Source organism: Salinifilum aidingensis, from assembly GCF_054782015.1.
The window spans coordinates 1-56,137 of sequence record NZ_BAAGTH010000001.1 but is presented as its reverse complement, the minus strand read 5'-3'; the positions used below and the strand labels follow the sequence as shown (position 1 = coordinate 56,137).

Below are 56,137 nucleotides of genomic sequence, written 5' to 3'. Positions count from 1 at the left end.
ATCGCCGGGGTCAACCTGTTCGCCCTGGGCATCGTCCTGCGCGCGCTGCTGGGCTGGCCGCTGACCGGATCCATCGTGCTCGCCGGGATGTTCGTGCTCGCCTACATCGTCATCGGCGGCCTGTCCTCGGCGATCTACAACGAGGTCGTCCAGTTCTTCGTCATCGTCGCCGCGCTCGTCCCGCTGACCGTGCTCGGACTGGCCCGCGTGGGCGGTGTCGGCGGCCTCGTCGACCAGGTCACCGCGCAGCACGGCGCGCAGTTCCTCACCGCCTGGGGCGGCACCGGGTTCGGCCAGGACAACCCGCTCGGCGCGAACTGGCTGACGATCACCCTCGGCCTGGGCTTCGCGATCTCGTTCGGCTACTGGACGACGAACTTCGCCGAGGTGCAGCGCAGCCTCTCGGCGAAGAACCTCTCCGCTGCGCGGCGCACTCCGCTGATCGCCGCGTTCCCCAAGATGCTCATCCCGCTGGTCGTGGTGCTGCCCGGCATCATCGCGCTCATCGTGGAACCGGGACTCGGGCAGCCCGGCAGCCCGTACACGTACAACGACGCGATCCCGCTGCTCATGCGCGACCTGCTGCCCAACGGCGTGCTCGGCCTCGCGGTCACCGGCCTGATGGCCTCGTTCATGGCGGGCATGGCGGCCAACGTGTCCAGCTTCAACACGGTGTTCACCACCGACATCTGGCAGGTCTACATCAGGCCGCGCATGCCCGACCGGCACTACCTCGCCGTGGGGCGCGTGGTCACGGTCGTCGGCGTGGTCATCGGCATCGGCACGGCGTTCATCGCCTCGTCGTTCAGCAACCTCATGAACTACCTGCAGACGCTGTTCTCGTTCTTCAACGTGCCGCTGTTCGCCACGTTCATCCTCGCGCTGTTCTGGAAGCGGATGACCGCGGCGGCCGGGTTCTGGGGCATGCTGCTCGGCACGGCGGCGCCGGTCTGCTTCTACGTCAGCTACCAGACCGGGCTCGTGCCGATGGGCAGCGACCAGGCCGCCAACATGACCTCGGCGATCATCGCCTTCGTCGTGGACATCGCGGTCAGCGTCCCCGTCGCGCTGGCCACCCGGCCGAAGCCCGACTCCGAGCTCGTCGGGCTGGTCTACCGCCCGGAGATCATCCGCGACCGCGGCGAGCACCAGCTCGGCGACGACGCGTGGTACCGCAAACCCGCCCTGCTGGGCTGGGGCGCGGTCGCCCTCGCAGCGCTGTGCTACGTCCCGTTCTCCCCGTAGAGCCGCTCGCGGAGTCCGCGGGTCGGCCGTTGAGGAAAGGAAATCGCCATGTCCGATCCAGAGGCCGCGCAGGAACCCGGCACGACCGACGTGGCCGAGCTGAAGCGGCGCTCCGGCTCGGTGCAGCAGCTGTTCGACGTGCGCATGGTGGTCGGCGGGCTGTTCCTGGTCTACGGCGTGCTCATCGGCGGCGCCGGGGTCTTCGCCGGTCCCGCCGACCTGGCCAAGGCCCAGGGCATCAACATCAACCTGTGGACCGGGGCGTCGATGCTCGTCGTCGGTGCGCTGTTCCTGCTCTGGCTCGGGCGGCGCCCGCTGCGCCCGCCGGAGCAGGACTCCACCGCGGAGGAGCCGGCCGAGGCGGACGAGCAGCGCCCGGGCCGGTGCGGAGGTGGCGCGGCTCCGCCGTGAGGTCCCGGGGCGGGCGGTGAGGTCCCGGGGTGGGGAGCGGGCGGGTTCGGCGCTATCTTCGTCCGATGCGCACTGACGAGGTCAAGACGGTGCTGCTCGACGAGGTCGGGCCCGCGCAGCGGCCGCGGCTGGTCGACGCGCTCGGGGCGCTGCAGCTGGCGCCGGAGCAGGAGCGGTTCTGCCTGCCCCCGGACCTCGTCCTGCGCAAGGGCGAGGACAACCCGGCGCGGCACACCTTCGCGATCCTCGTCGAGCAGCGGGCCTGCGCGGAAGCCGTCGTGGTGGGCATCGGAGCGCTGCACCCGGGAGCCGCCAGCCCCGCCGTCTGCCGGGAGCCGCACGTGCTGCTGCGGGGCTTCGTCGTTGACGCGCGGTGGCAGGGGCGGGGAGTCGGCACGGCGGCGACCCGGGCGGCGGTCGAGCTGGCGCGCTCGCGGTTCCCCACCGCGGCCGCGCTCGTGCTGACGGTGCACACCGACAACGCGGCGGGGCAGCGGGCCTACGGCAAGTGCGGTTTCGAACCGACCGGCCAGCGGGTGCACGGGCGCTCGGGCCCCGAGCTCGTGATGATCGCCCGCCTGGGCTGAGCGCGGTGCCCGCGGTCCCGGGCCGCTGCTCTCAGGCCGCGGGCTGCTGCTCGGCCTCCTTCGCTCGGCGCGCCCAGTGCCCGGCCACGAGCGAGCCCGAGACGTTGTGCCACACCGAGAAGATCGCGGCGGGCAGTGCGGCGACCGGGTTGAAGTGCGTGGTCGCCAAGCTCGCCGCCAGCCCCGAGTTCTGCATGCCGACCTCGATGCTCACCGCGCGGCGGGCCGGTTCGTCCAGCCCGCACATCCGAGCGGCGGCGTAGCCGACGACGAGGCCGAGGCAGTTGTGCAGCACCACGGCGATGAGCGCGGCGAGCCCCACCGAGACGAGGTCCGCGGCGCTGCCGGCGACCACGGCCATCACCACGAGCATGATGCCGAGGACGCTGACCAGCGGCAGGGCCGGCTGCGCCCGGTCGACGGCGGGGGTCGCGAAACGGCGCACGAGCACGCCGAGCAGCACCGGCAGCAGCACCACCTGCAGGATCGAGACGAACAGGTCGGTGAAACCGACCTCGAGGTAGCGCCCCGCCAGCCCCAGCACCAGCAGCGGGGTGACCAGCGGCGCGGCGATCGTGGACACCGAGGTCATCGCGACGGACAGGGCGGTGTCGCCGCGGGAGAGGTAGACCATGACGTTCGACGCCGTGCCGCCGGGGGCGCAGGCGACGAGCAGCACGCCGGTGGCCAGTTCCGGACCCAGCTGGAGCGCGGTGACGACGACCCACCCGATGGCGGGCATGACGAGGAACTGCGCGGCCAGCCCGATGAGGAAGGCGCCGGGCCTGCGGGCGACGTAGCCGAAGTCGGCGGCGCGCAGCGTCATGCCCATGCCGAACATGATCAGTGCGAGCAGCCAGGGGACGGCCGGTTCGAGGGAGTCGAACACCCCGGGCGCGGCGAGTGCGATCGCCCCGGCCACGAGCACGATCGGCGCGAACCAGCGGCCCACGAAGTCGCTCACTGCTCTGAGCTGTTGCACAGCGGCCCTCCCGATACCCATCTCGTCCGACTGGGTGAGACTACGCGCCCGCATTGCGAGATGACCACCGGTGTGTGGCGGCCGCGACCCCGCGGTCCCGCAACCGCGCGGCCCCGCGAGCGCGCTCCCGCTGCCCCGCGGCCGCGCTGCCGCGCCGATGCGTTCCGGCGGATCTTCGGGTAGTGGTGGGCGTGGGGCACCGATGGTGGTGTCGCGCGCTGTGATCGCTTCGATACGCTCGGCGAAATCGGGAAATCGCGCGAGTCGTTCCCGGTGGTCTTCGCGGGAATTCTGGCGGTTCGCACGCCGAAGGAGGAATCACGCATTCCGGGCGGGCGGAATGTCCTTCCGGTGCCGAAAGGCGGGAACGCGGCGGAAATCGGGGAGGTCGTTCCGTTCGGCGGAAAGGCGCCGCATCCGGAAGGGTTGTCCGCGGTCGCGGGGTGGCCTGTTAACGTTTTGCGGGCGTCGAGGTCGGCTCGTCCTTCGAACGGTGCAGTGCTGTCACGCGATTCGTGGTCGTGCCGGTTACCAAGTGTGCGAAATCGAGGTTGGCGTGTGCTCGTTTCGGGACGTGCTCCCGTTCGTCCGTGCTGACCGAGTGACGAAACAGGATCGACACAGTGACTGACCAGCATCCAGTGGAGAGCGGCGACGAGGACCTCCGCCGCCCGCTCGCCCGACTCCTCACCGAACGGGCGCGCACACGCGCGGACGCGGCGTTCCTGCAGGACGCGCGCAGCGGACGTCGGTTGAGCTACACCGATATCGACGAGGTGGTGCGGCGCTACGACCGCGCGCTGGCCGGCGCCGGTGTGCCCGGTGGCGGCCGCGTCCTCGTGGACGTGGTGAACCCGGTCGCCTTCGCCGGTGCCTACCTCGGGTTGATCGCCTCCGGCCGCTGCGCCGTGCCGGTCAACCCGAAGGCCCCCATCGCCGAGGTGCACCGCGACACCGCGGCCGCCGAGCCGTGCCTGGCGATCACCGACCGGCAGGAGCGCTTCGACGAGTACGGCCTGCCCGCGCTGGTCGTGGACGTCGACGGGCCCGCGGGCGGGCACGACGACGCCGGCTCCGCCGAGCACCCCGAACCCGTCGGCTCCGCCGGGGCGGGCCGGGCGGACGGCTCGGCGCTGCTGGTGACCTCCGGCTCCACGAGCGCGCCGAAGGCGGTGGAGCTGTCCGAGCACCGGCTGCTGCACGTGGCCGCGTCCATCGCCGCGCACAACGGGCTGACCGAAGCCGACCGCGGGTACAACTCGCTGCCGCTGTTCCACATCAACGCCGAGGTCGTCGCCCTGCTGGCCAGCCTGCACGCCGGGGCCTGCCTCGTGCTCGACGAGCGGTTCCAGCGGCACGGCTTCTGGGAGCGGATGACCGAGCTGGACGTCACCTGGATCAACGCGGTCCCCGCGATCCTGACGATCCTGTCCGAGGAGCCCGTGCCCGCGCGGCCGCCGCGCCTGCGGTTCGTCCGCTCCGCCTCGGCGCCGCTGCCGACCGCCGTGCGCCACCGAATCAGCCAGCGCATCGAGGCCCCCGTGGTGGAGAGCTACGGGATGACCGAAGCGGCCAGCCAGATCACCGCCACCCCGCTGGACGGCAGCGCCCCCGAGGGCTCCTGCGGTCGGCCGGTGGGCGTCGAGCTGGAGGTCCGCGGAGCCGAGCGCGAGGCCCTGCCCGCCGGTGAGGTCGGCGAGGTGTGGATCCGCGGCGCCGGCGTGATCACCGGCTACGTCGGCGGGCGCGCCGCCGAGCGCTTCGACGCCGACGACTGGCTCGACACCCGCGACGTGGGCTACACCGACACCGACGGCTTCGTCTACCTCGTCGGCCGCGCCGACGACGTGATCAACCGCGGCGGGGAGAACATCTACCCGCGCGAGATCGAGGAGGTCGTGCTGGCCGACCCGCAGGTGCACGAGGTCGCCGTGGTCGGCAGGGGCCACGAGGTGCTGGGGTCCGTGCCGGTCGCCCACGTCATCCCGACCGAGATGCCCGAGGGGCGAGCCGGGTGCGATGCGCTCGCGGAGCAGCTGAGCGCGCGGTGCGCCGAGCGGTTGAGCCGCTTCAAGCAACCGGAGGAGATCCGGATCGTCTCGGACTTCCCCCGCGCCTCCACCGGCAAGGTGCAGCGCCACCGCCTGCACGAGCAGAGCTCCGTTCCGGTATGACCGCGCGCAGCACCGAGCAGACCGCAGCGGCCGCGGAGCCCCCCGCCGCGGCCGGTTCCGGCGCAGCGACCTCCGCGGGTGCGGGGGCCGATCCCGCTGGGGGCGGCTCCGCGGACTCCGCTTCCACCGGATCCGGTTCCGCGGGGGCCGCGAGCGCGGGATCCGGCAAGTCGGGCGGGCACGGGTACCTGTACCAGATCGACCTGTTCCGGCTGCTGACCTTCGCCGCCGTGATCCTGGTGCACACGCTCAGCGCCGTGGCGATGCTGCCGCTGTGGCCGGGGCAGCTGGCGCAGACGCTGCTGCACTTCACCCGCGAGGCGTTCTTCGCGCTCACCGGGTTCGTGCTCACCTACCAGGCGCTGCGGCGCCCGCTGCCGGCCGCGACGTTCTGGCGCAAGCGGTTCCCGCTGGTCGCCGGGCCGTACGTGGTGTGGACGGTGGTGTACTGGTTCGTCGCCACCTGGCCCGTGCGCGACGAGGTGACCTTCGGCGAGGCCGTTTTCGGCGGGCTGCTGCCCGGCGTGGTCACCGGCAGCGGTTGGTACCACCTGTACTTCCTGCTGGTCACCCTGCAGGTGTACCTCGTGTTCCCCGCGCTGGTGGGCCTGCTGCGCGCGACCGCCGGCGGGCACAGGTGGGTGCTGCTGATCAGCCTCGCCGCGCAGGTCGGCGTGGCGTGGTGCGTCATCGCCGCGCCGTTCGCCCGCTGGTTGTGGGACAACGTGGACGTCACGGTCCTCGGCTACCAGTTCTACACCGTGCTCGGCGCGGTCGCCGCGATGCACTTCGACGCGTGGCACGCGTGGGTGCGCCGCCACGGCCTCTGGTTCGGCGTGGCGTTCCTCGCGGCGCTGGCCTGGGCGATCGGCTCGTACTCCGCCGTCGTCGCGCGGGGCGAGTCACCGGTGCTGGCCAGCAACGTGTTCCAGCCCTTCGCGATCCCGTACTTCGTGGCGGTCATCGCCGCGCTGTACGCGGTCGGCGCGTGGTGGGCGGCGCGGCGCCGGCCCGGCGGTGCCGCCTCGCGCGTGGTCGACTACGCCTCCGACCGCTCCTTCGGGATCTTCCTCGCGCACCCGCTCGTGCTGGTCGTCCTGGTCTTCCCGGCGCGCGCGCTGGCGGGCGTCATCGGCGTGGTCCCCGCAACCGCGCTGCTGTACCTGGCCACGGTCCTCGGAACCGTGGTGCTCGCGGACGTGCTGCGGCGTCTGCCCGGAAGCAAGGTCCTGACCGGACGTCCCCGCGTCCCCTGGGGACGCTTCCTGCGGTGACGCGGACGGCCATTCCAACGATCGAGGACGAAGAAGCGCCATGGGATCACCCTCGCAAGCCAACGGTGCCCGGCGGTCGCTGTTACCGCGGGTGAAGGTGCGCAGCAGGCTGCTCGCGCTGCTGTGCGCCATGTACTTCATCACCTACGTGGACCGGGTGAACATCTCCGCCGCGGGCCCGGCGATCCGCGAGGACCTCGGCCTGAACAACACCGAGTTCGGGCTGGCGCTGTCCGCGTTCGCCGTGCCGTACGCCTTCTTCCAGGCGTTCGGCGGCATCCTGGCCGACAAGTTCGGGCCGCGCCGCATCCTCGGGCTCTTCGGGCTCATCTGGGCGCTGTCCACGGTGTTCACCGGGTTCGCCGGCGGCATCATCAGCCTGTTCGCCGCCCGGCTGGCGCTGGGCTTCGGCGAGGGCGCCTCGTTCCCCTCGGCCACGCAGGCCATGGCCCGCTGGCTGCCGCCCGAGCGCCGCTCCTGGGGGCAGGGCATCACGCACGCGTTCTCCCGCATCGGCAACGCCATCACCCCGGTGATGGTCGGTGCGATCATCGCCATGTGGGACTGGCGCGCCGCGTTCTGGATCCTCGGCGCGGCCAGCCTCGTCTGGGTCGCCGTCTGGTGGTGGTTCTACCGGGACAGCCCCGCGGCGCACCCCGATGTCACGCAGGAGGAACTGGCCGAACTGCCCGCCGAGCGGGAGCGCGGCGAGAAGCCGAAGACCCCGTGGCGGCGCCTGCTGCCGACCGTGCTGCCGCTGACGTTCGTGGACTTCTGCTACGGCTGGATGCTGTGGATCTACCTGACGTGGATCCCGTCGTTCTTCTCCGGCAGCTTCGACCTCGAACTCGAGAAGTTCACCCTGTTCACCTCGCTGGTGCTGGTGGCGGGCGTCATCGGCGACACCGTCGGCGGGCTGCTGTCCGACTGGTTGCTGGCCCGAACCGGCGACGCGCGCATCGCCCGGCGCCGCATCCTCGTCGGCGGGCTGGCCGGCTCGTTCGTGTTCGTCATCCCGACGCTGCTCGTGCACGACCTCGTGCTGGTCACGCTGTGCCTGGCGGTGGCGTTCTTCTTCCTGGAGATCTGCAACCCCGTGCTGTGGGCCACGGCCATGGACATGGCCCCGGAGCACGCCGGCACCGCCGGCGGCCTGATGAACACCGGCTTCGGCCTGGCGGGCATGCTCTCGCCGGCGATCTTCGGGCTGCTGGTCGACCGGACGGGCAGCTGGGTCGTGCCGTTCGTCGTCTCCGCGGCGCTGCTGGCCATCGGCTGCCTCGTGGCCTCGCGGTTGAACGTGAACGCGCAGGTGAGGAGCGAAACCGCCGCTGCGCGGTAGGGGGGACTTCGCCGGATCGGCTGTTGGGGGCGGGTGGACCCGTTGGCCCGGGGCGCGGGGCTGGTCGTGGCCACCGCTGCCCGCCCGCTCCGCGTCACGCTGATCGCCTCGCCGTGCTCAGCCGCCGTCGCCGTCGTCCTCCTCGTCGTCCTCGTCCTCGTCGTGCGCGCCCCGGGCGGGCACGCGCTCGGCCGGGGGCTCGGGCATGTGGATGCGCGGGCGCGAGTCGAGGAAGCTCTCCATCGCCGAACGGTTCTCCGGTGAACTCCCCGTGATCACGACGTCGTCCGGATCGGCGTTGTCGGCGATGCTCGACCCGCCGCTGCCGGCCCCGCTGACTTCGCTGCTGCGGGCCCCGGTTCCGGGGGAGCTGCTGCTGTTGCGGCCGACGGCGGTGCTGCGCGCCCGGGAAGTTCCGCTGCGCAGGGGACGCGTGTCCTCGTGGGAGACGGCTTCGGCGCGCTCCTGGCGCACGGCGCGGGCCGCGGTGCGCAGCTCGTTGTCGTCGAGCAGGCTGGCGAGGTCGCGGGCGAAGCGGTGCCGCTGGGACGGGGGGAGGGAGGCGACGAGCGCGAGCGCGTGATCGCTCGCGGTGGCGTCCCGGCGGGGAGCGGACCCGGTGGTCGGGGCGGACTCGCGCGCGTTGAGCGTGCCGCCGGGATCGTCACCGGAGTCGTCGGAGTCGTCGGTCGCGCCGGGCCGCCGCGCACCGCCGCGCCGGGTGCGGCGCGCGCCGCGCCCGCTGCGGCGCAGCACGCGTTCGGCCTGCACGTAGGCGAGGATCGTCGGCGCGAGCACGCTGACCACCGCGAGCACGATCCACACCCACGTGGGCCAGCCGCTGATCAGGCCTAAGACGATCCACACGAGCGCGGCGCCGGTGGACAGCACGCGCAGTCTGGTCTTCTGGTCCTCGCTGAGCATGATCACTCCTCGCGTCCGCTCCGACCGGATGCGTCCGCCGGAGCGGGCGCCCGCTCCGGTGAACGTGATCCGCACGCATCATGGCATTCGCGGGCACCGGTGCGTGATCGCCGCGGCGCGGGAGCCGGCGCTGCGGGGCCCGGAGCCGGCGCCGGGGGGGTCGGGGTCCCGCAGTGAGCGGAGCAACGCGCGCACGGCTCGCGATCGTTCGTCGACGAATGTCGAAATAGACGTTCGTCTAAGCATTCCGAGGCGCGGCACCGCGCCGCCGCGCAGGCCGGCGGCATCCGGCCTCCGGACGATCGAGCGGGAGGACGTCGACGTGACGGACGAGCAGCAGCCCCGGGCGGGGGCGCCGCGCACGCGCGACGCCGTCGTCATCGGTGGCGGGCAGGCCGGCCTGGCCGCGGGGTACTTCCTGCGCCGGGCGGGGCTGGACTTCGCGGTCCTCGACGCGCGCTCCGCCCCCGGCGGCGCCTGGCGCGACATGTGGGACTCGCTGCACCTGTTCTCACCGGCCGAGCACAGCCCGCTGCCCGGGTGGTGGATGCCGCGGCAGGACGGTCGGGAGTACCCCGATGCGGCCCACGTGGTGCGCTACCTCGAGCGCTACGAGCAGCGCTACGAGCTCCCGGTGCACCGGCCGGTGCGGGCCGCGTCCGTGCGGGACGCGGGCGGCCCGCTGCGCGTCGACACCGACCGCGGCGCGTGGCACGCGCGGTTCGTGCTCAGCGCCACCGGCACGTGGGACCGGCCGCGCGTGCCCGACTGCCCCGGGCGGGAGCTCTTCACCGGGCGCGAGCTGCACACCGCGGACTACCGCTCCCCGGAGGAGTTCCGCGGCCTGCGCGTCGCCGTCGTCGGCGGCGGCAACTCGGCCGCGCAGATCCTCGCCGAGCTCTCCGAGGTCGCCGAGGCGCTGTGGCTCGCGCGGCGCCCGCCCCGGTTCATGCCGGACGACGTGGACGGCCGCGTGCTGTTCGACGTGGCCACCCGGCGGCAGCGCGCCCGGGGGGCCGGGCAGTCCGACCCGCCGGCAGTGGGCGACCTCGGCGACATCGTGATGGTGCCGAGCGTGCGCGCCGCCCGGGACCGCGGTGCGCTGCGGGCGCACGGCATGTTCGACCGGCTCACCCGCGACGGCCTCGCCTGGGACGACGGCACCGAGTGGTCGGCCGATGCGGTGCTGTGGTGCACCGGGTTCTCCCCGAACCTGGACCACTTGGAGCCGTTGGGCCTGACCTGGCAGGACGGCGTCGTCAAGACCGAGGGGACCCGCTCGGTCGACGACCCGCGGCTGCACCTGCTCGGCTACGGCGACTGGACAGGCCCTGCCTCGGCGACGCTCATCGGCGCCGGCCGGCACGCGCGCGGGGCCGTCGACGAGATCACCGAGCAGCTGCGCGTCAGCGGGCGATGAACCCGCCGTCGACGTAGAGCTCGGACCCGGTCATGAACGAGGCGTCGTCGCTGGCGAGGAACGCGACCCCCGCGGCGATCTCCTCGGGGCGGCCGAGACGACCCATCGGCGTGCTGTCCACCATGGTCTTCTTGTCGCCGTTCTCCCCGGACAGGAGCGGGGTTTCGACGAATCCCGGGTGGATCGAGTTCACCCGGATCCCGGAGGGGGCCCACTCCAGGGCGATGTTCTTGGTGAGCGTGCGCACCGCGCCCTTGGCCGAGTGGTAGGCGGGGTTGGTCCCGAACCCGCCGCTGGTGCCGAAGATCGAGCTGACGTTGATCACCGCCGCGTGCCGCGAGGCGTGCAGGGCCCGCGCCGCGGTGCGCATGCCCAGGTACATGCCCGTCTGCAGGACGGCGACGACCCGGTTGTACTCCTCCAGCGAGACGTCCTCGACCCCGCCCTGGTCGGCGAGGCCCGCGTTGTTGACGAGGACGTCCAGCGCGCCGGACTCGTCCGCGGCCGCCGCCACCGCGGCTTGCCACTGGCGTTCGTCGCGCACGTCGTGCTGCACGAGCTCGGCCCGGCCCCCGCGCTCGCGGATCTCCTCGACCGTCCGGGTTCCGGCGACCTCGGCGATGTCGGAGACCGCCACCGCGGCGCCCTCGTCGGCCAACCGCAGCGCGGTGGCCCGTCCGATCCCGCTGGCCGCGCCCGTGACCAGCGCTGTCCTGCCCTGCAGTCGCGTCATCGTCTGCTCGCCGTCCTCTCCGCCTCGGCTCCCGGGGACGCGGTGGTCTCGTCCACCCCAGCACCGCACGCCGCGGCACCCCAGTACTCCAGCACCGCAGCACTCGCGGCACCGCAGCACCGGTGGCCGCCGTGCCGATCGTAGGACCGCAGGGGGCTCGGCGCGCCGCACGACGCGTCCCGGGGTGAACATGTCGCGAGAAATGTCCACCCAGGCTCGGCGTGCGGGGTCGACGTACCGGGGTGGGCGACCGGGTCAGCTCCGCCGGTCGAGCTCCTCGTGGGCGATCCCGGCGCGGTCCTCGGCCTCCGGCGGCGGTGTGATGGTCACGCCGACGTCGGTGAGGATGCTCAGGTCCAGCTCCCAGGTGACAGCCGAGCGCTTGCTCCACAGCTCGAACGCGGCCTCCACGTGCTCGGTCGCGTCCTGCTCGGACAGGCCCGTCACCGAGCACAGGTGCCGCAGCGCCTCCTCGTCGCGCCCGCGCACCTGCGCGTAGCCGAAGTGCGTGACCGCGTGGCAGTCGGTGCACAGGCAGATCAGCCGCCGCAGCGCCTGCGTGCGCGCCTCCTCGTCGTAGGCCCAGCGCTCGTGCGCCTCCAGCCACCGCCCGCTGTCGCGGTCCTGACCGCGACCGCACACCTCGCAGCTGTGCCCGGTGCGGCGGGTGATCATCCGCCGCAGCCGCTCCCAGTCCTTGCCGCTGACGCAGGAGCGCACGTTGGTGAACCAGCAGGTCGACGGCACGAGGTCGACGAACAGCCCGGAGCCGAACGAGCGGTCCTCGCCGGGCAGCAGGTCGGGAACGTCCTCGAGCGCCTCCCACCTGGACAGTTCCGCCATGCCCGGTCGCGGCGCGTACCAGCGCTTCTCGTGCCGGTCCCACCGCGCGCCCGCGGCCTTGGCCTCGTCCTTCTCCGCGAACGGCACGTCCAGCCACACGTGCTGCGGCTGCTCGGTCTCCACCGGCACGGCCGGCTTCTCGGTCAGCAGCGGCCACCCGTCCGCTTCGGCGCGCACCTGCGCGGCGCGCTGGCGCAGCTGCTCCGCCTCGGGATTGCCGGGTGTGGCCTTGCGCTGGAGGAAGTCCGCGAAACCGCGCTGCTGCTCGCGGTACCACGCCGCCTGCTGCTCGTGCAGGGTGGACAGCGCGGCGTAGCCGATCTCGTCCGGGTGCGCCTTGGCCATCCGCCACGCCAGCCGCGCCGTGGACAGCGCATCGCCGGCGGAGCTGTGCGCCTCCTCCTGCTTGACGCCGTAGTGCTCGCACAGCGCGGTGAGCGTGCGCTTGCCCTTCGGCCCCAGCATCGCCCGCCCCAGGCACAGCGGGTCGACGACCGGGCCCGCCTGCTCCAGGCCGCGGTCGTGGTGCCGCCGCAGCTCCGCGTGCAGCAGCGACAGGTCGAACGGCGCGTTGAACACCAGCAGCGGCACCGATTCCGACCACGGCGCCAGCGCCCCGGCGACCTCGGTCAGCACCGCGGCGGGATCCCGGCCGTGCTCGGCGGCGTGCTCGGTGCTGATGCCGTGCACCGCCGCGGCCTCCTCCGGGATGTCCACCCCGGGCGCGGCCAGCCACGTGCGGATCTCGGGCTCCTGGCCGGGAACGATGGAGACGACCGTGCCGGTGACGATCCGGTCGGTGGCCGTGTCCGTGCCGGTGGTCTCGAAGTCGAGCGCCAGCAGGTTGCCCTGCACCCACGACCCGGCCCGTCCCGACGACTCCGTCGCTGCGATCACGGGTCGAACGTATCGGACCGCGCAACGCGCGCGACCGCCCGGCGGGGCGAGCGCCGCCGGGCTACCGGTGTGCTGCGGCCGGCACCTCGCGGGCCGGGGCCGTGCCCGGCGTCGCCGTTCGCCCGCGCCGCTCAGCCGGGCTGCTGGTGGTGCCCCGCCGCGGTGGTGCCGCCGTCGACGAGCAGGTCGGCGCCGGAGACGAAGCTCGCGCCCGGGCCGAGCAGGAAGGCGGCGGCTTCGGCGATGTCGGCGGACGTGCCCGCGCGCCCGGCGTTGGAGGACTCGATCATCTGCTGCACGACCGCGCCGCGCTCGCCGTCGAGTTCGGACCGGCTCATGGGGGTGGCGATGACGCCGGGGCTGATCGAGTTGATCCTCGCTCCCCGGGCGCCCCAGGGGGTGCTGGCGGCCTGCACGCGCAGGATGTTGGCCCGCTTCGCGAAGGCGTAGGCGCTGCCCGGGTCGGTGAAGCCGGCCGCGTCGGCGACCGGCAGGGACAGCAGCTGGTCGGCCGGGGTGGTGGCCAACTGCCGCGAAACCTCCGGGGAGAAGGGCGGACGGCCGTGCGCTGCCATGCTGGCGATCGTCACTCCCGCGCCACCGGCAGCGATGACCGCGGCGAACTCCTCCAGGACCAGGGCCGTGCCGAGCAGGTTCACGTCGAGGACGGTCCGCACCGGAGCCTGCGCGGGGGACAGGCCCGCGGTGTGCACGACTTGCGCCACCGGTCCCAGTGCCGCTGCCGCCTCGGCCAGCGCGGCCACCGAGTTGCGCGCGGAGACGTCGACCGGTTGGCTCCGCACCTGGTGGCCCTCGTTCCGCAGAGCTGCCGAGTTCGCGTCGAGGACCGCCTCGCTCGCGTCGGCGAGCAGGATGGTGCGTCCGCTTCCGCAGCGGCGCGCGATGGCGAGCCCCATCCCGCCCGCTCCGATGATCACGGTCACGTTGCCGTCCAACGCACGTCCTTTCCGCGGGAGCTCGCTCCGCCGCCTTCCGGGGTCCACGACCCCGGCCGATCCGCGAAGCCCTTCAGTCAATTGACTGAACGCGAGTCTACCCGCTCCCGCGCGGGACGGCGGGTCTCGGCCTCAGCTGCGGACGGCACCGCAGCGCTCGACCAGGTCGACCGCGTTGAGCGGGGCGTGCGCGTGCATGTCGTTGTCGAAGTAGACGTACACGTCGCGGGCCGTGCGCTTCATCGCCGGCGCCAGCGCGTGCTCGGTGCCGCCGTTGTCCCCGGCGCGCCAGCCGCGGATGCGCCGCGCCCACGCGTCCAGCTCCTCCGCCCCGTAGTCGCTGGCGTAGCGCTCCTGCGCCCCGTGCAGCCGCACGTAGACGAAGTCGCTGGTGACGTCCTCCAGGTAGGGCCACTCCCCGGCGGCGTCGGCGATGACCAGGCCGATGTCGTGCTCCCGCAGCAGCTGCACCGCCTCGGCAGCGGCGAAGCTGCTGTGCCGCACCTCCACGGCGTGCCGCAGCGGCTGCTCGGCGTCGTCGACCTCGGTCAGCGCGCGGTCCTGCAGCCGCTCGTCGTGGCGGGCTGCCAGTTCGGCGGCCTCGCCCATCGTCCGCGGCAGCAGGGCGAAGAACCCGGCCAGCCGCTCGGCCTCGAACGGCAGCGACGGCGGCAGCTGCCACAGGACCGGGCCGAGCTTGCCGCCCAGCGCCAGCACGCCGGAAGCGAGGAAGTTCGCCAGCGGCGTCTCGGCGTTGCGCAGCTTCTTCATGTGCGTGAGGAACCGGCTGCCCTTGACCGAGAACACGAAGTCGTCCGGGGTCTGCTCGGCCCACTTGCGGTAGGTCTCGGGCTTCTGCAGCGAGTAGAACGACGCGTTGATCTCCGCCGAGCCGAGACGCTGCGACAGGTGGGCCAGTTCCCCGCCGCGCTTCAGGTCGTGCGGGTAGAACGGCCCGCGCCAGGCGTCGTAGACCCAGCCGGACGTGCCGATGCGGATCGGATGCTTCGCGGAGGACATAACGCCCCCACCGTAGCGAGCCAGGCCCACCCCGACACGTCCAGCGCCCGACCGGAGGGCACCCGGACCGCCCGGACCGGGACACCCCGGCCCGGGCGGCCTCCGGTGGTCAGCGCGCGGCGTTGTCCAACGCGCGCCGCACCAGCACGCGCGCCAGGTGCTCGCGGTACTCGGAGCTGGCACCGGCCTCGTCCGCGGGGGAGGTGCCCTCGGCGGCGCGCTCGGCCGCGTCCGCGCGGCCCGCCCCCGACTCCAGGGCCTGCTCCACGCCCGCGGCGCGCAGCGGGGTCGGGCCCATGTTCACCAGCCCGACGCGGTGGCCGCACACGGCCACCCCGACCACGGCCCAGTCGATCGCGCGGCGGGTGAACTTCTGGAAGTCCCAGCCCAGGCCCGCGGTGCTCGGCACCCGCACCTCGGTGAGCACCTCGTCCTCGCCGACGGCCGTTTCGAAGAAGTCGGCGAAGAACTCGGCCGCGGGGATTTCGCGGGTGCCGCTCGGCCCCTGCGCGACGAACACGGCCTCCAGCGCCAGCAGCACCGCGGGCAGGTCCGAGGCGGGGTCGCCGTGCACCACCGCGCCGCCGATCGTGCCGCGGTGGCGCACCTGCGGATCGCCGATCGTGCCCGCGGCGTGCGCCAGCAGCGGCGCCTCGGCGCGCAGCACGTCCGACGTGGCCAGGTCGTGGTGGCGGGTGAGCGCCCCGATGCGGATCAGGCCGCTCTCGCCGCGGACGTAGGACAGCTCGCGGAGGCCGCCGACGTCGACGAGCACCTCGGGCGCGGCCAGCCGCAGCTTCATCAGCGGCAGCAGCGAGTGCCCGCCCGCGAGCAGCTTCGCGTCCTCGCCGTGCTCGGACAGCAGGTTCAGCGCCTCGTCCACCGAGCTCGCCCGGCGGTAGGTGAATCCGGCGGGGATCATGCGCCACCTCCCGTGCGCTCGGCGGAGCCGTGCGGGCCCGCGCTGGTGGCGGCGCCGTCCCGGGCCGCGCTGAGCAGGGCCCGCACGATGTTGTGGTAGCCGGTGCAGCGGCACAGGTTGCCCTCCAGCCCCGAGCGCACGTCCTGCTCGGTGGGCTCGCCGTTCTCCCGCAGCAGCGAGACCCCGGCCATGACCATGCCGGGGGTGCAGAAGCCGCACTGCAGGCCGTGCTCCTCCTGGAAGGCCCGCTGCACCGGGTGCAGCTGGTCGCCGTCGGCGAGGCCCTCGACGGTGGTCACCTCCCGGCCGTCGGCCTGCGCGGCGAGCACCGTGCAGGACTTGACGGACTCGCCGTCCAGCAGCACGGTGCACGCGCCGCAGGAGGTGGTCTCGCACCCGGTGTTGGTGCCGGTGAGCCCGCAGGCCTCGCGGAGGTGGTGGACCAGCAGGGTCCGGTCCTCCACGTCGTGCTCGCGCGGCTCGCCGTTGACGTTGATGGAAACGTGCACGAAAGCTCCTCGAAGGTCGTTCAGCGCCGGTCGTTCGCCTGCCGGATCGCCCGCCAGACCCGCTCCGGCGTGGCGGGCATGTCGAAGTGCCGCACCCCCAGGTGCGCCACGGCGTCGATGACCGCGCTGTGCACCGCGGGGGTCGAGCCGATCGTGCCGGCCTCCCCGATGCCCTTGGCTCCCAGCGGGTTCAGCGTCGTCGGGGTCTCCTGCTCGAGCAGCTCGAAGCTCGGCAGGTCGGGCGCGGTGACGACGGCGTAGTCGGCGAGGGTGCCGGTCTGCGGGTTGCCCTCCTCGTCGTAGGACATGTGCTCCAGCAGCGCCTGCGCCGCGCCCTGGGCGATGCCGCCGTGCCGCTGCCCCTCGGTGAGCACCGGGTTGAGCACCGTGCCCGCGTCGTCCACCGTGATGTGCCGCCGGTGCTCCACCTTGCCGGTCTCGGTGTCCACCTCGACCACGGCCACGTGCGCGCCGAACGGGAACGTGGGCCGGTCCTCGGTGAAGTGCTCGTCGGCGGCCAGCTGCCCCTCGCTGCGCGAGGCCAGTTCCGCCCAGGACACCGACACGTTCGGCGAGCCGCGGACCCGCCAGGACCCGCTCCGCAGGTCCAGCTCCAGGTCCTGCTCGTCGATCTCGACGAGTTCGGCCGCCAGCGCCCGGCCCTTCTCCAGCACCTGCTCGGTCGCCCGGTGCACCGCGGTGCCGCCGAGCTGCAGCGACCGCGACCCCATGGTGCCCACGCCCCGCGGGATGCGGTCGGTGTCGCCGTGCACGACCTCGATGCGGTCGAGGTCGATGCCCAGCTGGTCGGACACGAGCATGGCGTAGGAGGTCCAGTGGCCCTGCCCGTGCGGGGAGCTGCCGGTGAGCACCAGCGCGCTGCCGTCGGGCCGGATCTCGACGTGGCCGGTCTCGCCCGCGGTCGCGTCGGGCGCGGTGATCTCCACGTAGGCCGACACGCCGATGCCGAGCTGGTGCACGTCGCCGCGCTCGCGCCGGCGCCGCTGCTGCTCGCGCAGCCCGCCGTAGTCCGCGGCGGCGAGGACCGCGTCCAGCGCCTTCTCGTACTCGCCGGTGTCGTAGACCGGGCCGCCCGACGTGGTGTACGGGAACTGCTCGGGACGGATGAAGTTCCTGCGCCGCACCTCGGCCGGGTCGGCGCCGATCTCGGCGGCGAACAGGTCCACGGCGCGTTCGACCGCGGCGGTGGCCTCCGGGCGCCCCGCCCCGCGGTAGGCGCCGACCGGCGTGGTGTTGGTGACCACCGCACGCGCGGTGGACCGCACCCGCGGGATGTCGTACACGCCGGAGACCATCATGCGGGTGAACGTGGGCAGGAACGCGCCCAACCGCGGGTAGGCGCCGGTGTCCTGCGTGATGTCCAGCCGGTAGGCCTCGATGGTGCCGTCGCGGCGGCCGCCGATCGTGATCGTGTGCCACTGCCCGCGGCCGTGCGTCATGCCGAGCATGTTGTCGCCGCGGTCCTCGCCCCACCGCACCGCCCGGCCGCTGCGCCGGGCCAGCCACGGCAGCAGCACGGATTCCTGGTCGATGCCGATCTTCGCGCCGAAACCGCCGCCCACGTCGGGCGTGACAACGCGGATCTGCTCGGCCGCCAGCCCCAGGTTCTCCTGCACCACGTCGCGGCAGGACTGCGCGTTCTGGTTGGACAGCCACAGCGTGACCTTGTCGCCGTCCCAGGCGCAGGCCGCGGCGCGGCCCTCCAGCGGCACGGCGGCGACGCGCTGGTTCTCGACCTCGCGGGTGACGACGACCTCGCAGTCGGCGAAGATGTCCTCGTCGGCCTCGCCGGCGGTCCCGACGGTGTTCGTGCCCGCCTCGTCGAACAGCACCAGCTCGTCGCGGGCGGCCTCGCGGGCGTCGACGACCGCGTCGAGCGGGTCGTAGTCCACTTCGACGAGTTCGGCCGCGTCCTTGCCCTGCGCGCGGGTCTCGGTGAGCACGGCGGCGACGGGTTCGCCGGCGTAGCGCACCGTGCCGCGGGCCAGGTGGGGTCTGCTCATGGCCTCCGGGGCGGGGCCGCCGAGCTGCCCGCCCGGCCCGAGCGGCGGGAGGTCCAGGTCCGCGCCGGTGAACACCGCGACCACGCCGGGCCGGGCGAGCGCTTCGGCGGTGTCGATCGCCGTGATCCGGGCGTGCGCCACGGGGCTGCGGACGAACGTCACGTGGACGGCGCCGGCCAGTTCGGGTTCGTCGAGGTCGTCCACGTAGGTGCCGCCCTCGGTGAGCAAACGCGGGTCTTCGCGGCGTTCGACCCGGGTGCCGAGAATGCTCAATGCTTCCTCGCAAGCTTCGTGGTGGGAAGGGAGCGGTGGCGGTCGGTTCGGGAACGCCGACCGGGCCGGGCGCGCCGGGGCACCGCTCCGCGGCGGGTCATCGACTCTCAGGCGTACGTCGTGGAGCGGGGCGTCACCTGCCCTTCCGTTCCGCGGATGTGCCGGATCCCCTCGGTGGCCGCCCGGCGCATGAGGGTGGCGTCGGTGGCGAGGGTCAGCATCCGGAACCCCATGTCCTGCCACCGCTGGGCGGTGGGCGCGTCGGCGCAGTGGATCCCGGCGACGGCGTCGTTGCGATCGCAGCTGGCCAGGACGGACCGGACGAGCTGCTCGTGCTCGGGCTCGACCACGTCGAGGCGCGGTGCGATCCCGTGCCCCAGCGCGAGGTCGGACGGGCCGACGTAGGCCGCGTCCACACCGGGCGTGGACAGGATGTCGTCCATGTTGCGCACCCCGTCGGGGGTTTCGATCATCGCGGCCACGACGGTGCGGTGGTTCGCGGTCTCCGGCGAGTAGTCGGGCACGTCGAACGAGGCGCGGATCGGACCCCAGCTGCGCGTGCCCAGCGGCGGGTACTTCGCCGCGGCCACGGCCGCGCGCGCCTGCTCGGCGTTGTCCACCATGGGCACGATGACGCCCTGCGCGCCGGAGTCGAGGGATTTCATGACGTGCTCGGGTTCGTTCCACGGCACGCGCACCAGGGTCGGGGTTCCGGTGGCGTGCAGCGCCTGCAGCATCGGTACCAGCGCGTCGTAGCCGATCAGCCCGTGCTGGGTGTCCACGCACACCCAGTCGAAGCCGCACCTGCCCACGAGCTCGGCGGCGAACGGGCTGGGGATGGAGCACCACCCGCCGACGCTCGCCGGTTCCGTCCGCAGGGTTTCGCGCAGCGCGGTCATCGTGCTCCTCCGTGGGTCGGCCGGATCATGCGAGAACACCGGTGCTGACGTGGTTGACGACGTTGAGCGGCGGCCGCCCGGCGAGCACCCGCCGGACGTTGGTGGCCACGCCCTGCTCCAGGCGTTCGCGGGCCTCCACCGTGACCCCGCCGATGTGCGGCGTGAGCAGGACGTTGTCCAGTCCGCGCAGCGGTGAGCCCTCCCCGGGCGGCTCCTGCTCGAACACGTCGATCGCCGCCCCGCCCAGGCGTCCGGCGCGCAGCGCCGCGGCGAGCGCGGCCTCGTCGACGACGCAGCCGCGGCTGGTGTTGACCAGCAGCGCGTGCTCGGGCATGCGGGCCAGTTCGGGCGCGCCGAGCAGGTGGTGCGTGTCCTCGTCCAGGGGCACGTGCGCGGTCACCGCGTCGGAGCGCGCCAGCAGCTCCTCCAGCGGCACGGCCTCGGCGCCGGACACGCCGCGCACGGCGATGTCGTGGTAGAGCACCCGGCAGCCGAAGGCGCGCAGGCGCGTGAGCACGGCCGTGCCCGTGTTGCCCATGCCGAGGATGCCGACGGTCAGCGAACCGAGCTCGCGCCCGGTGCGGCGCTGCCACCGGCCGGCGTGCATCTCGCGGTCGCACACCGGCACCTGCCGCAGCAGGTTGAGCAGCCCGAGCACGACGAGGTCGGCCACGCCCTCCCGGTTGTAGGAGGTCACGTTGGCGACGGGGATGCCGAGTTCGGCGGCGGCGCGGTGGTCGATGACGTTGTGGCCGACGGCCGGCTGCTGGACGAGCCGGCAGCGCCGCATGCTCGCCAGCTGCGCGCGGTCGAGCCGGTGGTGCTGGCGGTTGTCGCCGATGACGACGTCCGCCTCGGCCAGCGCCGCCGCCGTCTCCGCCGGATCCGCCCCGTCCGCCACGTGGACGTCGATGTCGTTGTCACCGGCGAGGTCTCGCACGTGTTCGGCGGAGAACGGGGCGAGACACGCGATCCTGGCCACGGATCCTCCTCTGCTGCGCGGGAACCGGCCCGCGGGTGTAGCGGATCTTGCGGAGCTGCTCCCGACCGCGCGGAGCTGCCGGTTTCCCGGCGCGGCCCGATCTTCCGCTGCTGCCCGCGGCTGCCCGGAGCCGGGGCGTGCCGCGGGAGGTCAGCGGGAGCGGGGAGTCGTCCGGTGCTGCGGCCGCGCGCCTTCGCGAGTCCACTGTGGACTTCCTGGGGGCGGTGCGTGCGCGCGGCGCGTCGCGCGGATTCGCGCGGGGAGGGGTGGACACCGCGCGCCGAGGGCGTCGGCGTGCGCGGGCGCGAAGGTCATCCAGCGCCTCCTGTCGTGAACGGCGAGCGCGGTGCGCACGTGATCGGCGCTGCCTCGCTGCCGCGACCCTAAGCCAGGGCGGTTGTGGCGTGCAATGCACCGCTCGATGTCCGGTGGATCGAACGCGGGGCGGCGGGCGGGCTCCCGATTCGGCCGGCGGTGCTCGGCGATGCGGGGAGGGCTCCCGCGCGACGGTGCCGCCACGCTTTCCGGGTGCGATGCGTGTCGCACTCGCCCGTTGCGGGCATCCTGGAGGTGAGGGTCCCGGTGTGCAGCGAGGTGGCGCGATGGCGGTGACGGGGGAGCTGGCCGATCTGCGGCGGCTCGTCGGCCAGCTGCGGAGCACGGTCAACATCCTGCGGGTGCGGCACGGCGAGCACCCGCAGCTGAGCAGCATGGACGAGGACGTGGAGCGGCTGGAGGCCGATATCGCCGCGCTGGGCGGTCTCCTCGGGCAGCTGCCGCAGCAGCGGCCGTCAGCGGGGGCGGGCGCCCGGCCCGGCGTCGCCGGCCCGGGCGGGGTTGCCCCGGGCGGTGGAACCCGGGAGGAGGGGACGGTGTTCATCCCGGAGACCGCCCACGACCCGTCCCTGTGGCAGCACGTCGACGACGAGGGGCTGGGCGGCCAGGTTCACGGCGGGTGACCGGGCGGCGGTTCCGGTGCGGCTCGACGTCCGCGTCCCTCCGGTGCGCGGTGGCCGGGCCAGCGCCGCGCGGGAGCGCGCGCACGGGCGCGCCTGGCCCCGCGGCCCGTGAGCGCTCGCGGGCGGATGCCCGGGTCGGCGCCGGCCGCGGCTGCCCGCCGGGGGAAGCGCTCCGCGGTGCGGGGGCTGCCGTGCGGGAAGGCCCCAGTGGTGCGCGTTCCCGTGCTGCTTCGCCGGGGAGCCGGTGCGCGGCTCACCTCGGATCGCGGGGCGCGCACCGGTCGTGCCCGCCGCAGTCGGCGCGGCAGCTCTCCTGCCGTTCGCGCGGACTCCGCGGTTCGTGCGGTTCCTGCTCCTGCCGTGCGCGCAGCCGCAGCTCCAGCAGCGCGGCGTTGCTCAACCGGGCGAGCGCTTCCAGGCCGGTTTCGGTGGCGGTCAGGTGGAAGATCTCGTGCCGGTCGGCGAGGCGGAATTCGACCTCGTCGGTGCAGATCGCGTAGTCGATGCTGCACCGGTCCACGTACGCGGCCGCCGTGACTTCCAGCCCGCTCATGGGAGCTCCCTTCGTTGGCGTGCGGGTTCACCGCTACCCCTGGCGAGATCGCGGACGTTCTAGACTCCGCATGATGACCGGAACAAGGGGCAACTTGCCCCTAGATTAAAGGGCAACTTGCCCATGATCACTAACTCGAACGAGTGGACAACGCCGGAGGGTTTGTCGTGGTCAACGCGCGCCCCACTGTCGAACGTCGGCAGCTCGGCCTCGCGCTGCGCCGTTTCCGCGAGGAGGTCGGCTGCTCGCAGCTCGAGGCCGCCCAGCGGATCGGGCGCAGCGACGCCAGGGTCAGCCGCGTCGAAGAGGGCCTGGCCACACTGGGTCCCGGGGAACTGTCCGCGCTGCTGGATCTCTACGGGGTCGGGGGCGCTGATCGCGAGGCCGTGCAGACCCTCGGCGCGCAGTCGCGCCAGCGGCAGCCGCGCCGACCGTACGTCGACTCGTTGCCGGGTGCTTACCAGCGACTTTCCGATTTGGAGGCGGCCGCGACGGGTCTCTTCGCGTACGAGGCCGGCGTCGTGCCGGGGCTGTTGCAGACGCCGGATTACATGGATGCGCTGTTCCGGGCGGCCGAAGGAGTGTGGTGGCAGCCTGCGAGCAGCAACCGGCAGTCGCGCGTCCGGTTCCGGGCACGGCGGCAGGAGGCCATGTGGGACAGCGGGACTGTGCAGAGCGTGCACTTCGTGCTCGGTGAAGCCGCGCTGGACGAACTCGTCGGGGACCGCTCGGTGATGACCGCCCAGATGGACCGGCTGCTCGCCACCGGTGCTGCCGAGGGGGTGACGGTGCAGGTGTTGCCGTGTTCGGTGCCGAACAACCCGGCGCTGGGCGGCGGGCTCACGCTGTTGGAGTTCGGTGACGCCGTGCCGCGAGTCGGGTTCGCCTCGGTTGTGCACGGGCCCTCCGCGTACTTCGACACCGCGGAGGACACCGAGGCGATGTTCCGAACCCTGCAACGACTCGAACACCTGGCCCTGGACGTGCGCGATACTGCTGACGCGATCGCCGAGAAACGCAAGGAGTGGGCGCGTTGAAGGATGCGTTACCGGTGCGGAACTGGTTCAAGAGCAGCTACAGCTCCAACAACAGCGACAACTGCATCGAGGTGTGCGTGCGCGAGAGGCACGTGGCGATCCGTGATTCGAAGGATTGCGCGGGGCCGCGGTTGTGGCAGGACCCGGCCGGTTGGGCGCGTTTCCTCGCCGCGGTGCGCGCGGGGCGCTTCGAGGGGTGAGGTCCGCTCTTCTGCGCGGTGCGGCTGCGCGCGTCTTCGCGACTGCTCTTTTCGGGGGATCTGCGTGCGGATGGCCCCAGTGGTGGAGTGATCACCACCACACGTCTCGTTGTGCGATTCCGCTGCGTCCGGTGAGGGGCGTTCGAGAAGATGGCTCGCTGCAGGCGAGTGCGTCCCAGGGGAGGAGGCGTAGAGGTGACGGGTTACGGCGTGGACCCGGAGGCGCTGCGCGGCGCCATCAACAAGCTGAAGCAGACGCGGAGTCGTGTGGACACTCTTCGGGAGGATGCAGAGTCCCTTGAGCCTGGTGAGCTGACCGCGAAGGACAACGCCACGCAGCTCGCGTACAAGGAGATGAAAAAACGCGCGGTGGGTGAGGAGAATTCTTTGTCGTCCCACTCGGAGCGCTTGACCGAGAAGCTCGAAGCGAAGATCCAGGCTTACGAGGAAACGCTGAAGGAGTACGAGCAGCGGGATCGCGAGGCCTTTTCCGGTTGGGCGTGAGCGTGCGCGGTCGGTGCGCAGGAAGATGTTCGGAGGTAGTGCGTTGAGGCGCGGGATGATGGCCGCGATGGCGCTGGCGTGCGCCGGTGCGCTGGCTGGTTGTGCGAGCGGTGGTGGCGAGGACGCGGGAACTTCGGATGAGGCGCAAGGGCAGCCTTCGCAGGAGCAGCAGTCGGGGGTGCAGATCGACACCCCGAGGGACGCTTCGCAGGTGGACCTGTGCGGTCTGATCTCGCCGGAAACGGCGAAGAAGTTCGGCTTTGCTCCGCAAGGAAAAACCGAAACATCGATCACCACCGGTGAAAAGAAGTGCAGTTGGGACAATTTCGACGAGGGTGGTGGATTGGCCATCTCGGCGATCGGTGAGCGTTCCCTGCAGAGCTACCTCGACAACCGCGACCAGTACGCGGACTTCGAGCAGGTGGAGATCGCGGGGCAGCCCGCGGTGCGGGCGAACAAGGGGACTCCGCCGCAGGAGGGCGGCCGGTACTGCGACTTCTTCGTGGCGCTCGACGAGAACCAGGTGTTGGCCTCGCAGGCCACGAAGACGCCGGGTATCAATAACCCGTGCCAAATTTCTCGCCAGGGTGCGGAGGAAGCCGTGTCGAACATCCCGGCGAAGTGACTCGGTCGGAAACAGCGTGATGGTGGGGGTTTCGTGAGTACGGAAATCGTTTCGCTCTGCTACCAGAGCCCGGCGAAGGAGTACCGCAAGCAGATGGGCGGTTCGGTGGAGGCGACGAGCCTGCCGAGCCCCACGCAGGAGGGCATCCGGGCCTGGGAGCGGGTCGGCGAGGAATTCGACGGCATCATGGAGGACGTCGCCGATGCGCTGCGGAAGGCCGAGGCGGCGCACCAGGGCCGCGCCGCCGACGCGGCGAACGCCTCGATCGCCGAGATCAAGCCGCTCGCGGAGCAGGCGGCGGGCACCGCCCGCGGGGTGAAGGGCTCGCTCGAGCAGCAGGTGCAGTACCAGCACACGGCGTTCAACGACCTGCCCGCCCCGGGGCAGAAGCTGGAGAACGGCCGGCCGGTGCAGCTCGACCCGCCGGAGAAGGGCTGGGTCGAGAACGCGGGGCTCGACGACAACGTGATCACCGGCTGGATGAGCGACTACGAGGAGCGGCAGGAGGACTTCGCCGCCACCAGCGAGAAGGCCGAGAGCGCGATGCGGCGGTACCGCTCGGAGACCGAGGGCGTCGTCGACGGCACACCGCGGTTCGACCAGCCGCAGCAGGACGAACCGGCCTCCCCGCCGCCGAGCAGCACCCGCAGCGCGAGCGCGGACTTCTCCGGCACCGGCGTGGGAACGGCGACCCCGACCGCGACCTCCTCCGCCTCGGCGGCCCCGGCCGCCGCGCCGAGCGCGGTGTCCACCGCGACCCCTTCGTCGTCCGCACCCGCGCCGACGAGCTCGTCCTGGGCGAACTCCGCGGGCGTTCCCGGGCACGGCGGCATGCTGTACCGGCAGAACCCGCAGACCGGCGCGTGGGAGCGGCAGAACCCGCACAACGGCCGGTGGGCGGCGGCGCCCTACGGCCCCGGCGGTCCCGGAACCGGAGGTGGCCCGCGAGCCGCGGGAGCCCCCCGTTCGGCCGGCGCTCCCGGTGCGCGTGCAGGTACACCCGGTGCGCAGGGCGGCCAGGTCGGTCCGGGCGGGCGCTCGGGCGTCGGCAACCCCGCCTCCTCCGGGGGTCCGAACGCGGGCGCCAACGCCGCGTCGAACGGCTCGCAGAACGCGCGCGGCGGCCCGATGGGCGGGCGCGGTGCCCAAGGGGGCGGCCAGGGCGAGGAGGACGAGCACGAGCGTCCCAGCTGGCTGGTGGAGAACGAGGACGTGTTCACCAACGACATGCAGCGGGTCGCGCCGCCGGTGCTCGGCGACTCGGGCGAAGGGCGCTGATGAGCGCCCGGGCGCAACGGCAGCTCAGCTTGTCCCCGGAAGCCGTGCACTACCTGTGCGAGCGGTTCGACCTGCGCCTGCACCCCATGCTGCGCGTGGGGTGGCTCCCGGTGGGAGCCACGGAGGACGACCAGCGCGAACTGGCCCGGCGCGGGCACGACGAGCTCGCCCGGCAGGGCCTGCTCGACGAGGGCGATCCGCACCCGTTCGTCGACGACGCCCTGCACCTGCTGGCCAAACCGCCGCTGGCGGTCGCGCTGGCCGCGCGCGTGCCCGGCGGCGAGGACTTCAACGCGGTCCTCGTCGAGCACGGGCGGGACACGATCCAGGCCTACCAGCCCGACGGGGAGAACGCCGAGCAGGTGCGGGAGATCCGGCTCAGCCGGCACGAGTTCGGCGGGCCCGCGCGCAACGCGGTCGACCTGCTCGGCGGGGTCGGCGCGGCCAGCGGCGGCTCGGTGTCGCTGCCCACCGAACAGCTCGACCGGGTCGGCAGCGGGCGCGGCAGCGGCGGGCTCCTGCCCGCGCTGCGCTCGGCCGGGATCGCGGGCAGCGATGCGCAGGTGCTCGTCAAGGCGCTGACCGGTGAGCGCACCATGGACGGCGTGTTCACCGCGCGGGCCTACGACCGGAAGTTGCGGCGGGTCCGCAAGCTCGGCAGCAACCTGCAGTTCTTCACCACCACCGAGGGGACCTACTTCCTCCGCCGCAAGACCGGTGGTGACGGGCGCGAGTGGTGCACCATCGCACCGGCGGACAACCGCAAGCTCGTGTCCCAGCTGGAGGAGATGGCCAAGGAGCTGACCGCGCAGTCCGCGCGCGCCTGACCGGGCGGACGCGCGGTGCTGCACCTCCCGCGCGGAGGGCGGGCGCCCGGGTGCGCGGAGCGGGTCAGCTGCACCCGGGCGCCCGCCGGTCTCCCCGCGGGCGCCGGGCCGCGGGGACGCTGCGGGCCTCAGCGCTGGATGCGGGTGTTACGCGCGCTGAGCTGCCGGCCGAGCTCGGTGACCTCGCGCTCCATCTTCGGCACGAGCCGGCGCTCGGTGGCGAGCATGAAGCGGCTCACGAGCTTCGAGGCGGGCAGGTTGCGCAGCCAGTGCATGAGCATGATCGCCCGCGGGACGTAGATCCGCCGCGCGCGGCGCTCCACGCCGTCGGCCATCGCCCGCGCGCAGTCCTCCACCGTGGTCGTCGTCCGCATCGGCCACGGCAGCTTGGAGCGCATCTCGCGGAACGTCGGCAGGTCCTGCGAGGCGTCGCGCACCAGGTCGGTGTCGACCCACGACGGGTGCGCCGAGCCGACCGACACGCCGAGGTAGGAGACCTCGGAGTGCAGCGCGCTCGCCAGCGCCTCGGCGCCCGCCTTGCTCGCGGTGTAGGCGGCCATGCCCGCGACGGGGGCGAACGCGGACAGGGAGGAGACGACGAGGACGTAGCCGCGGCGCTCGATGATGTGCGGCAGGGCGGCGTGCACCGTCTCGAAGACGCCGTTGAGGTTGACGTCGACGGTCTTGCGGAACGCCTCCGGGGAGCTCGTGCGGACCGTGGACAGGGGCGCCAGGCCGGCGTTGGCGATCACCGCGTCGAGCCCGCCGAAGTGCTCGACCGCGGCGCTCACCGCGTTGCCGATCGACTCGCCGTCGGTGACGTCCGCTTCGGTCCAGAAGTGGTCGGGCCCGAGTTCGTCGGCCACGCGGGCCAGCTCCTCGGGTTCGAGGCCCACCAGGGCCAGGCGCGCGCCGCGGCGGGCGAGCTGCCGCGCGGTCTCCGCGCCGATGCCCCGGGCGGCGCCGGTGATCAGCACGACTTTGCCGGAAAGGACGGGACCGGACGACTTCGCCATGAGGGCCTCCCTGCTGAGTGCGACCTGGAGCCCGTTCCGCGCCCCCGCGTCCCTGCGGAGGGAGCCGGGACAGGCTCTTACCGATCAGTAGGTTACTGATAGTAGGTTTTCTCGCCCGGCGGCGGAAGGGGCTGCGGCGAGTCGGCTGCGGCAGCGCCCGGCGCGGCGGAGGGCGGCCCGGCGCGGCCCGTCGGCACGAAGCGGCGCCACCAAGCCCGGCCCCACGAAGCCCGGAGCCACGAGAACGGGCACCGCGAAGCCCGGCCCCACGAAAAACGGGCCGACGCGAACGGCGCACCGTTTCGCGTCGGCCCGGGTGTGCGGGACGCCGGCTGCGCGGGCGCGGTGCCGGCACCGCGCCCGCGGGATCAGTTCAGCGCCCGCAGGTCTGCGATCTCGCTCTCCGCCTGGGAGGAGACCTGCTCGGCCAGCTGCTGGACCTCCGGGGGCTGCTGACCCCGGGAGACCGCGTTGTCGGCCAGCTGCAGCACGAACTGCTCGAGCTCGAGCGTCGTCGACGTCCACCTCTCGCGGAACTGCTCGCCGCTGAGCGAGGAGAGCTCGTCGAGCTCCGCGCTGGTCGGCAGCCCCTCGGTCTCCTCGAGCACGGCGTCCTCGACGTTGCTGCGCACCTCCTGCGGCAGCGCGTCCAGGCGGGACTGCGCCTGCTGCCCGAGGCGGTCGGCCAGCTCGCTGATCTGCTGGTCCTGGCTCTGCCGGCCGATCTCGGCGAGTTCCACGACGCGCTGCTGGCTGGCGACCAACTGCTGCTGGAACTCGCGCCCGGAAGCCTGCTCGCCCTCGCCGCCCTCGGCGTTGCCGGCGCCCTGGGCGCTCTCCTGGGCGTGAGGCGGCGGCGTGCCCGGCGCCGGGGGCATCTCGCTCGGTTCCTCCGACGGCGAGCAACCCGCGAGTGCGAGCCCGCCGGCCAGCACGGCGCCGATGATCGTGCTCCTCCGCACGTGCTTCCCCTCCAAGTGTGCGTTGGTCGTCCCAGCGCGGCCCAACCGGTGCGCTCCGGTCCGACGAGCCGGCGAGACCCGCCCGGCGGATCACCCGGTCCCTCGGCGTGCTCCCGCGGTCCGCGCTCGCGGCTCGCCGGTGCGTGGGCTGCCGGAACCTCTCGGCCGTAGGTTAACCGGCGCCGGATCGGCCCGTCCGGGCGAGGTCACCGGAGCGGGGGCGCGCCGGCGAGATCCACCGCGGTGTTGCGCGATGCGGATCACAGCGGGATCCGCCGTGTCGCCTCCGTCTCACCGGGGGTGATCAGCGGTGGCCTCATGACTAGGTTGGCTACAGCCCGCTGCTCGTGTGCGCATGGGCGGCGACTAGTATTCCGCGGGAGACAGGCAGCGCCGCGGGCGTCCGGCACCGGAGTGCACGCGCGCTGCCGAACCGTCGGCCCACCGGGGTCGGGGGGAACTCGGGCGAGTTCCCCGACGCATCGAGGGATCAGTGCAGGAGGCATCGTGACGGCCGTCGCGCCACAGCCGATCGCCACGCGGCCCCAACAGGGGCACAGGCCCAGCAAGGGCTCGTTCTTGCTGCGGATGTTCAGCACCACCGACCACAAGCAGATCGGCATCCTCTACCTCACCACGTCGATGGCGTTCTTCCTGATCGGCGGGCTGCTGGCCATGCTGATCCGCGGTGAGCTCGCCGCGCCGGGGATGCAGTTCCTGTCGCAGGAGCAGTACAACCAGCTGTTCACCATGCACGGCACGATCATGCTGCTGCTGTACGCGACGCCGATCCTGTTCGGCTTCGCGAACTACATCATGCCGCTGCAGATCGGCTCGCCGGACGTGGCGTTCCCGCGGTTGAACGCCTTCTCCTACTGGCTGTTCTCCTTCGGCGGCATGATCGTCATCGCCGGCTTCCTCATGCCGGGCGGTGCCGCGGACTTCGGCTGGTTCGCCTACACGCCGCTGTCGGACGCGATCCACTCCCCGGGGACCGGCCCGGACATGTGGGTCGCCGGCCTGCTCGTCTCCGGTCTCGGCACCATCCTCGGTGCGGTCAACATGATCACGACCGTGGTCTGCCTGCGCGCGCCGGGCATGACCATGTGGCGCATGCCGATCTTCACGTGGAACATCCTGATCACCAGCGTGCTGGTGCTCATGGCGTTCCCGATCCTCACCGCCGCGCTGGTCGGCCTGGCCGCGGACCGGCACCTGGGTTCGCACGTGTTCGACCCGGCCAACGGCGGCGTGATCCTGTGGCAGCACCTGTTCTGGTTCTTCGGCCACCCCGAGGTCTACATCGTCGCGCTGCCGTTCTTCGGCATCGTCTCCGAGATCTTCCCGGTGTTCAGCCGCAAGCCGCTGTTCGGCTACACCGGCCTCGTCTACGCGACCCTGGGCATCGCGATCCTGTCGGTGGTCGTGTGGGCGCACCACATGTACGCCACCGGCGCGGTGCTGCTGCCGTTCTTCGCGTTCACCACGTTCCTCATCGCCATCCCCACGGGCATCAAGTTCTTCAACTGGATCGGCACGATGTGGAAGGGGCAGCTCACCTTCGAGTCGCCGATGCTGTTCTCCGTCGGCTTCCTGGTGACCTTCCTCTTCGGCGGTCTGACCGGCGTGCTGCTGGCGATGCCGCCGGTGGACTTCCACGTCTCGGACACGTACTTCGTCGTGGCGCACTTCCACTACGTGCTCTACGGCACGATCGTGTTCGCCACCTTCGCCGGCATCTACTTCTGGTTCCCGAAGATGACCGGCCGGATGATGGACGAGCGGTTGGCCAAGCTGCACTTCTGGCTGACCTTCCTCGGCTTCCACGCCACGTTCCTGGTGCAGCACTGGCTGGGCAACGAGGGCATGCCGCGGCGCTACGCCGACTACCTGCCCTCGGACGGGTTCACCACGCTGAACATGATCTCGACGATCGGCGCGTTCATCCTGGGCGCCTCGATGCTCCCGTTCCTGTACAACGTGTTCAAGAGCTACCGCTACGGCGAGGTGGCCACGGTCGACGACCCGTGGGGCTACGGCAACTCGCTGGAGTGGGCCACCTCCTGCCCGCCGCCGCGGCACAACTTCACCGAGCTGCCGCGGATCCGCTCCGAGCGCCCGGCGTTCGAGCTGCACTACCCCCACGTGGCCGAGCGCATGCACCTCGAATCGCACGTGGGCCTGACCGGCAAGGCCCTGGGCGGCCAGCACGGATCGGGCAATTCGCACGGTGGTGGTACCGCGGTCAAGGAGCGCGAGGAGTGATCTGAGCGCTAGTACCGGCGCACCGCGGTGTGCCAGGCTGGACGTCCAGCTCGACGACGAGCCCCGGCAAGCACGCCTTGCCGGGGCTCGCGGTGTTTCGAGAGAAAGGACGTCGTCAGCCGTGAGCACAACCAACCCCAGCACGGTCCTCATCACCGTCACCGGGAAGGACAAACCAGGCGTCACCTCGGTGCTGTTCGCCGCGCTGACCGCGCACGGCGTCGACATCGTGGACGTGGAGCAGGTGGTGATCCGCGACCGGCTGACGCTCGGCGTCCTGGTGTCCACGCCCGACGACCCCGAAACCCTCCAGGAAGCGGTGGAGCAGGCCATGGCCACCGTCGGCATGTCCGTGGAGGTCGAGATCGGCGTCGAGGACGGTGACGCGGACACGCTGCGCTCCACGCACGCGGTCGTCGTCATGGGCCAGCCGGTCACCGCGCGCAGCTTCAGCGACGTGGCCCGGGCCCTGGCCGACGTCGACGTGAACATCGACTCGATCAACCGCGTGGCCGACTACCCCGTGACCGGCCTGGAACTGCAGGTGAGCGCCCCCGAGCAGGAGGGCGAGCCCGAGGACCAGCTCACCTCGACGATGGCGGACCTGGCCGCCCGCTCCAAGCTGGACATCGCGGTGGAGCGCATCGGCCTGGCGCGGCGCGCCAAGCGACTCGTCGTCTTCGACGTCGACTCCACGCTCATCCAGGGCGAGGTCATCGAGATGCTCGCCGCCAAGGCCGGCCGCGAGCAGGAAGTGCACGCGGTCACCGAACGGGCCATGCGGGGCGAGCTCGACTTCGCCCAGTCGCTGCGGGAGCGCGTGGCCGTGCTGGAGGGCCTGCCCGCCTCGGTGCTCGACGAGGTGGCCGCCGACCTCGAGCTCACGCCGGGCGCGCGCACCACGATCCGCACGCTGCGCCGCCTCGGCTTCCACACCGGCGTCGTGTCCGGCGGATTCACGCAGATCATCGACTCGCTGGTCGACGACCTCGGCCTCGACTTCAGCGCCGCCAACGACCTGGAGGTCGTCGACGGCAAGCTCACCGGCCGCGTGATCGGCGAGATCGTCGACCGCCCGGGCAAGGCCAAGGCGCTGCGCCGCTTCGCCGAGTCGTTCTCCGTGCCGCTGGAGCAGTCCGTCGCCGTCGGCGACGGGGCCAACGACATGGACATGCTCTCCACCGCCGGCCTCGGCGTGGCGTTCAACGCCAAGCCCGCGCTGCGCGAGATCGCCGACACCTCGCTGTCCTACCCGTTCCTGGACACGGTGCTGTTCGTGCTGGGCGTCACGCGCGCCGAGATCGAGGCCGCCGACGCCGAGGACGGCGTGCTGCGCCGCGTGCCGCTGGAGGAGACGCTGGCCTGACCGCCACCTGCAGCAACCCCGCGCGCTGGGGTTCGTGCAAACCCGGGCGGGTGCGGGGCGGGTGGCGGAGTGAGCGGTGCCACCCCGGCGCGGGTGCGGCGGCTGCGCGCCGGGCGGGGTGCGGACAATGGGCGGCGTGCCGGACGCAGCCGCCGTTCTCGACCCCCTGCTCGCCCGCTACGCCACCTGGATGCAGCTGCCGAGCGAGGCCACGGTCGACACCTCCGACGAGGATCCGGACGCCGTGGTGCTCATGCCGCTCGTGCTGCGCCTGGAGCGCGACGCCCCGCCGGCGCGCTCGGAGCTGCTGGAGGCGGCGGCCGCGGCCGCCCTGGCGGTGTGCCTCGACGAACGCGCCGAACCCGGCGGGACGTGGCACGACGCGGTCCTCGGCTGGACCTCCGGGCGCATCCGCAAGGTGGCGCGGCGCGCTCGCGGCTCGCACTGGCGGGCGGTCGAGGAGCTGCCCGGGCGCACGGTGCGGGTCGGCCAGGCGCAGGTGCGCGCCTTCCCGCCCGGCCGCGTCGCGGACATGCCGAAGGAGCTCACCCGGCTGCAGATCTCCGGCAGCGAGCTCGACGCCGACGAACCCGGGCCGCCCCGCCCGGACGCGCCCGTGCTGCAGCTCAACCCGGACGTGCCCATGAGCGCCGGCAAGACCGCAGCGCAAGTGGGGCACGCCACGATGTTCCTGGCCGCGCTGCTGCGCGGTGCGGACAGGCACGACGAGCTGCAGGCGTGGCTCGACGCCGGGCTGCCGTGCTCGGTGCGGGTCGCCGACGCGGCCACCTGGCGGCGGTTCGCCGCCGGCAGCGCCCGCGAGGCGTGGTTCGAGCACGGGGTGGCCCTCGTCCGCGACGCGGGGTTCACCGAGATCGACCCCGGCACCGTCACCGTCGCCGCCCAGTGGCGGGCCGCCGCCCCGGCGTGAGCCCCCAGGCACAGATCGGACCCGAGAAGCGTTTCGCGATCTCGCGATCGCTAGGTCTCGGGCGGCCCTTGGTCGTCCAGGCCACTAGGTCGGGCGGCCCTGGTCGTCCAGGCCACTGCGCTCCTCGGGTCGATCCCCGGGCATTACCCCGGTAACTCATACGATGCCAAAACGCGGCGGAACGCACAACAGGGACGAAAGTCCTGAACGGGCGAGGATTCGCGGTTCCGGGGGATGGACGGGACGGCAGGGGCGCCGCACGCCTCGCACCCCGCACACCCCGGCCACGGGTGACGGCCGCGCACGCCCGCGCGGCGCACGCCCGCGCGGCGCACGCACGCGCGAGGCCCGGTCACTCCTCGTCGCCGACGCCGCGGGCGGCCAGCGCCTCGCCGAGCTGGTCGGCGTGCCGCAGGGTGCGGACCAGGAACGGCACGGCGAAGGCGAGCACGGAACCTTCCGCGTGCCGCGCCCACTGGGCCTCGCGGGTCTGCGTGGCGATCGCGGACAGCGCCGCCACCGCCTGCATCGTCAGCCCGACGAGCAGTCCGAACCGCTCCGGACGCACCCCGAACCGGCGCAGCGGGCCGAGGCCGCGCTCCACCGCGGTGACCACGTCCTCGACCCGGGTGGTGATCGTCAGCAGGTTGGCCGCACCGAGCGCGGCGGCCAGCCGCAGGCCCACCGTCCAGGCCGCGTCCCAGCCGATCAACCACCACTGCACGAGGAACACGACGACGAGCAGCGGAACGATCAGCCGCAGCATCCGCAGGCACCGCCGCAGCGGGACGCGCGCGAGCGCGTAGGCCGCGGCCACGAGCGCCGCGCACACCGCGAGCGCCGCCGTCCCGTCGAAGACGAGCACGACCACCGCGAGCACGAGCAACCCGAGGAACTTCGGCCCGGCCGGCGCCCGGTGCAGGGGGCTGTTGCCCGGTTCGTACAAGCCGAGCGGAGTCACCCGATCAGCTCCCGGTACTGCGCCAGCGCCGGACGCGGCTCGTCGTCGGCGACCACGCGGCCCTCGTCGAGCACGACGACGCGGTCGAAGTCCTCCACCAGCTCCAGGTCGTGGGTGACGAGCACGACCTGCTGCGGCAGGCCGGCGAGCACGTCCCGGAAGTGGCGCTTGTTGCGCAGGTCCAGCAGGGTCGTCGGCTCGTCGCAGACGAGCACGTCCGGTTCGACCGCGAGCACCGCGCACAGCGCGAGCAGCTGCTTCTGGCCACCGGAGAGCTGGTGCGCCGGGTGGTCCACGTGCTCGCCCAGGCCGTGGCGGGCGAGGATCTCCACCGCCCGCTCCCGGCGCTCGGACTTCGCCAGACCCGTGCGGCGCAGCGAGAAGGACACGTCCTCGGCGGCGGTGGGCATGACGATCTGGCCGTCCGGGTGGGTGAACAGGAACCCGACCCGGCGCCGCACCCGGCGACCGTCGCGCGCCGGATCGGCGCCGTCGACGAGCACGCGGCCCCGCGACGGGTTGACCAGGCCGTTGATCATGCGGGCCAGCGTGGACTTGCCGGAGCCGTTGGCCCCGACGAACGCGACGCGCTGCTCGGCCAGGCGCAGTTGCACACCCGTCAGCACCGTCCGCGCGTCGTAGGAGTGGCCCACGTCGTCGAACTCGATCACACTCGCTCCCAGACCGTCGCCGCGCCGAGACCGCCGCCGGAGGACAGCGCCGCCATCCCGGTGCGCTCCGCCTCCTGCCGCACGAGGCGGCTGAACAACCGCACCGCGAGCACCGCGCCGGAGGCGCCCCACGGGTGGCCGAAGGCGATCGCGCCCCCGTCCGGGCTGACGCGCCGCTCGTCGAGCCCGCACGCGTCCAGGCACGCCAGCGCCTGGCCTGCGAACGCCTCGTTGAACTCGACGACCTCCGGCTCGCACGCCCGCCGGGCGGCGCGCATCGCACCGACCGCGCCGAGCCCCAGCCGGTTCGGGTCGACCCCCGAGTGCTCGGCGCGGAGCAGGCGCATCCCCGCGAGCCCGCGGCGCTCCCGATTCTCCTCGGTGGTCAGCAGCACCGCGGCGGCGCCGTCGCTCAGCCCGCAGGAGTTCGCCGCGGTCGCCGTGCCCCCGGCGGTGAACGCGGGGCGGAACCGGGCGAGCCGCTGCGCGGTGAACCCGGCGCGCGGCCGGTCGTCGGCCCCGACCCCGGCGATCTCCACCAGCTCCGCGTCCAGACGTCCGGCGCGCCGGGCCGCCGCGGCGCGGGCGTGGCTGCGCGCGGCGAAGGCGTCCTGCCGCGCCCGGTCGATGCCGGCCTCGGCGGCGACGAGGTCCGCCGCGGGGCCCATCTCCGGGTCGCCGATCTCGGCGGGTGCGAACGGGGCGCGCGAGTAGAAGCGGGGCGGTTCGGTCGCCGAGGACGAGCGCCACGCCCGCCACGGCATGGTCGACGGGCTCTCCGCCCCGCCGGCCAGCACCCACTCGGCCTGCCCGGAGCGCACCAGCGCCGCGGCCGTGGTGATGGCGCTGAGCCCGCTGGCGCACTGCCGGTCCACCGTCATCCCCGGCACGTCGCAGCCGAGCCCGGCGCGCAGCGCCGCCACGCGCGCCGGGTTGCCGCCGGGGCCGAGCACGTTGCCGAGCACCACCTCGTCGACCGCGTCGCGTCCACCGTCGGCGAGCACGGCGCGCAGCACGGGCGCTGCCAGCTGGTCGACGGGCACGTCGCGCAGGCCGTGCCCGGCCGTGGTGACGGGGGAGCGGCGGGCGGCGACGACCACCGGGGTGCGGTCAGCCATCGCCGCTCCCGGTGCTGCTGGGGGCGGTGCCGGTGCTGCCGGTGCCGGTGCTGCTGGGGGCGGTCTCGGCCTCGGCCCCGGTGCTGCCGGGGGCGCCGTCGGCCTCCGGCGGCAGGCCGCGGCCGAGGAGTTCGGCCACCCGGGCGCGGGCCGGTTTCCCCGAGGCGGTGCGCGGCAGCCTCCGGACCGAAAGCCAGCGGCGCGGTCGCTTGTCGGGTTTCAGCTCCTGCTGCGCGCGCTGCCGCGCCGCGGCCAGCTCGGCCTCGCCCGCGCCCTCCACCACCGCGGTGACGAGCTCGCCGAATCGGGGGTGCGGCGTGCCCGCGACGACCGCGTCGCGCACGCCGGGCACCGCGCGGAGGACGGCCTCGACCTCCTCGGCCGAGACGAGCGCGCCGCCGGTGTTGATCGTGGCGCCCTGCCGGCCCAGGATCCGCAGCGAGCCGTCGGCGCGCCGGGCCGCCCGGTCGCCCACGTCGAACCACCCCCGCTCGGTTTCCAGCGGTTCGAGCTCCCCGGCCCGCAGGCGACCGGCGCACAGCAGCGGTGAGCGCGTCCGCAGCGCGCCGGACCCCTCGTCGACGTGCACGTCCACCACCGGGTGCAGGACGCCGCGGCGGCCCACCGCGATCACCGAGGTCTCCGCGGCCCCGTAGTACTCGACGAGCTCGCAGCCGGGCAGCACCCGGTGCAACCGCTGCGCGAGCCGCTCGTCCACGTGGGCGCCGCCGAGCACCACGCGGCGCAGGGGCAGCACCGCGGCCTCCTCGGGGGCCCGTTCCCAGCGGTCCAGCAGCGCCGCGAGCATCGCCGGCACCAGGTGCGCCGCGGTGACGTGGCGGCAGGCGGCCGCGGCCTCGGCGGCGCTCCACCGGTCCAGCAGCCACAGGTCGGCGCCCGCGTGCAGCGCGTGCAGGGCGGCGAACAGGAACAGCGAGGAGCTCAGCGGCCCGGGCACGAGCACGCGGTCCTCGCCGCCGATCCCCACGTCGAAGGCGTCGTAGCTGCGCAGCCAGGACTCCCGGGTGCGCGCCAGCACCCGGGGCCGACCGCTGCTGCCCGAGGTCGTGGGCAGGTAGAACGGCGTGTCCGCGTCACCGACCGGCCCGCGCGGCGGCGCGTCCTGCTCCGCGGGCGGCGGGGAGTCGCCGGGCACGAACACCGCCGGGCGCGCGTCGGCGCACACCGCGTCGAGCTCGCCGCGGCTCCACGACGCGTCGGTGACCAGCGTGGCGCAGCCGGCGAGGTCGGCCGCGAGGAACCAGCACAGCCGCGCGTGCGCGTCGGTGCCGGTGAGCCCCACCCGCACGCCCGCGGGCAGGCGCGTCGCCCCGGTGCGCACGCGGGCGGACCAGTCGGCGGGGGCGTGCTCGGTCGCCCGCCCGCCGTCGGCGGGCAGGTGCGTGATCCGGGAGGCCGGGACGCGGTCCAGGATCGGCAGGCGCACGGCTCACCCCCGCCGGGTCGCCGCGGCGGCCGGGGTCGCCGGGGCGGCGCGGTGCACGGCCGCCGCCACCAGCGACACGAGCACGATCTTCGCCGCGTCGCCGGGCAGGAAGATCACCGACTGCACGGCGGCCGCGGGGAGGTCGCCGACGACCGCGCCCCAGTAGGGGATGCCGACGAGGTAGTCCACCGCGACCCCGGCGAGGTTGGCGACCAGCAGCAGCGGGATCCGCGGCGGTCCGGACGAGCGGGTGGCGATCCAACCGGTCACCACCGCCGAGAGGACCCAGCCGAGGATGAAGCCGCCGCTCGGCGAGAACAGCTGGGCCAGCCCGCCGCGGCCGCCGGACAGCAGCGGCAGGCCGATCGCCACGAGCACGAGGAACAGCAGCACCGCGGCACCGCCGCGCCGCGCTCCCAGCACGCTGCCGGCCAGCAGCGGCCCCATGTTCTGCAGCACGATCGGTACGGCGGCGAACTGCAGCCCGGGGAACAGCCCCAGCACGGCGATGAACGCCGCGAAGACGACGGTGCGCGCGAGGTCGGTTGCGGGCAGTGCGTCGCGTCCTGCGGACAACGGTCTCCCCTCGGTCGTGCTCCGCGGAGCCTGAGCAACGGTCCTGATGTTCGCCGTTCCGGGTGATCCGCGGGGCGAACGCGCACAACGTACCCGGCATCCCCGGCGGTACAGAAAGAAGCGGTCCGCGTTGTGGACGGTCCACAACGGCGGGCGTGCGCAGGATCACGCCGGGTCGGGGCGGGCTCTCACACCGCCGCGGTGAGCCGGTGCAGCGCGCCGCGCACCACCTGCGGGTCGTGCGTCGTCCAGAACGGCGGCAGCGAGGCGCGCAGGAAACCGCCGTAGCGCGCCGTCGCCAACCGCGGGTCCAGCACGGCGACGACGCCGCGGTCGGCGGCCGTGCGCAGCAACCGGCCGGCGCCCTGGGCGAGCAGCAGCGCCGCGTGCGTGCCCGCGATCGCGAGGAACCCGTTGCCACCGCGCTCGTTCAACGCCTTCTGCCGCGCCGAGGCCAGCGGGTCGTCCGGCCGCGGGAACGGGATGCGGTCCATGACCACCAGGCTCAGCGAGGCCCCGGGCACGTCCACGCCCTGCCAGAGCGAGAGCGTGCCGAACAGCGAGGCCGACTCGTCCTCGGCGAACCGGGAGACCAGCTGGGACGTGGACTCCTCGCCCTGGCACAGCACCGGCAGGTCCAGCCGGTCGCGCAGCTCCTCGGCGGCCTGCCGCGCGGCGCGCATCGAGGAGAACAGCCCCAGGGTGCGCCCGCCCGCGGCGGTGACCAGCTCGCTGAGCTCGTCCAGGTACTCGTCCGGCAGGCCGTCCCGCCCGGGTGACGGGAGCTTCCGCGCGATGTAGAGGATGCCGCTGCGCGGGTAGTCGAACGGCGAGCCGACGTCCAGCCCCGTCCACTTCGGACCCGAATCGTCCGCGGGGACGTCGCGGTCGGTGGCCGCCTCCGCCGCCAGCCGCGCCGACTCGCGCGGCGGCAGCCCCCACTGCCGGGCCAGCGTGTCGAACGACCCGCCCAGCGCCAGCGTCGCGGAGGTGAGCACGGTGGTGCGCTTGCCGAACAGCCGCTCGCGCAGCAGCCCGCCCACGCCGAGCGGCGCCACGCGCAGCGCCCGCGGCCGGTTCGGCTCCTCCGCGACCCACACGACGTCGCGCGTCTCGCCGGAGTCGAACGCGTCCAGCAGGCGCACGGCGGTGTCGTGCACCTCCTCGGTCGCCGCGTGCGCGAGCGCGCGGACGCTGTCGCTGCCCGCGTCCTCGCCGCGCTCCGGCCGCAGCGCGGTGACGCAGGCCCAGGCCGCGTCGCGCACCGAGCGCAGCAGCACCGCCAGGTCCTCCGGCAGCTCGTCCACCCGGCCGACCGGCGCGTCGGCGAGGACGGTCTCCACCCCGTCGGCGGCCTCGGCGAGCGCATCGGCGAGGCGCTCGTCCACCGCGCGGCCGCAGCGCCGCGCCGCGTTGGTCACCAGCGGCGCGGTCAGCTCGCCCGTGGAGGCGGAGGTGACGCGGTCGACGAGGTCGTGCGCCTCGTCGACGACGACCACGTCGGCCTCCGGCAGGATCGACCGGTCGTCGAGCGCGTCGATGGCCAGCAGCGAGTGGTTCGTCACCACCACGTCGACCTGCGCGGTGGCCGCGCGGGCCAGTTCGGCGAAGCACTCGTCGCCCGCGGGGCAGCGGTGCGCGCCGAGGCACTCCTTCGCCGTCACCGAGACCTGGCGCCACGCGCGGTCGCTCACGCCCGGGACGAGCTCGTCGCGGTCCCCGGTCTCCGTCTCCTGCGCCCACTCCTGCAGGCGGCTGACCTGGCGCTCCAGGGAGGAGGCGGCGAACGGGTCGAACAGCCCCTCCTCCGGGTCGGCCGGGGCGTTGCCGTGGACCCGGTTGAGGCACAGGTAGTTCCGCCGTCCCTTGAGGATCGCGAAGGTGGGGCGGCGGCCCAGCGCGCCGGTCAGCGCCTCGGCCAGGCGGGGCAGGTCGCGGTCGACGAGCTGCCGCTGCAGCGCGATCGTCGAGGTCGACACGACCACCGTCCTGCCGTTCCGCACCGCGTGCCGCAGCGCCGGGACCAGGTAGGCCAGCGACTTGCCCGTGCCGGTGCCCGCCTGCACGGCCAGGTGCTCGCCGGTGTCGACGGCGTGCTCCACCGCCTCGGCCATGCGCGTCTGACCGGTGCGCTCCGCGCCGCCGACGGCTTCGACGGCGGTGCTCAGCAGCGTCGACAGGTCCGCCACCGGTCCGGAACTCCCGGGGGAGGGCAGCGCCGCGGCGATCTCCGGAGGCGGCGTGTCGTCGTCATCGTGGGCGAACGCATCGGGGTTCGACCAGCGGGGAACGGAACGGGCCACGCTCCGACGCTATCGGAACCGCGCTGCGCGGTGCGTGCGTGGTTGCTCGGCGGTGCAGGAGGTTCCGCTACCGGCTCCACTGCGTCAGCCGATCCGCGGACCCGCTCACGAAGTCCTCCATCAGGCCACGACGGGATCGCCGGTGAGCCCCACACCGGCCTCGTCCATCTCGCGCATCGCCGCGTCCACCGTCGCGGCCGCCACGCCCGCGGTCAGGTCGAGCCGCACCGCGGTGCTCAACCCGGAGCGCGCGGCGTCCAGCGCCGTGGCCCGCACGCAGTGGTCGGTGGCCAGACCGACGAGGTCGACGTGGTCCACGCCGCGCCGGGCCAGCCAGTCCGGCAGCCTCCACCCCTGCGGATCGACGCCGGTGAACCCGGAGTAGCCGTCGTCGTACTGGCCCTTGTCGAACACCGCGGCGATCGGACCGACGTCCAGTTCCGGGTGGAACGCCGCCCCCGGGGTGCCGGCGACGCAGTGGCGCGGCCACGACCGCGCGAAGTCCGGCTCGTCGCTGAAGTGCGCCCCCGGGTCGACGTGGTAGTCGCGGGTGGCCACGACGACGTCGTGGTCGTCCGCGCCGAGCTGCGCGGTGATCGCGGAGGCCACCCGCGCGCCTCCGGCCACGGCCAGCGCCCCGCCCTCGCAGAAGTCGTTCTGCACGTCCACGATGATCAGTGCCCTGGGCATTGCCACCTGTCTTCCTGCCGCGCGCGTGCGGCGGAGGGTTCGCTCCCGATGCGCGGGAGCCGCGCTCCCAGTATGCGCCGGTGCCCCGGCGGCGGTGAACAGGTCCGCGGGCCCCGCGCCGGCCACCGGGGCCTCGGCACCTGGTCAGGGGCGGGGGAAGACCGTCGGGACGGCCGGCTCGCCGTGCGAGAGCTTCAGACCCTCCCACGGCAGGCTCACCAGCGCGTGCCGCAGCCGTTCGCGGTCCTCGTCCAACGCGGGCAGATCGCCCACCCGCTGCCCGCCGCGCATCAGCGGGCGCTGCAGGTGCCGGTCGTGCGGACCCACCGGCGGCTCCGCCACGTCCGGGGCCACGCGGTAGACGACCTCCTCCACGGCCGTGCCGGTGTCCTTGTGCCGCCGGATCGCCGCCTTGCGCCCGCCGCGCGACTCCTTGTGCGAGCTGCGCTTGGCCACCGGCCGGCCCTCCACCTCGGCGAGCTTGTAGACCATCCCGGCGGTCGGCGCCCCGGACCCGGTCACCAGCGAGGTGCCCACGCCGTAGGCGTCGACGGGCTCGGCCCGCAGCGAGGCGATCGCGTACTCGTCGAGGTCGCCGGAGACGACCACCCGCGTGGCCGTCGCCCCCAGCTCGTCCAGCTGCTGCCGCGCCTGCCGCGCCAGCACGCCGACGTCGCCGGAGTCGATGCGCACGGCTCCCAGGTCGGTGCCGGCCACGTCCACGGCCAGTTCGATGCCCCGGGTGATGTCGTAGGTGTCCACGAGCAGCGTCGTGCTCGGGCCGAGCTCGGCCACCTGCGCCTCGAACGCGGAGCGCTCCGAATCGTGCAGCAGGGTGAAGGCGTGCGCCGCCGTGCCCGCCGTGGGGATGCCGTAGTCCACCCCGGCCTGGAGGTTGGACGTCGCGGTGAACCCGGCCAGGTAGGCCGCGCGGGCGGCGGCCACCGCCGAGTGCTCGTGCGTGCGGCGCGAGCCCATCTCCATGATGCGCCGCCCGTTCGCGGCCGAGGCCATGCGCGCCGCGGCCGCGGCGATCGCGCTGTCGTGGTTGGTGATCGACAGCACCAGGGTCTCCAGCAGCACGCACTCGGCGAACGTGCCGCGCACCGTCAGCACCGGCGAACCCGGGAAGTACAGCTCGCCCTCGGAGTAGCCGTCGACGTCGCCGCGGAAGCGGTACTCGGCCAGCCACTGCCGGGTCCGCTCGTCCACGACCCCGTTCTCGCTGAGGTGCCGCAGGGTCTCCTCGTCGAAGCGGAAGTTCTCGATCGCCTCGAGGACCCGGGGCATGCCCGCGAACACGCCGTAGCGGCGACCGTTCGGCAGGCGCCGGGTGAACACCTCGAACACGCACTCCCGCTGCGCCGTCCCGTCGCGCAGCGAGCTGGCGAGCATGGTCAGTTCGTAGTGGTCGGTGCGCAGCGCCGTGGTCGGAGTGCTCGCAGCGGTCATGCCGCAGAGGCTACGGGTCCGGGCTGCGCCGCCCGCGCCAGGACCCGGTGTCCGCGTCCGCTCCGCCACGACCGGCGACCTTCCGCCGGTCGGGTGAAACCGGGTGCCCGCTGGGCGGAGCACGGGCCGTTCCGGCGAGCCCGCGGCCGACCCGCGCCCGGAGGCCCGTGCGAGACTGGGGCCATGACCTCGCCCGCTGAAGCTGAGCGTGCGCAGCTCGAGTCGGCCGAGCTCGGCACCGAAGACCGGCCGTGGGTGACCGTGGTGTGGAACGACCCGGTCAACCTCATGTCGTACGTGACGTACGTCTTCCAGAAGGTCTTCGGCTACAGCAAGGACCATGCGACGAAGCTGATGCTGGACGTCCACCACAAGGGCCGCGCGGCGGTGTCCTCCGGTTCCAAGGAGAAGGTGGAGGGCGACGTGGCCAAGCTCCACGCCGCGGGCCTGTGGGCGACGATGCAGAAGGACTCCTGACCGCCCGCACCGCGACGGCGGCGGGGCGGCACGCCGAGACGAGGAGTGAGGACGTCACGTGGAAGGCTGGACCCGGCGGAACGGTCACGTGGTGACCCGGCTGTCCCAGCAGGAGGCCGCCGTCATCCGCGGCCTCGTGGGGCAGATCAAGGACATGCTCACCGCGCGGGCGGCGGAGGTGCCGCAGGACGAGCTGGCCGAGTTGACCGGGATCCGCACCGGTCCCGCCGAACCCCCCGAGGACAAGGTGCTGGAGCGGCTGCTGCCGGACTTCTTCCGCACCGACGTCGCCGACGCGGCCGCCGGGCCCGGCGAGGCCGACGAGAACGCGGCCGCCGCGCTGCGCTCGCTGCACGAACCGGAGGTCGTGGAGGCCAAGACCGAAGTGGCCGACCTCGTGCTGAACACGTGCCCCGTCGACGGCGGGAACGTGCAGCTGACCGGCGAGCAGGCCGACCAGTGGCTGACCGCCCTCAACGACGTGCGGTTGGCCCTGGGCACCGCCCTCGAGATCGGTGAGGACGGCGAGGACGACCTCGTCGACGACGCGGAGACCGACGAGCTCCGCCGCGAGCACCTCGGCGTCTACCACTGGTTGACCTGGGTGCAGGACAGCCTCGTGACCGCGCTGGTGGAGTGATCCGCGGTCGTGGCGGCGCGCGACGCGATCACCGACGTGCCCGGCCTGCAGGTGGGGCACGACCAGCGGCTCGACGACGAGCGGGCCACCGGCGCCAGCGTGCTCCTCGCCCCGGACGGCGCCGCCGCGGCCGTCGACGTGCGCGGCGGCGGGCCGGGGACGCGGGAGACCGACGTGCTCGCCCCGGACCACCTCGTCCAGCGCGTGCACGCGGTGCTGCTCGCCGGCGGCAGCGCGTTCGGCCTGGCCGCCGCGGACGGGGTGATGCGCTGGCTGGCCGAGCGCGGCCGCGGCGTGCCGGTGGGTCCGGACCCGGCGCACGTCGTGCCCGTCGTGCCCGCCGCCGTGCTGTTCGACCTGCCGCTGAACGAGTACCGCCACCACCCGGACGCCGAGTTCGGCCACCGGGCCTGCGCCGCGGCCGCGGACGAGGAACCGGCCCAGGGCAACGTCGGCGCGGGAACCGGCGCGGTGGCGGGCGACCTCAAGGGCGGGCTCGGCACCGCCGCGACCACCGTGGGCGGGGAGACGGCCGCCGCGGGCACCACCGTGGGCGCGCTGTGGGCGGTGAACTCCGCCGGTCCGGTCGTCGACGCCACCACGGGGCTGCCCTGGCACCGCCCGCCCGAGCTGCGCGCGCCCGACCCGGCCGAGGTGGCCGCCGCGCGCGGGCGCGCGGGCGCGCGCCCGGGACGGCACGGCCCCGCAGGCCGACCGCTGAACACGACCATCGGCGCGGTGGCCACGGACGCCGCCCTCGACAAGGCGCAGGCGCGGCGCCTGGCCGTGGCCGCGCACGACGGCATCGCCCGGGCGGTGCGCCCGGCGCACGGGCTCACCGACGGGGACACGGCCTTCGCCCTGGCCACGGGGCGGAGCTCCGGGTGGCCGGAGGTCGGCTCGGCGGGGTGGGCGGCGGCGCTGGACGCGCTGTGCGCCGCCGCGGCCGAGGTGACCGCGCGGGCGATCGTGCGCGGTGTGCTCGCCGCGGACCCGGTCGGCGAGGTGAGCTGCTACACGGCTCGGTACCCGTCGACGCGGGAATGAATCATGGTGGAGGTGACGTTGGACCGGGAAACCGCACCGGAGGAAAGCGTGCTTCCACATGGTGGGAGGCCGGTGCCGCATTCATTAGGATGGTGTCTGTGCTGGTGATCCGACGCGACCTCGTCGACGCGGTGGTCGCGCATGCCCGACGGGACCACCCGGACGAAGCCTGCGGTGTCATCGCCGGCCCGGAGGGGTCGGAGCGCCCGGAGCGCTTCATCGAGATGATCAACGCCGAGCGTTCGCCCACCTTCTACCGCTTCGACTCGCAGGAGCAGTTGCGGGTGTGGAAGGAGATGGACGCCAACGACGAGGAGCCGGTGGTGGTCTACCACTCGCACACCTCGACGGAGGCGTACCCCTCTCGCACGGACGTCTCGTACGCCTCGGAGCCGAACGCGCACTACGTGCTCGTGTCCACTCGGGACCCGGAGACCTACGAGCTGCGCTCCTACCGCATCGTGGACGGAGCCGTCACCGAGGAGCCGGTCGAGGTCGTGGAGTCCTACATGTTCGCGCACACCGGTGCCGACGAGGTGCCCGACCAGGGCTGAGTCCGCGCAGCACGATGCCGCGCCGGTCGCCGGCGCGGCCTCGCGCCGCTGTCCCGTCCCGCGTATTCCTGATCAGGAGGTATATCCATGGCAGTCAAGGTGTCCATCCCGACGATCCTGCGCTCGTACACCAGCGGCGAGAAGTCGGTCGAGGCCGCCGGTAGCACGCTGGGCGAGGTCATCAACGACCTCGACGGCAACTACAACGGGCTCAAGGACCGGCTCGTCCGGGAGGACGGCCTGCACCGGTTCGTGAACGTGTACGTCAACGACGAGGACGTGCGCTTCACCGGTGGTCTGGAAGCTCCGGTGTCGGACGGGGACAGCGTCACGATCCTGCCCGCCGTCGCCGGCGGTATGCGCTGACGCACCGCTGCCAGGGCCGTTCCCGCCGGCACGAGCAGCGGTGTGACGGCCGCGCGGGCGGTCCTTCGATCGCACAGCCCTGATCTTGGAGGCAGAACGTGGCCCGCTACGACTCGCTGCTGGACGCCCTCGGCGACACTCCGATGGTGGGACTTCCGGGGTTGTCCCCCTCCCCGGACGTCCGGTTGTGGGCGAAGCTCGAGGACCGCAACCCCACCGGCTCGATCAAGGACCGCCCCGCGCTGGGCATGATCGAGGCGGCCGAGAAGGAAGGCCGCCTCACCCCCGGGTGCACCATCCTGGAACCCACGTCCGGCAACACCGGCATCTCGCTGGCCATGGCCGCCAAGCTCAAGGGCTACGGCCTGGTGTGCGTGATGCCCGAGAACACCTCGGAGGAGCGCCGCCAGCTGCTGCAGGCGTTCGGCGCCCGGATCGTCTCCTCGCCCGCAGCGGGGGGCTCGAACCAGGCCGTCGCGGTGGCCAAGCAGCTGGCCGAGCAGAACCCCGACTGGGTCATGCTGTACCAGTACGGCAACCAGGCCAACGCGGACGCGCACTACCGCGGCACCGGACCGGAAATCCTGCGCGACCTGCCCAGCGTCACGCACTTCGTGGCCGGGCTGGGCACCACCGGAACCCTCGTCGGCGTGGGCCGGTACCTGCGGGAGCAGCGGCCCGGTGTGCAGATCATCGCCGCCGAGCCGCGCTACGGCGAGCTCGTGTACGGGCTGCGGAACCTGGACGAGGGCTTCGTGCCCGAGCTCTACGACGAGGACGTGCTCAGCCGGCGGTTCTCCGTCGGCTCCTACGACGCGCTGCGGCGCACCCGCCAACTGCTGGAGACCGAGGGCATCTTCGCCGGGATCTCCACCGGTGGCGTGCTGCACGCGGCCATGACCATGGCGGAGCGCTCGGCCGCCGCCGGGGAGTCCGCCGACATCGTGTTCCCCGTCGCCGACGCGGGGTGGAAGTACCTGTCCACCGGCGCCTACAGCGGCACGCTCGACGAAGCGGCGGAGCGGCTGGACGGCCAGCTCTGGGCCTGATGCGCGGGCTCCACCCCGGAGGCCCCGCGGGGGTGCGCATCCCTCGCGACATGTGCACCCGGGCAGGCCGGTGCTCGGAGCGGACGGCGCTCAACCGGCGAAGGCGGGGGTGCGCACGCCCTCGCCGGCCTCCGGGACGACGAGCAGCGCCGCCGGATCCTCGGCGCCCGCATCGCCGCCGCCGGTGGTGACGTACAGGTCGGTCAGCCGCGTCCCGCCGAAGCAGCAGTCCGTCGGCCGGTGACCGGCCAGCACGACCTCGCGGTCGAGCACCCCCTCCGGGGTGTAGCGGTGCACCGCGCCCGCACCGGGCAGCGCCACCCACGGGCATCCGGCCGCGTCCACGCAGAGACCGCCCACCGGCGCGCCGGGTTCGACCAGCGGTCGGCGCTCGCCGAGCTCGCCGCCGTCCGGGTCGAGCGCGAGCACCTCGAGGCGGCCGGTGGAGCCGTCGGCCAGGTACAGCCGCGCGCCGTCCGGTGCGAAGGCCAGCCCCCGCGGATCCGGCAGCGCCCGCGGGCCGGTGCGCACCGGGCCGGACGCCGCCACGCGCACCAGCCACCCGTCACCGCCCGCGGCCTGCCCGTGCCCGGCTGCTTGCCGGTGCCCGCCGAGCTGTTCGTGCCCGCCGGACCGGGCCTCCTCGGAGACCCTCCCCTCCGCGGCGGGGAGACCGCCGCGGAACCGCGCGGGCGCGGCCAGCGGCGCGCTCGCCGCCCAGGCGCGTCCGTGCAGGTCGACGGCGGTGGTGACGGCGCAGAACCCGTCCCGCGCCCAGTACGCCAGCCACGTGCGCGTGGCGCCGTCCGCCTCGAACAGCGCGAGCCCCTCGTCGAGGTGCAGCAGCAGCCCGCCGCGCGCCCGCGGCAGCGCCGCGCCCACCGGCTGCGGCGTCGGCATGGCCGCGTCGGTCCCGCGGCCGGGGGAGTAGCGGTGCGCGCTCGCGGCCGGGCGGTCGACCCACAGCACGGTGTCGGTCCGGGAGTCCCACACGGGTGACCGGCCGTGCCGCACCGGGGTGCGCACGGCGACGTCGAACTCGGCCAATCCAGACCTTTCCGGGTGCGTTGCGGGGTCCGACGAGGGCGAACGCCGATCAGCGTACCGGTGGGCGCGTGAATTCCGCGCAGCCCCGACGTCAACGGACGTTTCGACCAGTAGCCTCGGGAGTGTGAACAGGCTGCCGCAACGCCCCAACGCGCGCGTGCTCCCGGCCAACCCGGCCCGGTCGGCGGTGGGCATGCTGCTGTTCCTCGTCGTGCTGTACGCCGTGCAGGGCTACCTCGCCATGGGCGCGGTCAACGGGGTGCGCCTGATCCGCGAGTACGGCATCGTCCCGCGGGAGGTGGACGGCCTCGACGGGATCCTCTGGGCCCCGCTGCTGCACGGCGGCTGGCCGCACCTCATCTCGAACACGGTGCCGTTCTTCGTGCTCGGCTGGCTCGCCCTGTCCGGAGGCGTGCGGCAGTTCCTCGCGGTCACCGCGACCGTGTGGATCACCGCCGGCGTGGGCACCTGGCTGATCGGCGCGCCCGCGCCGCACATCGGCGCCTCGAGCCTCGTGTTCGGTTGGATGGTGTTCCTGCTGCTGCGCGGGTTCCTGCAGCGCAACACGGGGCAGATCGCGGTGGCGATCGTGCTGTTCTTCTTCTGGGGCTCGATGCTGTGGGGCGTGCTGCCCGGCCAGCCGGGCGTGTCCTGGGAGGGGCACCTGTTCGGTGCGCTCGGCGGTGCGCTGGCCGCGTGGCTGGTGGCGCGCAGCACGCGCCGCCCGTCCGGCCCCGCGCCCGGTGGCACACTGAGGAGGTGAGCAACGCGCCGATCGGCATCTTCGACTCGGGCGTGGGCGGCCTGACCGTCGCCCGCGCGATCATGGACCAGCTGCCCGCGGAATCCCTGCGCTACGTGGGGGACACCGCGAACGCGCCGTACGGGCCGCGGGCGCTCTCCGACATCCGGGCGCGGACCCTGGCGCAGACCGACGCGCTCGTCGACGAGGGCGTCAAGGCGCTGGTCATCGCCTGCAACACCGCTTCGTCGGCCTGCCTGCGCGACGCCCGGGAGCGCTACGACATCCCCGTGGTCGAAGTGGTGCTGCCCGCGGTGCGCCGCGCCGTGTCCACGACGCGCAACCGGCGCGTCGGCGTGATCGGCACCCGCGCCACGATCTCGTCCCGGGCCTACGAGGACGCGTTCACCGCGGCGCCGGACATCGCGCTGAGCACGAGCGCCTGCCCGCGGTTCGCCGAGTTCGTCGAGCGCGGCAACACCAGCGGCCGGCAGATCCTCGGCCTCGCGCAGAGCTACCTCGACCCCCTGCAGCAGGCCGGCGTGGACACGCTCGTCCTCGGCTGCACGCACTACCCGCTGCTGACCGGGGTGGTGCAGCTGGCGATGGGCGGGCACGTGACGCTGGTGTCCAGCGCCGAGGAGACCGCCAAGGACGTGCTCCGCGTGCTCACCGAGCAGGACCTCCTGGCCGAGCCCGATCGCGTGGCCCACCACGAGTTCCGGTGCACCGGTTCGCCCGAGCGGTTCAGCCGGCTGGCCACGCGGTTCGTCGGTCCCGGCCTGGTGGCCGATGCCGTCCAGCCGCACGACGTGTCACGCTCGAGCGCGTGAAACTGACGGTTCTGGGGTGTTCCGGGAGCATCGCCGCACCGGACTCGCCCTGCTCGGGGTACCTGCTCGAATCCGCGGGCACGCGGATCGCGGTCGAGCTCGGCAGCGGCACGCTCGGCCCGCTGCAGCGGCACGTCGACCCGTTCGACCTGGACGCGCTGCTGCTGAGCCACCTGCACGCCGACCACTGCGCGGACGTGGCGATGATGACGGTGCTGCGCCGGTACCACCCGCGGCCACCGCACGACCCGCGCGGCCGGCGCCTGCCGGTGCACGCACCGGAAGGCGCTGCGCAGCGGCTGGCCGCGCTGTACGCCACGAGCCCGTCCGAGTGGGCCGAGACCGACCTCGGCGACGTGTTCGACTTCCGCCCGCTGTCCGAGGCGCCGCTGCGCATCGGCGCGTTCGAGGTGCAGCCGGTGCCGGTGCACCACGTCTGCCCGACGTGGGGGTTCCGCATCTCGGACGGACGCGGCCTGCTGGCCTACACGGGGGACACCGGAGCGTTCCCGGGGTTGACCGCCCTCGCCGCGGACGGCAGCGCGCTGCTGGCGGAGGCGTCCTGGCCGCACTCCCCGGAGGTGCCGGACGGCCTGCACCTCTCCGGCACGCAGGCCGGGCGGTTGGCCGAGGCCGCCGGGGTCGGCCGGTTGCTGCTCACGCACGTGCAGCCGTGGACGGACGCCGAGCAGGTCCGGCGCGAGGCCGCCGCCGAGTACGCGGGACCGGTGGATCTCGTCGCCGCGGGCGAGCAGTACGAGTTCTGAGGCCGCGGGTCGGGGAGTCCGCGGTCTGCGAGCAAACGACCTGACGACGTCCTGTTGAGGAGAGGCGGCGCGTGGCGGTGCCGAGCGGGTTCCTAAGGTGGGGGTGTGGCACGAGCTGACGGACGGAGCGATGGCGAGCTCCGAGAGGTGCGGTTGACGCGCGGGTACCAGGACTGGCCGGCCGGGTCGGTACTCGTGGAATTCGGCCGGACGCGCGTGTTGTGCGCGGCGAGCGTGCAGGAGGGAGTGCCGCGGTGGCGCGCCGGGTCCGGCCTCGGCTGGGTCACGGCGGAGTACGCGATGCTGCCCTCGGCGACGAACACGCGGGGCGTGCGCGAGTCCGTGAAGGGACGCATCGGCGGGCGCACGCACGAGATCAGCAGGCTGGTGGGGCGGTCGCTGCGGGCGTGCATCGACATGTCCGCCCTCGGCGAGAACACCATCACCCTCGACTGCGACGTGATCCAGGCCGACGGGGGCACGCGCACCGCCGCGATCACAGGGGCGTACGTGGCGCTGGCGGACGCGGTGACCTACCTGGGAGCAGCGGGCAGGCTGTCCGATCCGAAGCCGCTGTCCTGCGCCGTGTCGGCGATCAGCGTCGGCGTGGTGGACGGCCGCGTGCGGCTGGACCTGCCCTACGAGGAGGACTCCCGCGCGGAGGTGGACATGAACGTCGTCGCCACCGACCACGGGACCCTCGTGGAGGTGCAGGGCACGGGCGAGGGCGCCACGTTCCCGCGGTCCACGATGGACCAGATGCTGGACTCCGCCCAGGCCGGCTGCTCCCGGCTGGCCGAGCTCCAGGCGGAGGCGCTGGCCGCGCCGTACCCGGGCACCCTGCCGGGGGGCGCGGCATGAGCCGCCTGCTGCTGGCCACGCGCAACGCGGCCAAGCTCGCCGAGCTCCGCCGCATCCTCGACGAGGCGGGCGTGACCGGGCTCGAGGTCATCGGGCTCGACGACGTGGCCGCGTTCCCGGAAGCCCCGGAGACCGGTGCGACGTTCGAGGACAACGCGGTGGCCAAGGCGGTCGACGCGATGCGCGCGACCGGCTGCCCGGCGGTGGCCGACGACTCCGGCATCGCCGTGGACGCCCTGGGCGGGATGCCCGGTGTGCTCTCCGCGCGCTGGTCCGGCGGGCACGGCGACGACCGGGCGAACCTGGAGCTGCTGCTGGGTCAGATGCGCGACGTCCCGGACGAGCGGCGCGGGGGCGCGTTCGTCGCCGCGGCGGCGCTGGCCCGCCCCGACGGTTCGCACACCGTCGTGCGCGGCGAGTGGCGCGGGCGCATCATCCGGGAACCCCGCGGGGAGAACGGCTTCGGATACGACCCGGTGTTCGTGCCGGACGGGGAGACCCGCACCAGCGCGGAGCTCTCGCCGGAGGAGAAGGACGCCGAGTCGCACCGCGGGCGGGCGCTGCGGGCGCTGCTGCCGAGCCTGCGGGAACTCGCCGGATAGGGGAGTCCGCGCCGGGCGGTCACCGCGCCGCCCGGCGCGCGGATGTGATCGATCTCGCCCAGCTCTGACCGCGCGCGGCGGAGCGACTAGTTTCGACGCCCGTGCTCACCGACTGGTTGGAACCCGCCCTGCTGGCGCTCGTCGGGTTTTTCTCCGGCGCGATCAACGCGGTCGCCGGGGGCGGATCACTGCTGGTGTTCCCCGCGCTGCTGGCCACCGGCATGCCGCCGCTGGTCGCGAACGTGACGAACTCCGTGGCGCAGGGCCCCGGCTTCGTCGGCGCGGCCTACGGCCAGCGCGCCGACCTGGGAGGAGCCCCGCGGCGCCTCGCGCTCACGTCGATCGCGGCCGTGGTCGGTTCCGCAGGCGGGTGCGCCCTGCTGCTGGTGCTGCCGAGCTCGGTCTTCGACGCGGTGGTGCCGGTGCTGGTGGCGCTGTCGGCCGTGCTCATGGCGTTCCAGAAGCAGCTCCGCCGGTGGCTCGGCACGTCCGACCCGGGCGGCGCGCAGGGCGACCGGACGGTGCTGCTGTTCGCGGGGATCCTGCTGGCCTCGGTGTACGGCGGGTACTTCGGCGGGGCCCGCAGCGTCGTGCTGATCGCGCTGCTCATGCTCGGCGCCTCGGGCGCGATGCGCGGCCTCAACGCGCTGAAGAGCTGGCTGGGCCTGCTCGGCAGCGCGGTCACGCTCGCGGTGTACTCGCTCGTCGCCCCGGTCGACTGGATCGCGGTGGCGACGCTGGTGCCGACCACGCTCGTCGGCGGGTTCCTGGGGGGCAAGCTCGCCCAGCGGCTTCCGGGCACGCTGCTGCGCTACGTCGTCGTCGGCATCACGGTCGTCGTGGCGGTCTGGCTGTTCCTCGACCGGGTGTAGCGGACTGCGGGCGCAGCGGACGGGGCGCGGCGGGCTGCGGTCGTGGTGTCCCCCCACTGCCCGCCGGGAAGGCAGTGGAGGGGTCTCCGGGAGCTTCAGACCCCGATCGCGCGGCGCAGCCGGTCGACGTGGCCGGTGGCCTGCACGTTGTACATCGCCTGCGCGATCGTGCCGTCCGGTCCGACCACGAACGTCGAGCGGATCACGCCCTGCACGGTGCGGCCGTAGTTCTGCTTCTCACCGAACGCGCCCCAGGTGGACATGACGTCCTTGTCCGGGTCGGACAGCAGCGGGAACGTCAGACCCTCGCCGTCGCGGAACTCCGCGAGCTTGGCCGGCTCGTCCGGCGAGACGCCGAGCACGGTGAAACCGGCGTCGTTCAGCTCGCCGAGGTTGTCCCGGAAATCGCAGGCCTCGCGCGTGCACCCGGGGGTGCTCGCGGCCGGGTAGAAGTACACCACGACGGAACGGCCCCGGTAGTCGGCCAGCGAGACCTTGTTGCCGTCCGCGTCGGTCAGCGTGAAATCGGGGGCGGGATCACCCACCTGCAACTGCTTCTGTTCACTCATGCTCGTGACGTTATCCGCCGCCGGGAGATCCGAACAGGCAGGGCTGCCGGACGCGCCCGAGTTGCACGTGCCCGCGCGCACGCGTAGGCCGGGGACGGGCCCGCGGGAAGGGCCCGCGCGGGTGCACCGGCGCACCTGCGCGGGCGCGCGAGGACTGCTCCGGCGGGCGGTAGACCGACTCCGAAAGGCGGGGACGATGGCCACGGTCGCCGATCAGTTCATCGAGGTGCTGAAGCAGGTTGGGGTCGAGCGGATCTACGGCATCGTCGGCGACAGCCTCAACCCCGTGGTGGACGCGGTCCGGCGCACGGAGGGCATCGAGTGGGCGCCCGTGCGGCACGAGGAGACGGCGGCGTTCGCAGCGGGTGCGGAAGCCCAGGTCACGGGCAAGCTCGCGGTGTGCGCCGGCAGCTGCGGCCCCGGCAACCTGCACCTGATCAACGGCCTCTACGACGCGCACCGCAGCGGGGCGCCGGTGTTGGCGCTGGCCTCGCACATCCCGTCCGAGCAGATCGGGACCGGGTTCTTCCAGGAGACCCACCCCCAGTCGGTGTTCGCCGAGTGCAGCCAGTTCTGCGAGCTGCTGTCCCAGCCCGAGCAGATGCCGCGGTTGCTGCGCACGGCCATCCAGAACGCGATCGGGCGCCGCGGGGTGTCCGTGCTGGTGCTTCCGGGTGATGTCGCGGAGCGCAGCGCGGTGAACTCCGCGGACCACGCCCTGGTGCACAGCGAACCGCCCACCGTGGTCCCCTCCGCGGAGCAGGTGCGCGAGCTCGCCACCGAGATCAACGAGGCGGAGCGGGTGATGCTCTTCTGCGGCATGGGCACCCGCGGCGCGCACGGCGAGGTCATGCAGCTGGCCGAGCGCGTCAACGCGCCGGTCGGCCACGCGCTGCGCGGCAAGGAGTGGATCCAGTACGACAACCCGTACGACGTCGGGATGAGCGGACTGCTCGGCTACGGCGCGTGCCACGAGGCGATGCACCGCGCCGACCTGGTGGTGCTGCTGGGCACCGACTTCCCGTACGACAACTTCCTGCCGCAGGCCAACACGGTGCAGGTGGACATCGAACCGGCGCACCTCGGCCGCCGCACCGTGCTCGACGTGGCCGTCCAGGGGGACGTGGCCGAGACGATCCGCGCCGTGCTGCCGCAGCTGGAGCAGAAGCGGGACCGCTCGTTCCTGGACCGGATGCTGTCCGAGCACGCGCAGACGCTGGAGCGCGTGGTGGACGCGTACACGCGCAACGTGGAAAGCCACGTGCCGATCCACCCCGAGTACGTCGCCGACAAGCTCGACACGGCCGCGGCCGGCGACGCGGTGTTCACAGTGGACACCGGGATGTGCAACGTGTGGGCGGCGCGCTACGTCACCCCCAACGGGCGGCGGCGCGTGCTCGGCTCCTTCGTGCACGGCTCGATGGCCAACGCGCTGCCGCAGGCCATCGGCGCGCAGCAGGCCGCCCCGGACCGGCAGGTGATCGCCATGTCCGGCGACGGAGGTCTGTCCATGCTGCTCGGTGACCTGCTGACGCTGCGGATGCACCAGCTGCCGGTCAAGGTCGTGCTGTTCAACAACGCGTCCCTGGGCATGGTGAAGCTGGAGATGCTCGTGGACGGCCTGCCGGACTTCGGGACCGACGACGCCGGTGCGGACTTCGCCGCCATCGCCACGGCCGCGGGAATCCCCGCGGTGCGCGTGGAGAAGCCCGGTGAGGTGGACGGCGCGCTGCAGGAGGCGCTCAACCGCCCGGGGCCCGCCCTGGTGGACGTCGTCACCGATCCGAACGCGCTGTCGCTGCCGCCGAAGATCACCGGTGAGCAGGTCAAGGGTTTCGCGCTCGCCGTCAGCCGCACCGTCCTCTCCGGAGGGGTGGGGAAGATGGTGCAGTTGGCGAGGTCCAACCTCCGCAACGTCCCCCGCCCGTGAGGGGGAGGGCTGCCGTCCGGGTGACGAGAGCGTGACGCGCGGTGCGCGCGCGTGGAGACTGGAGATCATGACAGTCAGCCCCACCGTGCGTCGCCGCAGACTGGCCGCGGAGCTGCGCAGGCTCCGCGGTCGGGCGGAGGTCACCCAGAACCAGGCCGCTGCGCACCTCGGGTGCACCCAGGCCAAGATCGGCCGGTTCGAGACGGCGAAGCGCTCGCCCTCCGTGGGGGACGTCTCCGGTCTGCTCGACTTCTACGGGGTGCGCGGGGACGAGCGCGAGCAGCTGGTCAACCTGGCGCGGGACGCGCGCAAACGCGGGTGGTGGCACTCCTACAACGATGTGCTGCCGGAGTGGTACGAGACGTACGTCGGGCTGGAGGCCGAGGCCTCGTCGATCCACACCTACGAGGCCGAGGCGATCCCCGGCCTGCTGCAGACCCGCGAGTACGCGCACGCGATCACGCAGGCCACGCTCATCCGCGCCGACGAGGCGGAGATCGCGCGCCGCGTGGAGCTGCGGATGCAGCGGCAGGCGCGCGTCCACGGCGACAACCCGCTGGAACTGTGGACGGTGATCGGGGAAACGGCCCTGCGCCGGTCGGTCGGCGGATCCACCGTGCTGCGCCGCCAGTTGGAGTACGTGCTCAAGCTCGGGGAACTGCCGAACGTCACCGTTCAGGTCATGCCGCTGGAGGCGGGTGCGCACCCGGCGCAGGCGGGGCCGTTCGTGATCCTGCGGTACTCCAACCACATTGACCCGGACGTGGTCTACCTGGAAACCCAGGTGGGCGGTTTGTACCTGGAGCGGGAAGCTGAGCTGTCGAACTACATGATGATGATGGAGCATTTACGTGCGCACGCGATGAGCCCGCAGGGCTCCGTGCAATTGATTCACGAACGCATAGAGGAGTTGTGATGGGATACATCACCGACTGGCGCACGAGCACTCGCACGCAGGGGCAGGGGCAGTGCGTCGAAGTCGGCTTCGGATCGGACCGCATCGGCGTACGCGATTCGAAAAACCGCGCTGCCGGGCACGTCACGTGCACCCAGCGGCAGTGGCAGCTGTTCACCGAGCAGATCAAGCGGGGCGGCTTCGACGCCTGACCGCCGCCCCCGACGCGGGGAGCGGCTCGACCGCACCGGGCGGTGACCACGGCCGCTCCCGCGCTCCTCGACGCCCGGCCGCGCTCGGAAACTGCTGCGGCCGACTACTCCTCGGTCTCCGCGGGAGCGCCCTCCCCGCGGAACGGCGCGAGAAGCCCCGGCACCGCCCGGTCGGCCAGCGCCCACCCCTCCTCGGCCCCGACGTCCCGCACGGCGTAGTGACCGCTGCCGGCGGCGGTCGTGGCTCCGAGCGTGAGCACCCCGGCGCGCCGCTGGAACCACGTCTGCCGCACCCGCCAGCCGATGATCCCGCCGCGGTAGAGCACCGCGGTGCGGCGCACCGCGGTGCCCGAGCGCGCCAGCAGCACTTCCGCGTCCAGCAGGTGCCCCAAGTTGCGGTAGGCGTCGACGGCGAACGCCGCTGCCACCGCGAGGAGGGCCGCACCGAGCGCCGCGACCACCGGCACGGGCAGCCACCCCCACCACGCGACCGCGGCGAGCGCGGCGAGCAGCGGC

General features: G+C 73.4%; 57 protein-coding genes (1 of these 57 cut by a window edge). 32 read left to right on the top strand and 25 right to left on the bottom strand.

The genetic code is table 11. From position 1 onward, the window contains the following. The 3 genes from ACYVJE_RS00285 to ACYVJE_RS00275 form a co-directional block, all read left to right on the top strand. Nucleotides 1-1,245: the 3' portion of a sodium:solute symporter family protein gene (locus ACYVJE_RS00285; protein ID WP_461142743.1), read on the top strand. 423 nt of this gene lie to the left of the window's left edge; only the last 1,245 of its 1,668 coding nucleotides appear in the window; its start codon lies off the left edge, out of view; its stop codon occupies nt 1,243-1,245. Between the two features lie 48 nt (nt 1,246-1,293). Further along, nucleotides 1,294-1,656 (top strand): hypothetical protein, encoded by a 363-nt coding sequence (locus ACYVJE_RS00280; RefSeq protein ID WP_461142742.1) that lies wholly within the window; start codon nt 1,294-1,296, stop codon nt 1,654-1,656. A gap of 65 nt (nt 1,657-1,721) precedes the next feature. After that, nucleotides 1,722-2,243 carry a GNAT family N-acetyltransferase gene (locus ACYVJE_RS00275; RefSeq protein ID WP_461142741.1) on the top strand — a complete coding sequence of 174 codons (522 nt, stop codon included), beginning with the start codon at nt 1,722-1,724 and terminating at the stop codon, nt 2,241-2,243. A 31-nt stretch (nt 2,244-2,274) separates the two neighbouring features. Here the strand turns inward: ACYVJE_RS00275 and ACYVJE_RS00270 are convergent, their stop codons facing one another. Further along, complete coding sequence (locus ACYVJE_RS00270; protein ID WP_461142740.1) at nt 2,275-3,207, bottom strand: bile acid:sodium symporter family protein; 933 nt, start codon at nt 3,205-3,207, stop codon at nt 2,275-2,277. A gap of 641 nt (nt 3,208-3,848) precedes the next feature. Here ACYVJE_RS00270 and ACYVJE_RS00265 point away from each other — a divergent pair. From ACYVJE_RS00265 to ACYVJE_RS00255, 3 genes are read left to right on the top strand one after another with little or no spacing between them, the layout of a single operon-like run. After that, nucleotides 3,849-5,399: a class I adenylate-forming enzyme family protein gene (locus tag ACYVJE_RS00265; RefSeq protein WP_461142739.1), complete on the top strand. Its 1,551-nt coding sequence runs from the start codon at nt 3,849-3,851 to the stop codon at nt 5,397-5,399. Next, nucleotides 5,396-6,673 (top strand): acyltransferase, encoded by a 1,278-nt coding sequence (locus ACYVJE_RS00260; protein ID WP_461142738.1) that lies wholly within the window; start codon nt 5,396-5,398, stop codon nt 6,671-6,673. Before ACYVJE_RS00265 ends, ACYVJE_RS00260 begins: the two co-directional genes overlap by 4 nt. A 40-nt stretch (nt 6,674-6,713) precedes the next feature. Beyond that, nucleotides 6,714-8,015: an MFS transporter gene (locus ACYVJE_RS00255; RefSeq protein ID WP_461142737.1), complete on the top strand. Its 1,302-nt coding sequence runs from the start codon at nt 6,714-6,716 to the stop codon at nt 8,013-8,015. 117 nt (nt 8,016-8,132) lie between these two features. Here the strand turns inward: ACYVJE_RS00255 and ACYVJE_RS00250 are convergent, their stop codons facing one another. Then, on the bottom strand, nt 8,133-8,939 hold the full coding sequence (locus ACYVJE_RS00250; RefSeq protein ID WP_461142736.1) for a hypothetical protein: 807 nt from the start codon (nt 8,937-8,939) through the stop codon (nt 8,133-8,135). 322 nt (nt 8,940-9,261) lie between these two features. Here ACYVJE_RS00250 and ACYVJE_RS00245 point away from each other — a divergent pair, with 322 nt between their 5' ends. After that, complete coding sequence (locus tag ACYVJE_RS00245) at nt 9,262-10,359, top strand: ArsO family NAD(P)H-dependent flavin-containing monooxygenase (RefSeq protein WP_461142735.1); 1,098 nt, start codon at nt 9,262-9,264, stop codon at nt 10,357-10,359. Here the strand turns inward: ACYVJE_RS00245 and ACYVJE_RS00240 are convergent. From ACYVJE_RS00240 to ACYVJE_RS00200, 9 genes are all read right to left on the bottom strand, one after another. After that, nucleotides 10,346-11,092 (bottom strand): SDR family NAD(P)-dependent oxidoreductase, encoded by a 747-nt coding sequence (locus ACYVJE_RS00240; protein WP_461142734.1) that lies wholly within the window; start codon nt 11,090-11,092, stop codon nt 10,346-10,348. The genes ACYVJE_RS00245 and ACYVJE_RS00240 overlap by 14 nt on opposite strands. Before the next feature lie 255 nt (nt 11,093-11,347). After that, nucleotides 11,348-12,832 carry a DUF5710 domain-containing protein gene (locus tag ACYVJE_RS00235; RefSeq protein ID WP_461142733.1) on the bottom strand — a complete coding sequence of 495 codons (1,485 nt, stop codon included), beginning with the start codon at nt 12,830-12,832 and terminating at the stop codon, nt 11,348-11,350. Nucleotides 12,833-12,963: 131 nt separating this feature from the next. After that, on the bottom strand, nt 12,964-13,788 hold the full coding sequence (locus tag ACYVJE_RS00230) for an SDR family oxidoreductase (protein ID WP_461142732.1): 825 nt from the start codon (nt 13,786-13,788) through the stop codon (nt 12,964-12,966). Between the two features lie 132 nt (nt 13,789-13,920). Beyond that, entirely contained in the window at nt 13,921-14,808 is an 888-nt protein-coding gene (locus ACYVJE_RS00225; RefSeq protein ID WP_461142731.1) for a DUF72 domain-containing protein, read from the bottom strand. A gap of 109 nt (nt 14,809-14,917) precedes the next feature. Then, the gene (locus tag ACYVJE_RS00220; protein ID WP_461142730.1) at nt 14,918-15,730 is read right to left on the bottom strand and encodes an FAD binding domain-containing protein; all 813 of its coding nucleotides are present in this window, start codon (nt 15,728-15,730) and stop codon (nt 14,918-14,920) included. Next, nucleotides 15,727-16,239 carry a (2Fe-2S)-binding protein gene (locus tag ACYVJE_RS00215; protein WP_461142729.1) on the bottom strand — a complete coding sequence of 171 codons (513 nt, stop codon included), beginning with the start codon at nt 16,237-16,239 and terminating at the stop codon, nt 15,727-15,729. The genes ACYVJE_RS00220 and ACYVJE_RS00215 overlap by 4 nt, the downstream gene beginning before the upstream one ends. A gap of 20 nt (nt 16,240-16,259) precedes the next feature. Next, a complete protein-coding gene (locus ACYVJE_RS00210; RefSeq protein WP_461142728.1) occupies nt 16,260-18,536 on the bottom strand; it encodes a xanthine dehydrogenase family protein molybdopterin-binding subunit in 2,277 nt (758 codons plus the stop codon). Between the two features lie 107 nt (nt 18,537-18,643). Beyond that, nucleotides 18,644-19,435 carry an HpcH/HpaI aldolase family protein gene (locus ACYVJE_RS00205; protein ID WP_461142727.1) on the bottom strand — a complete coding sequence of 264 codons (792 nt, stop codon included), beginning with the start codon at nt 19,433-19,435 and terminating at the stop codon, nt 18,644-18,646. 25 nt (nt 19,436-19,460) lie between these two features. Next, on the bottom strand, nt 19,461-20,417 hold the full coding sequence (locus tag ACYVJE_RS00200; protein WP_461142726.1) for an NAD(P)-dependent oxidoreductase: 957 nt from the start codon (nt 20,415-20,417) through the stop codon (nt 19,461-19,463). Nucleotides 20,418-21,019: 602 nt separating this feature from the next. Between ACYVJE_RS00200 and ACYVJE_RS00195 the strand changes: the two genes are divergently transcribed. Further along, a complete protein-coding gene (locus ACYVJE_RS00195) occupies nt 21,020-21,376 on the top strand; it encodes a hypothetical protein (protein WP_461142725.1) in 357 nt (118 codons plus the stop codon). A 253-nt stretch (nt 21,377-21,629) separates the two neighbouring features. Here ACYVJE_RS00195 and ACYVJE_RS00190 read toward each other — a convergent pair whose 3' ends face one another. After that, entirely contained in the window at nt 21,630-21,929 is a 300-nt protein-coding gene (locus tag ACYVJE_RS00190; RefSeq protein ID WP_461142724.1) for a hypothetical protein, read from the bottom strand. A 143-nt stretch (nt 21,930-22,072) separates the two neighbouring features. On the opposite strand from ACYVJE_RS00190, the gene ACYVJE_RS00185 reads away from it, so the two are divergent. The 6 genes from ACYVJE_RS00185 (at nt 22,073) to ACYVJE_RS00160 (ending at nt 26,400) form a co-directional block, all read left to right on the top strand. Beyond that, on the top strand, nt 22,073-22,966 hold the full coding sequence (locus tag ACYVJE_RS00185) for a helix-turn-helix domain-containing protein (protein WP_461142723.1): 894 nt from the start codon (nt 22,073-22,075) through the stop codon (nt 22,964-22,966). Continuing rightward, on the top strand, nt 22,963-23,166 hold the full coding sequence (locus ACYVJE_RS00180) for a DUF397 domain-containing protein (protein WP_461142722.1): 204 nt from the start codon (nt 22,963-22,965) through the stop codon (nt 23,164-23,166). Before ACYVJE_RS00185 ends, ACYVJE_RS00180 begins: the two co-directional genes overlap by 4 nt. Before the next feature lie 195 nt (nt 23,167-23,361). Then, nucleotides 23,362-23,670, top strand: a complete 309-nt coding sequence (locus ACYVJE_RS00175) for a hypothetical protein (protein ID WP_461142721.1) — start codon at nt 23,362-23,364, stop codon at nt 23,668-23,670. A 55-nt stretch (nt 23,671-23,725) separates the two neighbouring features. Next, complete coding sequence (locus ACYVJE_RS00170; RefSeq protein ID WP_461142720.1) at nt 23,726-24,295, top strand: DUF3558 family protein; 570 nt, start codon at nt 23,726-23,728, stop codon at nt 24,293-24,295. Nucleotides 24,296-24,328: 33 nt separating this feature from the next. Further along, nucleotides 24,329-25,573 carry a hypothetical protein gene (locus ACYVJE_RS00165; protein WP_461142719.1) on the top strand — a complete coding sequence of 415 codons (1,245 nt, stop codon included), beginning with the start codon at nt 24,329-24,331 and terminating at the stop codon, nt 25,571-25,573. After that, complete coding sequence (locus ACYVJE_RS00160; protein ID WP_461142718.1) at nt 25,573-26,400, top strand: ESX secretion-associated protein EspG; 828 nt, start codon at nt 25,573-25,575, stop codon at nt 26,398-26,400. Before ACYVJE_RS00165 ends, ACYVJE_RS00160 begins: the two co-directional genes overlap by 1 nt. Before the next feature lie 128 nt (nt 26,401-26,528). On the opposite strand, the gene ACYVJE_RS00155 is transcribed toward ACYVJE_RS00160, so the two are convergent. Together ACYVJE_RS00155 and ACYVJE_RS00150 are read right to left on the bottom strand one after the other, a co-directional pair. Then, complete coding sequence (locus tag ACYVJE_RS00155; RefSeq protein ID WP_459158568.1) at nt 26,529-27,416, bottom strand: SDR family oxidoreductase; 888 nt, start codon at nt 27,414-27,416, stop codon at nt 26,529-26,531. A gap of 368 nt (nt 27,417-27,784) precedes the next feature. Next, complete coding sequence (locus ACYVJE_RS00150) at nt 27,785-28,378, bottom strand: DUF305 domain-containing protein (protein ID WP_461142717.1); 594 nt, start codon at nt 28,376-28,378, stop codon at nt 27,785-27,787. Nucleotides 28,379-28,885: 507 nt separating this feature from the next. On the opposite strand from ACYVJE_RS00150, the gene ctaD reads away from it, so the two are divergent. From ctaD to ACYVJE_RS00135, 3 genes are all read left to right on the top strand, one after another. Further along, nucleotides 28,886-30,643: an aa3-type cytochrome oxidase subunit I gene (gene ctaD / locus ACYVJE_RS00145; protein WP_461142716.1), complete on the top strand. Its 1,758-nt coding sequence runs from the start codon at nt 28,886-28,888 to the stop codon at nt 30,641-30,643. Between the two features lie 121 nt (nt 30,644-30,764). Then, nucleotides 30,765-32,009, top strand: coding sequence for a phosphoserine phosphatase SerB (gene serB, locus ACYVJE_RS00140; RefSeq protein WP_461142715.1), 1,245 nt, complete (start codon nt 30,765-30,767; stop codon nt 32,007-32,009). A gap of 190 nt (nt 32,010-32,199) precedes the next feature. After that, complete coding sequence (locus tag ACYVJE_RS00135) at nt 32,200-32,940, top strand: aminoacyl-tRNA hydrolase (RefSeq protein WP_461143138.1); 741 nt, start codon at nt 32,200-32,202, stop codon at nt 32,938-32,940. Between the two features lie 352 nt (nt 32,941-33,292). Here the strand turns inward: ACYVJE_RS00135 and ACYVJE_RS00130 are convergent, their stop codons facing one another. The 8 genes from ACYVJE_RS00130 to ACYVJE_RS00095 form a co-directional block, all read right to left on the bottom strand. Then, the gene (locus ACYVJE_RS00130; RefSeq protein WP_461142714.1) at nt 33,293-33,901 is read right to left on the bottom strand and encodes a CbiQ family ECF transporter T component; all 609 of its coding nucleotides are present in this window, start codon (nt 33,899-33,901) and stop codon (nt 33,293-33,295) included. After that, complete coding sequence (locus ACYVJE_RS00125) at nt 33,898-34,572, bottom strand: energy-coupling factor ABC transporter ATP-binding protein (RefSeq protein WP_459158574.1); 675 nt, start codon at nt 34,570-34,572, stop codon at nt 33,898-33,900. Before ACYVJE_RS00125 ends, ACYVJE_RS00130 begins: the two co-directional genes overlap by 4 nt. Next, nucleotides 34,569-35,690, bottom strand: coding sequence for a thiolase family protein (locus ACYVJE_RS00120; RefSeq protein ID WP_461142713.1), 1,122 nt, complete (start codon nt 35,688-35,690; stop codon nt 34,569-34,571). Before ACYVJE_RS00120 ends, ACYVJE_RS00125 begins: the two co-directional genes overlap by 4 nt. Continuing rightward, nucleotides 35,683-37,137 (bottom strand): AMP-binding protein, encoded by a 1,455-nt coding sequence (locus tag ACYVJE_RS00115; protein ID WP_461142712.1) that lies wholly within the window; start codon nt 37,135-37,137, stop codon nt 35,683-35,685. The genes ACYVJE_RS00120 and ACYVJE_RS00115 overlap by 8 nt, the downstream gene beginning before the upstream one ends. Before the next feature lie 3 nt (nt 37,138-37,140). Beyond that, the gene (locus ACYVJE_RS00110; RefSeq protein WP_459158577.1) at nt 37,141-37,713 is read right to left on the bottom strand and encodes a biotin transporter BioY; all 573 of its coding nucleotides are present in this window, start codon (nt 37,711-37,713) and stop codon (nt 37,141-37,143) included. A gap of 188 nt (nt 37,714-37,901) precedes the next feature. After that, nucleotides 37,902-39,827, bottom strand: a complete 1,926-nt coding sequence (locus ACYVJE_RS00105; RefSeq protein WP_459159924.1) for an ATP-dependent DNA helicase — start codon at nt 39,825-39,827, stop codon at nt 37,902-37,904. Nucleotides 39,828-40,136: 309 nt separating this feature from the next. Beyond that, complete coding sequence (locus ACYVJE_RS00100) at nt 40,137-40,706, bottom strand: isochorismatase family protein (protein ID WP_461142711.1); 570 nt, start codon at nt 40,704-40,706, stop codon at nt 40,137-40,139. A gap of 144 nt (nt 40,707-40,850) precedes the next feature. Next, on the bottom strand, nt 40,851-42,158 hold the full coding sequence (locus ACYVJE_RS00095; RefSeq protein WP_459158579.1) for a nicotinate phosphoribosyltransferase: 1,308 nt from the start codon (nt 42,156-42,158) through the stop codon (nt 40,851-40,853). Nucleotides 42,159-42,341: 183 nt separating this feature from the next. Here ACYVJE_RS00095 and clpS point away from each other — a divergent pair, with 183 nt between their 5' ends. From clpS to ACYVJE_RS00065, 6 genes are all read left to right on the top strand, one after another. Further along, on the top strand, nt 42,342-42,635 hold the full coding sequence (gene clpS, locus ACYVJE_RS00090) for an ATP-dependent Clp protease adapter ClpS (protein WP_459158580.1): 294 nt from the start codon (nt 42,342-42,344) through the stop codon (nt 42,633-42,635). Between the two features lie 58 nt (nt 42,636-42,693). After that, a complete protein-coding gene (locus ACYVJE_RS00085) occupies nt 42,694-43,275 on the top strand; it encodes a DUF2017 domain-containing protein (RefSeq protein WP_459158581.1) in 582 nt (193 codons plus the stop codon). 9 nt (nt 43,276-43,284) lie between these two features. Continuing rightward, nucleotides 43,285-44,322, top strand: a complete 1,038-nt coding sequence (locus ACYVJE_RS00080; protein ID WP_461142710.1) for a P1 family peptidase — start codon at nt 43,285-43,287, stop codon at nt 44,320-44,322. A gap of 98 nt (nt 44,323-44,420) precedes the next feature. Then, nucleotides 44,421-44,876, top strand: a complete 456-nt coding sequence (locus tag ACYVJE_RS00075) for a M67 family metallopeptidase (protein WP_459158583.1) — start codon at nt 44,421-44,423, stop codon at nt 44,874-44,876. A gap of 87 nt (nt 44,877-44,963) precedes the next feature. After that, the gene (locus ACYVJE_RS00070; protein WP_459158584.1) at nt 44,964-45,242 is read left to right on the top strand and encodes a MoaD/ThiS family protein; all 279 of its coding nucleotides are present in this window, start codon (nt 44,964-44,966) and stop codon (nt 45,240-45,242) included. A gap of 98 nt (nt 45,243-45,340) precedes the next feature. Then, complete coding sequence (locus ACYVJE_RS00065) at nt 45,341-46,291, top strand: PLP-dependent cysteine synthase family protein (RefSeq protein WP_461142709.1); 951 nt, start codon at nt 45,341-45,343, stop codon at nt 46,289-46,291. A 90-nt stretch (nt 46,292-46,381) separates the two neighbouring features. On the opposite strand, the gene ACYVJE_RS00060 is transcribed toward ACYVJE_RS00065, so the two are convergent. Beyond that, on the bottom strand, nt 46,382-47,338 hold the full coding sequence (locus tag ACYVJE_RS00060; RefSeq protein ID WP_461142708.1) for an SMP-30/gluconolactonase/LRE family protein: 957 nt from the start codon (nt 47,336-47,338) through the stop codon (nt 46,382-46,384). A gap of 124 nt (nt 47,339-47,462) precedes the next feature. On the opposite strand from ACYVJE_RS00060, the gene ACYVJE_RS00055 reads away from it, so the two are divergent. The 6 genes from ACYVJE_RS00055 to ACYVJE_RS00030 all read left to right on the top strand — a co-directional run bounded on the left by ACYVJE_RS00055 (nt 47,463) and on the right by ACYVJE_RS00030 (nt 52,015). Beyond that, nucleotides 47,463-48,101 (top strand): rhomboid family intramembrane serine protease, encoded by a 639-nt coding sequence (locus tag ACYVJE_RS00055; RefSeq protein ID WP_459158587.1) that lies wholly within the window; start codon nt 47,463-47,465, stop codon nt 48,099-48,101. Then, nucleotides 48,098-48,913, top strand: coding sequence for a glutamate racemase (murI, locus tag ACYVJE_RS00050; protein WP_461142707.1), 816 nt, complete (start codon nt 48,098-48,100; stop codon nt 48,911-48,913). Before ACYVJE_RS00055 ends, murI begins: the two co-directional genes overlap by 4 nt. Then, on the top strand, nt 48,910-49,680 hold the full coding sequence (locus tag ACYVJE_RS00045) for an MBL fold metallo-hydrolase (RefSeq protein WP_461142706.1): 771 nt from the start codon (nt 48,910-48,912) through the stop codon (nt 49,678-49,680). The genes murI and ACYVJE_RS00045 overlap by 4 nt, the downstream gene beginning before the upstream one ends. A gap of 105 nt (nt 49,681-49,785) precedes the next feature. Further along, nucleotides 49,786-50,541, top strand: coding sequence for a ribonuclease PH (gene rph / locus ACYVJE_RS00040; protein WP_459158590.1), 756 nt, complete (start codon nt 49,786-49,788; stop codon nt 50,539-50,541). After that, complete coding sequence (rdgB, locus tag ACYVJE_RS00035; RefSeq protein ID WP_459158591.1) at nt 50,538-51,143, top strand: RdgB/HAM1 family non-canonical purine NTP pyrophosphatase; 606 nt, start codon at nt 50,538-50,540, stop codon at nt 51,141-51,143. Before rph ends, rdgB begins: the two co-directional genes overlap by 4 nt. Before the next feature lie 101 nt (nt 51,144-51,244). Beyond that, nucleotides 51,245-52,015, top strand: a complete 771-nt coding sequence (locus ACYVJE_RS00030) for a sulfite exporter TauE/SafE family protein (protein ID WP_461142705.1) — start codon at nt 51,245-51,247, stop codon at nt 52,013-52,015. 95 nt (nt 52,016-52,110) lie between these two features. Here the strand turns inward: ACYVJE_RS00030 and bcp are convergent, their stop codons facing one another. Then, complete coding sequence (gene bcp / locus ACYVJE_RS00025; protein ID WP_459158593.1) at nt 52,111-52,584, bottom strand: thioredoxin-dependent thiol peroxidase; 474 nt, start codon at nt 52,582-52,584, stop codon at nt 52,111-52,113. A gap of 196 nt (nt 52,585-52,780) precedes the next feature. Between bcp and ACYVJE_RS00020 the strand changes: the two genes are divergently transcribed. From ACYVJE_RS00020 to ACYVJE_RS00010, 3 genes are all read left to right on the top strand, one after another. After that, entirely contained in the window at nt 52,781-54,514 is a 1,734-nt protein-coding gene (locus ACYVJE_RS00020) for a pyruvate dehydrogenase (protein ID WP_461142704.1), read from the top strand. A gap of 67 nt (nt 54,515-54,581) precedes the next feature. After that, on the top strand, nt 54,582-55,430 hold the full coding sequence (locus ACYVJE_RS00015; RefSeq protein WP_459158595.1) for a helix-turn-helix domain-containing protein: 849 nt from the start codon (nt 54,582-54,584) through the stop codon (nt 55,428-55,430). Then, nucleotides 55,430-55,621 carry a DUF397 domain-containing protein gene (locus ACYVJE_RS00010; RefSeq protein ID WP_459158596.1) on the top strand — a complete coding sequence of 64 codons (192 nt, stop codon included), beginning with the start codon at nt 55,430-55,432 and terminating at the stop codon, nt 55,619-55,621. The genes ACYVJE_RS00015 and ACYVJE_RS00010 overlap by 1 nt, the downstream gene beginning before the upstream one ends. Before the next feature lie 104 nt (nt 55,622-55,725). Here the strand turns inward: ACYVJE_RS00010 and ACYVJE_RS00005 are convergent. Continuing rightward, nucleotides 55,726-56,137: PH domain-containing protein (locus tag ACYVJE_RS00005; RefSeq protein ID WP_461142703.1), on the bottom strand; the 412-nt coding region annotated here is incomplete at its 5' end.

Bases quoted from the DNA above. Each gene is read 5' to 3' on its own strand.
- ACYVJE_RS00095 (WP_459158579.1), bottom strand. From the start codon at position 42,158: ATGACCGCTGCGAGCACTCCGACCACGGCGCTGCGCACCGACCACTAC.
- ACYVJE_RS00015 (WP_459158595.1), top strand. From the start codon at position 54,582: ATGACAGTCAGCCCCACCGTGCGTCGCCGCAGACTGGCCGCGGAGCTG.
- ACYVJE_RS00070 (WP_459158584.1), top strand. From the start codon at position 44,964: ATGGCAGTCAAGGTGTCCATCCCGACGATCCTGCGCTCGTACACCAGC.
- bcp (WP_459158593.1), bottom strand. From the start codon at position 52,584: ATGAGTGAACAGAAGCAGTTGCAGGTGGGTGATCCCGCCCCCGATTTC.
- ACYVJE_RS00105 (WP_459159924.1), bottom strand. From the start codon at position 39,827: ATGGCCGAGGCGGTGGAGCACGCCGTCGACACCGGCGAGCACCTGGCC.
- ACYVJE_RS00240 (WP_461142734.1), bottom strand. From the start codon at position 11,092: ATGACGCGACTGCAGGGCAGGACAGCGCTGGTCACGGGCGCGGCCAGC.
- ACYVJE_RS00255 (WP_461142737.1), top strand. From the start codon at position 6,714: ATGGGATCACCCTCGCAAGCCAACGGTGCCCGGCGGTCGCTGTTACCG.
- ACYVJE_RS00220 (WP_461142730.1), bottom strand. From the start codon at position 15,730: ATGATCCCCGCCGGATTCACCTACCGCCGGGCGAGCTCGGTGGACGAG.
- ACYVJE_RS00170 (WP_461142720.1), top strand. From the start codon at position 23,726: ATGATGGCCGCGATGGCGCTGGCGTGCGCCGGTGCGCTGGCTGGTTGT.
- ACYVJE_RS00190 (WP_461142724.1), bottom strand. From the start codon at position 21,929: ATGAGCGGGCTGGAAGTCACGGCGGCCGCGTACGTGGACCGGTGCAGC.
- ACYVJE_RS00155 (WP_459158568.1), bottom strand. From the start codon at position 27,416: ATGGCGAAGTCGTCCGGTCCCGTCCTTTCCGGCAAAGTCGTGCTGATC.
- ACYVJE_RS00260 (WP_461142738.1), top strand. From the start codon at position 5,396: ATGACCGCGCGCAGCACCGAGCAGACCGCAGCGGCCGCGGAGCCCCCC.
- ACYVJE_RS00280 (WP_461142742.1), top strand. From the start codon at position 1,294: ATGTCCGATCCAGAGGCCGCGCAGGAACCCGGCACGACCGACGTGGCC.
- ACYVJE_RS00010 (WP_459158596.1), top strand. From the start codon at position 55,430: ATGGGATACATCACCGACTGGCGCACGAGCACTCGCACGCAGGGGCAG.
- ACYVJE_RS00135 (WP_461143138.1), top strand. From the start codon at position 32,200: ATGCAGCTGCCGAGCGAGGCCACGGTCGACACCTCCGACGAGGATCCG.
- clpS (WP_459158580.1), top strand. From the start codon at position 42,342: ATGACCTCGCCCGCTGAAGCTGAGCGTGCGCAGCTCGAGTCGGCCGAG.
- rdgB (WP_459158591.1), top strand. From the start codon at position 50,538: ATGAGCCGCCTGCTGCTGGCCACGCGCAACGCGGCCAAGCTCGCCGAG.
- ACYVJE_RS00225 (WP_461142731.1), bottom strand. From the start codon at position 14,808: ATGTCCTCCGCGAAGCATCCGATCCGCATCGGCACGTCCGGCTGGGTC.
- ACYVJE_RS00120 (WP_461142713.1), bottom strand. From the start codon at position 35,690: ATGGCTGACCGCACCCCGGTGGTCGTCGCCGCCCGCCGCTCCCCCGTC.
- ACYVJE_RS00250 (WP_461142736.1), bottom strand. From the start codon at position 8,939: ATGCTCAGCGAGGACCAGAAGACCAGACTGCGCGTGCTGTCCACCGGC.
- ACYVJE_RS00100 (WP_461142711.1), bottom strand. From the start codon at position 40,706: ATGCCCAGGGCACTGATCATCGTGGACGTGCAGAACGACTTCTGCGAG.
- ACYVJE_RS00020 (WP_461142704.1), top strand. From the start codon at position 52,781: ATGGCCACGGTCGCCGATCAGTTCATCGAGGTGCTGAAGCAGGTTGGG.
- ACYVJE_RS00205 (WP_461142727.1), bottom strand. From the start codon at position 19,435: ATGACCGCGCTGCGCGAAACCCTGCGGACGGAACCGGCGAGCGTCGGC.
- ACYVJE_RS00275 (WP_461142741.1), top strand. From the start codon at position 1,722: ATGCGCACTGACGAGGTCAAGACGGTGCTGCTCGACGAGGTCGGGCCC.
- ACYVJE_RS00160 (WP_461142718.1), top strand. From the start codon at position 25,573: ATGAGCGCCCGGGCGCAACGGCAGCTCAGCTTGTCCCCGGAAGCCGTG.
- ACYVJE_RS00195 (WP_461142725.1), top strand. From the start codon at position 21,020: ATGGCGGTGACGGGGGAGCTGGCCGATCTGCGGCGGCTCGTCGGCCAG.